Raw genomic sequence first — 57,671 nt, 5'->3', positions numbered from 1 at the left:
AAGTTCTTGCCAGAATATTAGCAACATGCGAAATTGCTTTTTCTTTCTCTATTTGAGAAAGCTTCTTGGTTTGCAATACGGCTTGTTCTAATTTCATCCAATCGCGGGAAACCTCTCCTCCATCATCTAATAAAACTCTGTTTTTAATTTTATGTGATTCGATGAAAATAAAAGTCAAATGCGTCAGAATATCATAAATGTCTGATCGCCCGCGAGTGATTTCAACATTCATTTGCTCCTCATCAATACGATAACAGTTTCTTCTTCTTTTTGGAGGAACAATAGGTTGAAAATGTGATTTAGAATATCCTTCGTCTGAAGTTAAATTAATGAAACGACATTGCTCGATTCCTATCGGAAGACGTTCTATTACGTATAAAAGACCATTAAGTTCTACTTTTTCTTCCCCTATATTTCCGTATATCTCCGGACGTAATGCCAGTAATGATTCACGTAAGCTATCTCCTGAAACTCCCATTGGTTTATAAAAACCACGGTTGAATAAGTGACGCATCGTAATATACATTTTTTCTATAGCGGCAGACGATTCCTGTGCTCTTGATCTTGATATATGTTTGGTTTCTTTCATGCTTATTTTATTTTAAAATCTTCTTAGGAAGAAGATTTAATTTGTATTCTTCAATCAACGAAAGTAGTAATTAAAACCTATACTTTCATAAAACATCAGTGTTACTAAACTGTTGTTTCATTATATTTTTACTTTTAAATTATCAGCAATATCTCTATTATTTGATAATCTTGGGATTTTATTCTGTCCTCCTAATTTTCCTTGTGACTTCATATAGTCCTGAAATCCGTTTTTGGAAACTTTACTTACCACAACTTTACGCAAAACATTTCCTGTAATCAAATCATCGTAATAAATATTTTGTTTTCGCATCGAACTGTCAATTGCTTCTGCAAAAGCGTCCATATTTTCGGGTTCTGTTTCAAATTCAATCAGCCATTCATGGTACGGTAATCCATTTGAAGGGTTTATTTGAGGGGCAACTGTAAACTCATTAATTACAACTTTGGTTCCTTGCGTGGCTTCTTTCATCGCATTTTCGACCTCGTTTGCAATCACATGTTCTCCAAAAGCTGAAATAAAGTGTTTGATTCGACCCGAAACAATAACTTTGTGTGGAAATAAGGAAGTAAACTGTACTGTATCTCCAATATTATAACGCCAGAGCCCCGCATTTGTCGAAATAATCAAAGCATAGTTAACACCTGTCTCTACTTCTCCAATGGTCAGACTTTTTGGATTTGGTTCAAAAAATTCATCTGCTTTGATAAATTCGTAAAAAATTCCCGAGTTCAGCAACAGCAGCATCCCTTTTTCTTTTTGAGAATCCTGATACGCGAAAAAGCCTTCTGAAGCGGGAAACAGTTCAATACTATCTACCTTTCTTCCCATCAGATTTTCAAACTTGGCACGATACGGCTCGTAATTTACACCTCCATAAATAAACAATTGAAAGTTTTTAAACAAATCCGTGATTTTCTTACCGCCACTTTTTTCCTGTAAACGCTCAAAATACATCTGGACCCATGACGGAATTCCCGAAATAATAGTCATATCCTGTTCAATCGTTTCCTCAACAATGGCGTCAATCTTAGTTTCCCAGTCTTCAATACAATTGGTTTCCCAGGATGGCATTCGGTTTTTTTGAAGATATTTTGGTACAAAATGTGCCCCTATGCCTGACAATCTTCCAAATTTGATTCCGTATTTTTCAATTAAAATAGGACTTCCCTGAAGGAAAATCATTTTACCATCAACAAAATCAGCATTTCCAGTTTCATAAATGTAATGCAGAATCGCATTTCTGGATGCTTCAATATGAAAAGGCATTGACTCTTTGGTAAGCGGAATGTATTTGGCTCCGGAAGTTGTCCCGGAAGTTTTAGCAAAATAAAGCGGTTTTCCTTTCCAAAGAATGTTTTTTTCCCCCATTCTCACCTTATCGATGTAGGGCTTTAAATCTTCATAATCCCGAACAGGCACGCGTTTTCTAAAATCATGAACTGTTTTTATCTTATCAAAATGATGATCTTTTCCAAACTGAGTTTCTTTGGCACTGTGTATTAAACTCTTAAATACAACTTGTTGGGTTTCGACCGGTTTATTGGCCCAAGCCTTAGTTTGATAATATATGGTGCTGGCAAATAATTTTGCTGCTACTGACTTAATAGACATTGTTTGAGGTATTAATTCTTGTCACTTTTCTTTTTATTTCGGGATTTTTCACCCGACTCCTTCTCCATTTTGGCTACTTCTTCTCTTAATTTAATTTCTTCTTCCGAAGCTTTCATATCCACCTCCGAAGGCTCAGCTGTTTCTGCTAAAATAGAATCTTTATTGAATTTTGCATATTCCAGTTCTCCTCTTAAAACTTTCTGAATCCCTTTTATATAGGCCTCATTTTTCTTTAAAGCAGTTTCAAGTGAATCTGATTTTATGGCTAATTCTGTCGCATTCTTTTTTAATTCAGAGGAAGAATACCCCGGGATAAACTCGCGCAAAGGTGTAAAAGCAATGATGAAAGTAGTAATTAAAATCAAAAAAATTCCACCCAAAGTAAACGTCACAAAAACGTTCATTAAATTAAGTTTGAACGAAAAAATTTCTTCAAAAGTATCCTCATTCAAAATTACCAATCGGTTCTTAATGAATAAACTTTTCCTGAAATTGAACTTTTTCCTGGTCATTTATGGTTATTTATTACGAGCAAATATAACAATTAATCGTCTAGTTGCTGCGGGACAAAAATGAACGAATACACTTATTTTACTATTTTATAAAATATTTAACGCTGCCTGAAACAAATATTTTAATCTAAAAAGACTTCTTGTTCGTATATTTCTATATACCTTTGCTTAAAATTTAGAAAACAATTTGCTTCGGCATTAAATATAACAATCATGGGAAGATTAGGTCTTACAGAAATCCTTGTAATAGTAGGTATCGTGATATTACTTTTTGGAGGTAAAAAAATTCCGGAATTAATGAAAGGTTTAGGAAGCGGAATTAAAGAATTCAAAAATGCTGCTAAGGACGATCAATCTGCTCCTGCTGCTAAAAAAGAAGAGGAAGAAGTAAAATAATTTACTGCTTTATAAAATTTTAAAATCCCAAGTTACAGTGTAGCTTGGGATTTTTTTGTGATAGACTTTTCTATATAAGAAAAGTTGTATGTAAATATCTTTATATTTGGAAAAACTATTTTATATGAAAAAACCTTTACTCTTATTACTTTTCTTTTTACAATTCTTAACAATTGATGCCCAAAATTCAATTGATGTTGAACATGAATATGGATCATATCAGGGATTCTCAAATGGCAGTGTTTTATGTACAGCTACACAACCAGACGGAAAAATATTAATAGGGGGTGCCTTTAGCTCCTATAGAGGAGACAATTCTTCTAATAATATAATTCGTTTGAATCCAGACGGTACAAAAGATACAAGTTTTAATATTGGTGCTGGTTTTAGTAACTCGATGTATTCTAATTATATATCTTCAATTATTCTGCAAGATGATGGAAAAATGATTCTGGGAGGTGTTTTTACAAAATTTCAAGGATTCCCTCAAAATTATATAATTCGTTTAAATTCAGACGGAAGCAAAGATGCTACATTTAATTGCGGAACTGGTTTTATGGATAATCCAAATGGCATTTCTACCGTACTTGCCATGGTAAAACAAAAAGATGGTAAAATATTAGTTGGAGGAGGATTTTTAGGTTATCAGGGAATCGCTACTAAATATTTGATACGTCTTAATGCTGATGGAACTAAAGATACTTCATTTGATATTGGAACTGGTTTTAATTCTACTGTAAAAACTATAGTTTTACAAAATGATGGAAAAATAATTGTCGGTGGAGAATTTACTCAATTTCAGGGAGTATCTCAAAACCATCTAATTCGTTTGAATACAGATGGAAGTAAAGATGCTTCCTTTAACGTATCTTCAGGATTTGATGATACAGTAAATAGTATTGTATTACAACCTGATGGAAAAATTGTAGCAGGTGGTTATTTTATGAGATATGTTAATGATACTCAAAATGGGATAGTGCGATTAAATCCTGATGGTTCAAGAGACAAAACTTTTGATATATTGACAGGGTTTGGATTTGCTCCGTCTGTAACGGCTTTAGGTTTACAACCTGATGGTAAAATAATAGTTGGGGGTGCATTTCTTTACTATAAAGGAATTTCTCAAAATCATTTGATTCGTCTAAATTCTAACGGAACCAAAGATACTTCTTTTGATATAGGAACTGGTTATGGAATCGGACAAACAGATCGTATTAATTTTATTGTTGTGCAGCAAAATGGAAAAATATTTACAGGAGGATATTTTGATGATTACCAAGGTATTACTGTAAATAATATTTTATCTATAAATAGTGATGGAAGCAGAGATACTACTTTTGAAACAGGAGATGGATTTAACAGTACTGTTTATGCAATTGCGCAACAAACCGACGGAAAAACAATAGTTGGTGGTAAATTTACTAATTATCAACAAACTCTTCAAAGTAATCTTATACGTTTTAATACGGACAACTCCATTGATACATCTTTCAACATTGGCTCCGGTTTTTTTTATTCTTATAATGGTACTCAAGGTATCATTAAATCTATAGCTATTCAAACAGATGGAAAAATAATGGTGGGTGGTTACTTTAATGCTTATCAAGGTATTCCTCAAAAAAACTTGATTCGTTTAAATGCTGATGGAAGCAAAGACAACTCTTTTAGCACAGGAAGTGGTTTCATCCGTGCTTATGATGACTCAGACAGTGTTAATTCAATTGTAGTTCAACCTGATGGAAAAATAATTATAGGAAGTGATATAACTGAATATCAAAAGGTTGTTTCTAGATATCTAATTCGTTTAAATACTAATGGAACTGTAGATACCTCCTTCAATATTGGAACTGGATTTGATGCTCCTGTTTTATCTGTAGCTCTGCAAAGTGATGGTAAACTGATTGTTGGTGGTAAATTTAAAAACTACCAAGGGGTTAGCCAAAACTATTTGGTTCGTTTAAATGCTGATGGGAGTAAGGACAGTTCTTTTAATATTGGAACTGGGTTTGGTAGCCTTTATACAATAGGCGATGTTCATTCTATCGTTGTACAAACTGATGGTAAAATAATTGTGGGTGGTAAATTTAGTTACTTTCAAGGGGCGAATCAAAATTATATAATTCGTTTAAATGCTGATGGGAGCAAAGACAACTCCTTTAAAATTGGATCTGGATTTGGCAATTCTGTTTTATCTATAGCCTTGCCAAAAGACGGAAAAATAATAGTTGGCGGTAGTTTTTATAGCTACCAAGGATACCAATCTGTACACTTAATTCGTTTAAATGCTGATGGAAGCATAGACACTAGAGCATCAGAATTTAATAGTTCTTCTTCTACTTCTGTTAATTCTATAAATCTGCAATCCGATGGTAAAATAACAATAGGCGGAGATTTTACTGCTTACAGAGGAAATACTAATTCTGCTTCTTTAATTCGACTAAAAGGAACTTACACTCCTACACCACTAACCTCGGAGATTACGCCAACTCACATCACTTGTGCAGGTTCTACAGGTTCTGCAACAATAGCGGTTTATGGAGGAAGAAGCCCATACACCTATCTTTGGTCTAACGGAGAAAAAACATCCAAAATTACTGAGTTGACTGCTGGAGATTATTCATGCACCGTTACAGATGCCGATTTAACAACGGTAACAAAAACCTTCAAAATAAATTTAATCCCAGATTTGGAAAGTCCAACAATTGTAGCTCCTGTAAATATCTCTGTAAATCTAAGTTCCGGATGCACTGCAACTGGAGTTCTTTTAGGAAATCCAATAACTTCCGATAATTGTGCTGTTGATTCGGTTACTAATAATGCGCCAACCGCTTTTTCAATTGGCAATACTACTGTAATATGGACAGTAAAAGACTCCAATAATAATACTGCAACTGCTACACAAATTGTAACGATAAAAGATGTCACTTTGCCAACAATAAAAGCTCCAGCATCAATAACAGTCAATACTAATACAAATTGTACTGCAACAAATGTTTTACTGGGAACACCTGTAACCTCTGATAATTGCACGGTCGCTTCAGTAACTAATAATGCGCCAACTGTTTTTCCGGTTGGGAATACTACCGTAACCTGGACAGTAAAAGATGCAAGCAACAATATCGCAACGGCAACGCAAATTGTAACGGTAAAAGATGTAACGCTTCCAATCATTACTGCACCTTCAAATGTAATCGTAAATACAACTTCAAATTGTACTGCAACAAATGTTTTACTGGGAACACCTGTAACCTCTGATAATTGCACTGTTGCATTGGTAACGAATAATGCGCCCACAGCTTTTCCTATTGGGAATACAATTGTAACATGGACAGTAACAGACGCCAATAACAATACCGCAACAGCAACGCAAATTGTAACAGTAAAAAGTCTTAATTTGACCGTTACAAATAATAACGGAATCCTATCAGTTGCTGAAACTGGCGCTATTTACAAATGGTTAATTTGTGATAATGGTAATTATACCGTTATTTCAAATGAAACAAATTCTACATTTAAGCCAATAAAAAATGGCAGTTATGCTGTCGAAATAACCAAAAATGGCTGTACCTCAACAAGTACTTGTACTGAAGTTAGAACACTTGGAACAGAAGATTTTGAAACTCAGACATCTTTGAAATTATACCCAAATCCAACCAAAGATTTTGTTACAATTGAAATGAATTCATCAAATAACAATTATTTAAAAATTTTCACTCTTAATGGTCAATTCATTCTTTCTAAAGAATTGAAAACGTTATCTACCACTGTAAATATTTCGCATTTAGCAGCTGGAGTTTATATGTTTGAAATTTCAAATGAAATTGGAAAATCAGTCAAAAAAGTAATCAAAAGATAATTGTTAAAATGCATAAAAAAGTCCCGAAATTTCGGGACTTTTTTAATTTTTATGATACCTCCTTAATTTGAATACCATCTTGAAATTTGGAATTTCTTTATTGGATTTTTTACAAAACCATCGTCAGCTGAATTCTCTTCCTGTCTTCATCAACTTCGGTAACCTTAACCTCAACATGCTGATGTAGTTTTACCACTTCGTTTACATCACTCACAAAACCGGCTTTTAGCTGAGAAATGTGAACCAAGCCACTTTCTTTAATTCCAATATCAACAAAACAGCCAAAGTTGGTTATGTTATTCACAATTCCAGGTAAAATCATTCCGGTTTTCAAATCTTTGATCGATTTTACATTGGCATCAAACTCAAAAACCTTAGCCGACTTTCTCGGGTCTAATCCAGGCTTTTCAAGTTCTTTTATGATATCTTTTAAAGTTAATAACCCAATTTGAGGAGTAATATAATTTTCGGCCTTAATAAGGGCTGTTTTCTCTTTATTAGCAATTAATTCATTTACCGAAAGTTTTAGATCTTTTGCCATCTTTTCAACAACTGGATATGCTTCCGGGTGTACAGCCGAATTATCCAGCGGATTTTTGGCATTTGTAATTCTAATAAAAGCAGCTCCCTGCTGATAAGCCTTATCTCCTAAACGAGGCACTTTTTTCAGTTGTTTTCTGTCCTCAAAAGGACCATTTTCGGAACGATACTGAACGATATTTTCAGCCAGCTTCTCTCCTATTCCACTCACATAACTCAATAAATGTTTACTCGCCGTGTTGATATTGATTCCAACCGAGTTTACGCAACGAATTACCGTATTGTCTAGTTCTTCTTTTAATTTCGTCTGATCCACATCGTGTTGATATTGTCCAACTCCAATTGCTTTTGGATCAATCTTTACCAATTCGGCCAGCGGATCTGAAAGTCGTCTTCCAATAGAAACCGATCCACGAACCGTAACGTCATAATTTGGAAATTCTTCCCTCGCAATTTTTGATGCCGAATATACCGACGCTCCTGCTTCAGAAACAATAAAAACCTGTAACGGTTTGTCGAACGCTATTTTTTTAATGAAAAACTCTGTTTCACGCGATGCAGTTCCATTTCCAATAGAAATAGCATCAATCTGATACGCATTTACCATAGAACGTATCTTCTTGATTGCCATGGTTTCCTCATTTTGAGGCGCATGAGGATAAATCGTTTCATTATACAACAGATCTCCTTTTTCGTCCAAACAAGCCACTTTACAGCCGCTTCTAAATCCGGGATCTATAGCCAAAATACGTTTTTCACCCAAAGGCGGCGCTAATAATAACTGTCCTAAATTGTTTGCAAAAACCTGGATTGAATTAGCATCTGCTTTTGCTTTTGCCTCCTGTAGAGTCTCATTTCCAATAGCAGGATTTAGCAGTCGTTTGTAACTGTCTTCAATCGCTAACTGTAAATGTGCGGTGGTACTGTTTTGTTTTTTAATGATGATTTCATCAATAATATCATAAGCTTCATCTAAATCGACATCCACTTTCATTTTTACAAAACCTTCATTTTCAGCACGAAGCATTGCTAATAAACGATGTGAAGGCGCTTTTGTCAATGGCTCTTCCCACTCAAAATACTGACTGAACTTTTGAGCCCCTTCTTCTTCACTCTTCTTTTTTACAACTTTAGTTGCTATCACTGCTTTGCGTTGATACAATCTTCGCAATTGTTTACGAACATAAATATTTTCGTTTATCCATTCTGCAATAATATCTCGTGCACCCTGCATGGCAGCTTCTTCATTAATCACATTTTCGTTCAGGTATTGTGTTGAAATAAAATCAACATCAACATCATTCTCTGACATAATGATTTTTGCCAATGGCTCTAAACCAAATTCACGGGCAACATCTGCTTTTGTTTTTTTCTTCTTTTTAAAAGGCAAATAAAAATCTTCTATCTCCTGTAAATCAAAACTTTGTTCAATTTTCTGTTTCAATTCCGGCGTAAGCGATTTTTGTTCTTCAATAGATTTCAAAACCGCTTCTTTGCGTTTTACAATCGTTTCATATTCCTTTTGAAGTTTCGCAATTTGCTCAATTTGAACTTCGTCCAGATTTCCGGTTGTATCTTTTCGGTAACGGGAAATAAACGGAACTGTACAATCTTCCTCTAGTAATTTTACCGTGTTTTGAATGTTAATTGCTGCTGTTGGAACAGACTTGGCAATAAATTGAATATTAGTCATACTTTATAATGAAATAATTTCTGGATTAGAAAATGAGATAATCTGTCTTTCAAAATCGACATTAGATTAATCAATCACTCCGCTAAAATAATATCTTTGTTTTTAATTTTTAGCCAATGGAAGTTTTATTAACGTATTTTTTAGTTGTAAATATCACCGTTTTTATTCTCGCGGGATATGATAAATATCAAGCCCGGAAAAACAAACGAAGAATCCCGGAAAACACCTTGTTTTTTCTGGAAGCCATTGGCGGCACAGTTGGATTGTTCTTAGCCATGTTATTCTTTAGACATAAAACGAGTAAATCTTCTTTTATTATAAAATTCTCGTTTATTTTTTTCATTCAGATTGTATTGGTTTATCTAAAATTAACTAATAAAATCTAAATAATTACTCTTGTTAATCACTTCAAAAGCAGCATCAGGATACGCTTTTGCAAAAGCTGTTGGAATTTTTACTTTTTTACTTTCACTCCATTTAAATTCAAATCCCTCCAGCTTTTCTCCTTTTTCTTCTAACCAATCTAATTCTTGCTGGTCATAAGTTCTCCAGAAATAATTTTTGGTTTTAATTTTAAGATATTGCTGTTTTTTAATTCGTTCATAAGCTAAATAGTTCTCCCATAAACCACCAACATCATTTCTTAGAGCTAGAGTATTAAAATTGTTAATAACAGCATTTCGAATACCATTATCATAAAAATACCAACGACTTGACTTTACAATTTCTTTGCGTAAATTTCTGCTAAATCCTTCTACTTTAAAAAGAACAAACACTTTAGAAAGTAAATCTAAATAATTCGCAACCGTATTTTTTGACAACTGTAACTGATTAGCCAATTCTTGTATAGAAACTTCTTTACCAACCTGATAAGCAACCAAACGAAGTAAATCATAAATTTTATCAGCATGTTTAATCCCTTCAAAAACTAAAATATCTTTCAATAAATATGAGTTGATAATTTCAAAAAGATAGTCCTTTTTATCCTCCCAGTTATCATATTGAATCAATTCTGGATAACCACCAAAAAGTAATCTTTCTTCTAAATTTTCACGAATTTGTTTATAGTTTTCCCTTTCAGAGAATTCTATTTGCGCTAATGGAAATAAGTAAATTGTATTTTTTCTTCCTACCAGAGGTTCGCCTAACTTATTACTTAAATCAAACATTGAAGATCCTGTAGTTATAATTTTAATTCCTTCAATTGTATCCACAATCAATTTAAGAATCATTCCAATTTCCGGAACATTTTGTGCTTCATCAATAACCAGTAAATCAATACCCGACAATAATCTTTTATAATTATTAACAGAACGTTCTTTTAATAAAGCTACATCATTAATATCTTCTCCATTAAGCTGCAAATAAGTATCAGATGAAATTTCTTCCAAATAACTTTTGATCAACTCTGTCTTGCCAACACGACGGGCTCCAAGCAAAATTAAAACCTTATTAGGTAGTACCTTTTTCTTAAACTCGTTCACAAGCGCTCTTTTTAAATACGTTTTCATTCTAATTGACTTATAATTAGGATACAAATATAAAAAAAACATTAATTCAGTCAGTTAATTGACTAAATTAATGTAAATTCAGTTAGTAAGTTTACCTAATTAACGTAAATTCAGTCAGTAAATTAAATATATAACTATGTAATCAACAAAAAGCCGGATGGATTTTAAAAATCCACCCGGCTTATATATTTAGTATTGGTGCGAAGCACCGAATTTTTTTGGCTTTTTACTGACAAGCAATTTTATTCACTCTGTTTTGATGTCTTCCGCCTTCAAATTCAGTTGTTAAAAAGGTTTCAACAATCTCAACTGCCTGAGGAATAGAGGTAAAACGAGCCGGAATACTTACAATATTAGCATCGTTGTGTAAACGTGTTAAATAAGCAATTTCTTTAGTCCAGCATAAACCAGCTCTCACTTTTGGATGTTTGTTAGCCGTCATTGCAATTCCGTTTCCGCTGCCGCAGATTACAATTCCAAAATCAGCTTTACCTTCAGATACATCACTTGCAACCGGGTGGCCAAAATCAGGATAATCTACAGAAGCCTCTGTATCAGTCCCATAATTGGTTACTTCATATCCTTTTGACTGCAGCATTGCAACAATTGCTTTTTTGTAATCCGGTCCTGCGTGGTCATTTCCTATCGAAATTTTCATTTTTTCTATACTATTAAGTTGTGTGGTACAAATTTACTCAATTAATAAATGTTTGCCACGAATTACATGAATTTTCACGAATTTCTTTTTTCTGCTCACTTATAAACATTCCATAAATCATCTCAATTATAATTGATACACATTCGTAAAATCAGTCGAAAAAAACAAATTTTGTAACTATCATACTATCAAAATCTTAACAGTTATTAACATTATTAACAACTCTGTAACTATCTCATTACCAATAAAGAATAATCATAATATTTGTTAAAATTTTGAAGTGTTAATAGCAATTCGTAATTCGTTGATATTCAATTAACTTTAAGTTAACATTATTTGTTAATAAGTTAGAATAGAAAATAAGAAGTTTTTTTTGGTTGTGTCGAAAAAAAACCTAATCCAAAACGCAAATGAAATAACCTAATAAAGTTTGAGGAATTTTTGGAAAAGTTATCAATATCAAAAATGCCATTTTCAACAAATATCAACATATGAACTTATCTACAAAATGAATCTATTTCAGGTTGTCAACCGTTGTTAATTAAAATACAAAAACTCTTAGAAATTAATCCTTTAACAAAATATAAGTATGTTGATAACTCAAGATAACTAAGAGAAACTTCATTTCAATGCTTTTAAAAATAAATTTATAGCACATATTAACAAGCTATAATAACAACCAAATTTTTTTAAATTTTTAAAATTCTTTTTTGTTGTATTTAATATATGTTGACAACTTTGAAAATTGAAAAAGAAAAATATTTTTTGAAATTGAAAAAATAGAAGGATTCAAACGATTTTCAGAGGATTGTTCAGATTGTCCAGAATTTGCTGAACTTCTTCGAAATCGTTCGGATGAACTTTGAGTTTGATTCCACCCAGCGCAGTGCTGTACAAGGGAACGACAGACAGTGTCATTTCGTTTTCAAAAAAATAAGGAATACCTTCCTGTTCTAATAAGTGTTTCAGAACCACGGTTTCGTGTAAATAATTGAATACAGCAATGGTTTTAAAGCTTTCCATATCAGGTCTTTTTGTAAAGATACTCAAATGAATAGTACTAAAATTTGTTCTTAGTACTAATTTGAATAGACGAATTGCAACGGCTTCCAGAAAGTTATATTTTTAATAATTTATTTGTTAAAATATATAATCTGATATCTTATTTGTAATTTTAAACTTTTAAGAAAAGATATATGAGTAAGAAAATTAGAAAGCCGATAAAAAAAGAGAAAGATTTCTCCAGTAAAATAGTAAAAATTTTATCGCAAAGCCCTAATAAAGGATTCAACTACAAACAAATAGCAGCAAAACTTGAACTTGACGATACTAAAAGCAGAAATCAGATTATAAAGGATTTAAAAATCTTAGCCGCTTCAAAGAAAATTATTGAATCAGAACCGGGTAAATATTTAGTAAAAGCCGAAAGTCAGGATTATTACGAAGGAACAATTGATATGACCAGCCGAAAAACGGCCTATTTTATTTGTGATGAGTTTAGCGAAGATGTATTTATTCCAACTAATAATTTAAACAGGGCATTAGACAAAGACAAAGTTAAAGTTTATGTGTACAACCGAAGAAAAGGTAAAAGACCTGAAGGTGAGGTAATTAGTGTTATAGAAAGAAATAAAACAGAATTTGTTGGAGTAATAGATATTCAGGCCAACTTTGCTTTTGTATCCACTGCAAACCCTAAGATGTATACGGATATTTTTATTCCAAAAGATAAAATAGGAGAGGCAGAAAATGGTGATGTTGTTTTAGTTACCATTGAAGATTGGCCAAAAAGAGCCGATAGTCCGTTTGGATCTGTATTAAGAGTTTTAGGAAAACCCGGAGAACACAATACTGAGATTCATGCTATTTTGGCTGAATACGGTTTACCGGCAGATTTTCCGGTAGAAGTGGAGGTTTATGCTCAAAAAATTGATACCTCAATTCAGGAAGCTGAGATTGCAAAACGTCGTGATATGCGTGATACACTTACGTTTACGATAGATCCAAAAGATGCTAAAGATTTTGATGATGCCTTATCTTTCAAAAAGTTAGAGAACGGAAATTATGAAATTGGAATTCATATTGCCGACGTTTCCTATTATCTGGAAGAAGGAACAATCTTAGATGATGAAGCCTATCAACGTGCCACTTCGGTTTATTTGGTGGATAGAGTAGTACCAATGCTTCCGGAAGTATTGTCTAATTTTGCCTGTTCATTACGTCCAAATGAAGAGAAATATACTTTCTCAGCAATTTTTGAAGTTTCTCCAACTGCACAGGTTATTAACCAATGGTTTGGAAGAACTGTGATTTATTCTGATCAGCGATTTGCCTACGAAGAAGCACAGTATATAATTGAAACAAAAGACAATACCATTCCTGTTGATATCTCAATTACCGGAGAATCGTATACAGTTTCTGATGAAATTATGGAAGCCACTTTAAAATTAGATGAGTTAGCAAAGATTTTGAGAAAGAAAAGAATGGCCAATGGAGCCATCTCTTTTGATAAAGTCGAAGTAAAATTCAACCTGGATGAAGAAGGAGAACCGGAAGGAGTGTATTTCAAAATTTCAAAAGATGCCAATCATCTGATCGAAGAATTTATGCTTTTGGCCAACAGAAAAGTAGCAGAATACATTGGTAAACAAAAGAAAACATTCGTTTACAGAATCCATGATGAACCTAACGAAGACAAATTAATTGCGATGCAAACCGTAATTGCTAAGTTTGGTTACAAAATAGATTTTAGAAACAAGGGAGATATTTCGAAATCATTGAATGCTTTGATGGAAGAAGTAAATGGTAAAAAGGAGCAGAATTTAATTGATACTCTGGCGATCAGAAGTATGAGTAAAGCCAAATATTCGACAGAGAATATTGGTCATTATGGTTTAGCTTTTGATTATTACAGCCATTTTACATCACCAATTCGTCGTTATCCGGATGTTATGGTACACCGCTTGCTGCAGTATTATTTAGACAATGGAGCTTCTGTAGATGAAGAAGCCTACGAAACAAAATGTTTACATTGTTCTAATATGGAAAGTTTAGCTACTAATGCTGAGCGGGATAGTATCAAATACATGCAGGTGAAATACATGCAGGATCACCAGGATGAGGAATTCCTTGGTGTTATTTCCGGTGTTACAGAATGGGGAATCTATGTGGAGATTGTTTCCAACAAATGCGAAGGAATGGTAAGAATCAGAGAGATAAAAGATGATTATTATACTTTCGATGAAAAACAATATGCATTGGTTGGAGCCACTTCAAACAGCATTTTACAATTAGGAGACGAAATTTATGTAAAAGTTAAAAATGCCGATTTAGTTAAAAAACAGTTGGATTTTCATTTTTTAAGAAGAGCAGAATAGAAGTTTAATTTAAAAGAATAGAAGTATGAAAAAGTTAATTATAGTAGCTGCAATTTTATTGGTTCAGATGTCTTTTGGTCAGGTTACTAAGGAGTTAGGTGATTTTGATTCCGTTAAAGTATTTGATAAGTTAAGTGTAAAATTAGTTCAGTCTTCAGAAAATAAGATTGTAATTAAAGGAGCAAGAGAATCAGAAGTCGAAGTTGTTAACAAGAAAGGTTTATTAAAATTAAGAATGCCTTTTCCTAAGTTATTATCAGGAAATGATTTGGATATTACTGTATATTACAAACGTTTAGAGCTTATAGATGTTAATGAAGGAGCCAGCGTTAGTAGTAAAGATGTTATAAAAGCAACAGTATTTAAAGTAAGTGCACAAGAAGGCGGAACAATTAATGTTGAATTAAATGTTGATAAACTCAATGTTAGCTCCGTTTCCGGTGGTTCAATTACTTTAAGTGGTAAAGCCGATAATCTAGATGCAGGTCTTGGAGCCGGTGGTTATTTGCTGGCAAGTAAATTAAAGACCTCACAAACGAAAGTAAGCGTTTCTGCGGGAGGAAAAGCAGATGTGAATGCTTCAACCCTTGTGGATGCAAAAGTGAGCGCAGGAGGCTCTATTTACATTTATGGAAAACCGAAGCAAATCAATCAAAAAACGGTTTTTGGAGGTAAAATCGAAGAAGTAAAATAAGAAATTGTATTTGAATGATAAATGATATTTTGGCTGGACTGCCATGGGGACTTTTTTTAAGTTTTATGGTAGGTCCGGTATTTTTTATACTATTGGAAACCAGTATTACTAAAGGATTTAGAGCTGCATTAGTTTTTGATCTTGGTGTTGTATTAGGTGATATTTTCTTTATCGCAATTGCTTATTTGGGAAGTTACAGACTGATTCAGAGTTTAAAAGACAAACCGGCTCTTTTTATTTTTGGCGGAATTATTATGCTGGCGTACGGTATAATTTCTTTCGTAAGACTAAAGAAAGAAGCAAAAATAAACGACGAAGAAATCGATCGTGATATTATTAAAAGAAACTACGGTAGTTTATTTGTAAAAGGCTTTTTACTGAACGTTATTAACATTGGAGTACTTGGTTTCTGGTTAGCGGTTATTATTTCTGTAGGACCAAAATTAGAAATGCAAAATTCAAGAATGTTTACTTTTTTTACTTCGGTTATCATTACTTATTTAGTAGTTGATTGTCTTAAAATATTATTAGCCAAACAATTAAAATCTAAAATGACACCGACGAATATCTTGAAAATTAAAAAAGGTATTAGTATTGTCTTGATGGTTTTTGGTGTAGTTTTAATGATTCAGGGTTGGTTTCCTAAAGAAAAAGAAATGGTTAAAAACGCTTTCGAAAAGATTGAAAAGTAAGTTGTTAATAACTCCAAATTATAAAATTAAACCTCTGTATATCAGAGGTTTTTTTGTGTTTATAAGTCTCAGTTTATTCAACTAAACTCAATAGGTTTCTAATACCTGTCGGGTTTGTTATTGTTGACAACGTTATTTTGCGTAAAGTTTGTCATTTCGACATAAGGGAGAAATCACATTAGAAACTCCGCAAACTTAGTCGACAATCTTTGTCGATTATTTGGTGTGATTTACCTGTCGGGTTTGTTATTGTTGACAACGTTATTTTGCGTAAAGTTTGTCATTTCGACATAAGGGAGAAATCACATTAGTAACTCCGCAAACTTAGTCGACAATCTTTGTCGATTATTTGGTGTGATTTCTCGTTCCTCGAAATGACAAGATTGTGTATAATTTAATGCCTCAAAAAACTCTAAATTTCTTTAAAGGTTTTAAGATATCATTCGGATTCGAACATAAATCTTTATTTAATTTTTTCTAAAAATTACCATAAAAAAAAGAGACACATTTCTGTATCTCTTTTAGAGGTATCGTCCGGATTCGAACATAAATCTTTATCTAATTTTTTCTAAAAATTGACATAAAAAAAAGAGACACATTTCTGTATCTCTTTTAGAGGCATCGTTTGGATTCGAACATAAATCTTTATCTAATTTTTTCTAAAAATTGACATAAAAAAAAGAGACACATTTCTGTATCTCTTTTTGAGGTATCGTTTGGATTCGAACATAAATCTTTATTTAATTTTTTCTAAAAATTAAACATAAAAAAAACCTCTAAATTTCTTTAGAGGTTTTAGAGGCATCGTCCGGATTCGAACCGGAGTAGGAGCTTTTGCAGAGCCCAGCCTAGCCGCTCGGCCACGACGCCATTACTTGAACGGATGGCAAAAGTAACTAAAATCTTTAAATTTCAAAAGTTTCAAAGTAACTATTTTAAAAAAATAGCATTTTTAAAGAAAAATTTATTTTCTAGTTTCCGTCATTTTTATAGTAACTGTTTCAACATCACCACCAATGGGAGGATTTATCTTAGAAACCCAAACAGTAGTTTTTTCTATCATTTCAATCTCCGAAAGTACACGATTATTGATTCTTTTGGCTACATGCTCTAATAAATGAGAGCGAATTGCCATTTCTTCGGTTACAATTTTGTTCAAATGAACGTAATCAACAGTATCTAACAAATGATCTGTTTGTGCTGATTTTTGTAAATTAGTTTTGATTTTTAGATCGACTGTGTAATCAGATCCAATTTTTCCTTCTTCAATTAAACACCCATGGTAGGAAAAAGTACGGATGTTTTTTAATTTTATAACTCCCATTTTTAATTTTAGTTTCAGGTTTTATGTTCCAAGTTACACGTTTACTGAGAAGTTTCTAAAGAAAACCGTAAACTGTAAACCGAAAACTGTAAACTTTTTTATCTTTGCTAAAATTACTATAAAATAATGGCATCAGAAGAGAAATCACTCAATTTTATTGAACAAATCATAGAAGAAGATTTAAAATCAGGTCTTTCTAAAACCAAGCTTCATTTTCGTTTTCCACCAGAACCAAATGGGTATTTGCACATTGGGCATGCAAGTTCTATTGCATTAAATTTTGGTTTAGGACTTGATTATCAGTCACCTGTGAATTTACGTTTTGACGATACAAATCCCGAAAAAGAAGAGCAGGAATTTGTTGATGCTATAAAAAAAGATGTAGAATGGCTGGGCTATACCTGGTCAGAAGAACGTTATGCTTCAGATTATTTTCAACAATTATACGATTGGGCAGTTCTGTTAATTAAGAAAGATAAAGCTTATGTAGACAGTCAGTCTTCAGAAGAAATGGCGATTCAAAAAGGAACTCCGTCAACGACAGGAACTGATAGTCCGTACAGAAATCGTTCAGTAGAAGAGAATTTAGAGCTGTTCGAAAGAATGAAAAATGGTGAATTTGAGGCTGGTACTCATATTCTTCGTGCCAAAATAGACATGAAATCAACCAATATGTTGATGCGTGATCCTATCATGTACAGAATTTTGCATAAACATCATCATAGAACAGGGGATAACTGGAAAATCTACCCAATGTACGATTGGGCACATGGACAAAGTGATTATTTAGAGCAAATTTCACACTCCTTTTGTACACTGGAATTTTTACCTCACCGTGAATTATACGATTGGTTTTTAGACCAAATTTTTGAAGATAATAAACTACGTCCGAAGCAGAGAGAATTTGCCAGACGTAATCTTTCGCATACAGTTGTAAGCAAAAGAAAATTACAGCAACTAGTTAAGGAAAAGCATGTTAACGGTTGGGATGATCCCAGAATGTCAACCATTTCCGGACTAAGAAGAAGAGGTTATACTGCTGCATCTTTGCGTAATTTTGCTAATACAATTGGTATTGCAAAACGTGATAACCTGATCAGTGTATCGGTTTTAGAATTCTGTATCCGTGAAGATTTGAACAAAATTGCACCACGTGTAATGGCCGTTTTAGATCCGGTAAAATTGGTAATTACAAATTATCCTGAAGGAAAAGAGGAGTGGTTGGAAGCCGAAAATAATCAGGAAGATGAAAATGCAGGTTTCAGAAAAGTACCTTTTTCAAGAGAATTGTATATCGAAAGGGAAGACTTTTTAGAAGAAGCGCCTGCTAAATTTTTCCGTCTTACTTTAGGAAAAGAAGTACGTCTAAAAAATGCTTATATCATTAAAGGAGAAGCTGTTATAAAAGATTCAGAAGGTAATATTACAGAGATTCATGTAAGTTATGACACTGATTCTTTAAGTGGAAGCGGGACAGAAGCAAGTCAGAGAAAAGTATCCGGAACCTTACATTGGGTTTCCATTCAGCATGCAGTTGAAGCAGAAGTTCGCATGTACGATCGTTTGTTTACAGATGAAGCTCCGGACAGTTATAAAGAGAAAAACTTCTTAGATTTTGTAAACCCAAATTCGTTGGAAATAATTACTGGATTTGTGGAACCAAGTTTAGCTACAGCTCAAAATGAAGATAAATTTCAGTTTCAACGTCTGGGTTATTTTACAGTGGATAAAGATGCAACTCCTTCAAAATTAGTATTTAACAAAACGGTTGGACTAAAAGATGCCTGGGAAGAGAAGGGGAAAAAAGAAGAAAATAGTATCAACAATTCTTTGAAGGATATCAATAAATATTTCAAAGTGGAGACAAAAGCAGAACGTATTGCCATTGAAAGTGCAATAGGGGAGAGCATTAAAAATGTTTCTAGCTTTTCGTTGTTGCAAAATTCTTTAAAGAAGAATATTAACAATAATAAAGGATCATTGTTGTTTGCTCAGTTTATTCTAAAATATTCAAGTTTAAAATCTCCTGATTTTGAAGAAGACGATATTAAAAAATTATACACCATGTCTCTTAGAAGTGAATCTACTTATGTGAGATCTAAAGCACTTTTAAATTTAAGAGATTTAGAAAATGAAAGTTTAAGAAAGCAATTTGAAGAAGATATTTTGAAGTTACATTCAAATCCTCCAAAAAATGCTTCGGAGAGAGAAATTGAGATTCTTTCTGAAATGATTCAAAAATAATATCAAAATAATCTATTGAAAAGCGCTTTTTATAAGCGCTTTTTTTATTATTTATGTTTTCTATTAATTTTTTAAAATTCATAATTTTTTTAGATTAAAAACAACCTTCATAAGTTGATTTTAAGCTAAAAAAAAACTTCTTTCGATTCATTTATCATCTTTATAAAAACAGTTAAAAATTTAGCTTTATTTTAATTTTAGCTTTTATTTTAGTCCGATTTACTGCTTTTGAGCATTACATTCTGTAAAAAGTTAAGAATTCGACCGATTTTGCAAATTTTCCAAAGAATTTATTCAGTCGTATCACTTTTGAAGCAAAATGAAAAGTGAAAAGTATAATAATTAGTTTTATCTATTATTTTTATTAAAATTAAGTTTTTACTTATTATTTATACAATTTATTTATTTTTTTAATTTTATAGTTTTTATAGATTAAAAATGACTTTCATAAATTAAATTTAAGAGATAATAAAAAATCAGTGGAGTTATTTATCATCTTTTAAAAAATGATTCAAAATTTAAGCTAATATTAATTTTAGCTATTTTTTGGGTATATTTTTTAGATTGAGGACTCATTTTTGCTCGCAAAATTCGGAGTTACCTAATTTTTATAAATCGCAAGAATAATTTGGTTGAAAAGACAGATTTAAATGGGAATTTTGACCAGTTAGCTTGTTATTTATTTTAATTATTAATTTTTTATTTTATCATGTTTTTATCTATTATTTATAAAAACTATTTTATTATTAAAAATTATAGATGTTGTAGATTAAAAATGACTTTAATAGAGTAGTTTTATGGTGATTTTTTATTTCTTCCATCTCCTAATTCATTTATTGAATAATCGTTGATTTAAGGTCTTTATTTTAGTTTTTAATGTTATTTTTCTCAGTTTAACGGGTTATTAACACACAATTGTTTATAAAGTTTGTATTTTTATACAAATGTCAAATTGAAAATGGTTTTTCGATAATTTAAAACGAAAGTTGAGAATCGAAAAGGGAGTTGGGGTAAAGTTTAAAAATGATTCATTTTTACTTTAGTTTTAATTCTAGAAATGAATTCTTGCCAATCGTTTTATATTCTAATTTTCATTGTGATCTCATTTTGATAATACTTTAGTAGATAAGTATTTTTTCAAAGTAGTTTCATAATGTTAAAAATCATAGAATTATTCATACTGTATAGTTTCAAATTTTTATTTTCAATTTTTGGCTGCAAACAATTTAAATTTATTTAGTTATGAAAAATATTATTATTACACTGTCGTTTTTATTTGCAAATCTTGCAATTGGTCAGACGCACCAAATTACAAAACACAATGGAGAACAATTGGATGTTAATTTTATCAAACAGGAAAATGATTTAATTTATTATTCATTAGATAGGAGTAGAGAAGAACAGAAAATTAGCAAGTACGCAGTTTCACAATTGACCAATAAAGAAACAAAAGAAACTAAAAAAATTAGTGATAAAGTTCTGGTTGATTCTAAATCAGATTACAAATTGGTGACAGTTTTGTCTCAGGAGAAAACAGCCGGTTTGAAACAGGTGGCTAATTTTTCGGGAGTCTCCACTAAGACAAAAGGAGAGTCTCCACTTGCAAATCAGAAACAAACTGCGATGAGAATAAAAACAAAATCGGCTTCAAACGGATACCCATTTGTGAGCATTGTTGAAAAAGCAGATGGAAAGTATGAAGCAGTAGCTTATGCGTATTAAATTTTGTGTTAACTTTTATTAAATATCATCAAGTCAATATTTTATAGTTTAAAAAAAGAGTACCTTTATTGATCACTTAAATTAAATATTATGTCAAAGAATCTAAATACTGTAGCAGCAATCATAGGTGCTGCGGCCGCTGGTGCAGCGATTGGAATTTTATTTGCTCCCGATAAAGGATCTAAAACCCGTGCTAAACTTAAAGAAGGTTTAGATGATGCAGCTCATAATTTAAAAGATTCACTTTCAGCAAGTTCTGAAGTACTGCGTGAAAAGTTTACGCATGCAAAAGAAAATTTAGATGGAACTTATGGAGAGCTGCTTTCCAATATGAGTTATAAAACAGAAGAAGTAATTAGTTTTTTAGAAGCTAAACTGGCTGATTTAAAAGCACAAAACGCTAAACTTCAGAAATAATAATCCGGAAGCACAAAGCTTAGAATGATTTGTTGGATTGTTTCGGTTATTTTATTCTTAGAATAATCAAATGCCAATTTTGAATCATAAGTTTTGTGCTTCTTTTTTTAACCAAAACTACAACTATGGCTTTTGAAGAATTAAAAGAGAATACTGAAAATATTCAGGATCAGGCTAAAATTTATCTCGACAGTCATTTGGCCTACTATAAACTTTGGGGTTTTAAGGTCGCAATGAAATCGACCACTCTGATTTTTAAGTTTACTTTGATTTTATTGTGTGTTGGAATGGTATTACTTTTTGGATCTGTTGCAGCAGCATTCGCTTTTAGCAATTGGTTTGGAAGTTACACTTTAGGATTTCTAGCAGTAGGAGGGATCTATCTTTTGGCCACAATACTACTTTTCTTTGTAAAAGATAAGTTTGTAGAAGGACCAATTTTGGAGAAATTTTCAGAAATATTTTTTAATGATTAATTATGGAAACAAAAAAATATTCATCATACGCTGAAATCGAGAGAGATTTAGAAATTCTGAAATTGGAGAAAGATATTAATTACCAAAAATTAGTATTAAGTTTTCAAAAAACTAAGGAGTCTATAACACCACAAAATGTAATTAACGGAGTATTTTCTTCTTATAAAGAGTATTTCTTCAATTCGTATCCACAAATTTTACAATCCATTTTACCCTATATTATCAATTGGTTTATAAAAAGAAAAAGAGGCAAATAAGCCTCTTTTTCTTTTGTTAATTATTTTATTTCTGGTTGAATGTCATCTTCATAACCAGACTGTTGTGGTTCGATTGGTTTTATTTTCTCAATTTTTTTGTTCGTTTTTTTCATCATTTCACCAACCTGGTTAGAAGCTGTAAAAGAAGCAACCATATTGTTGAGCATATCACTTCCGGCTTGTGGAGAATTTGGTAACAAGATTAGGTTCGAATTGGCATCAGCACCAATTGCCTGTAAGGTATCATAATGTTGTGTAACTACAATTAGGGCAGAAGCTTCCTGAGAATTGATACCTACATTGTTTAAAACTTCAACACTTTCTACAAGACCTCTGGCAATTTCACGACGCTGATCTGCAATACCTTGACCTTGTAAACGTTTACTTTCGGCTTCGGCTTTTGCTTTTGCAACGATTCTGATTCTGGAACTTTCGGCTTCAAATTCAGCAGCAGTTTTTTCTCTGTCAGCAGCATTAATTCTGTTCATGGCATTTTTTACCTGAATGTCAGGATCAATATCAGTCACCAAAGTATTGATGATATCATAACCATAAGTAGTCATCGCTTCATTCAATTCTCTTTTTACGGCAATAGCAATGTCATCTTTTCTTTCAAAAACGTCATCCAGTTTTAGTTTAGGAACTTCGGCACGAACCACATCAAATACATAAGCAGTAATCTGATCGTGTGGATATTCTAACTTATAAAAAGCATCATATACTTTTTCCTGAATAACTTTAAATTGTACCGAAACTTTCATTTTTATGAAAACGTTGTCTCTGGTTTTGGTTTCAATAATAACATCTAACTGTTGTATTTTAAGATTAACACGTCCGGCCAATCGGTCAACCAAAGGAATTTTTAATTGCAATCCTGAATTTCTTACGCTTAAAAATTTTCCAAATCTTTCTATAATTACCGACGATTGTTGTTTCACGGTAAAGAAGGAGGACATTAGTATAAAAAATGCCAGGACTAAAATGATAATAAATGCTGTACTCATGGTGATAATGATTTAGTTTTTGATGTTGTAAATTACGAATATTCTTCCAATTTAAATTTTTAAAACATTAAAAAAACGCTAAGAACATTTGTTTGATGTTACTTAGCGTTTGTTTTTTTTACCATTAAGATATTAAGAGAGTTAAGTCAAACTTTTTCAAGAGAATTAAGTTAAGCTTTATGAACTTAGAAAGTTATCAATTTTTATTGGCAAAGAAACTTAATTAACTTAATATCTTAATGGTAGAATAATTATTTCAATATTGAAATGGCTTTTTGAATTCTCGAAATAGTTTCTTCTTTTCCAATGATTTCAACAATGTCAAATAGGTGAGGACCTTTTAGTGCTCCAACCAAACTAAGTCTGAAAGGCTGCATGACTTTCCCCATACCAATTTCATTTTTAGTCAGCCAGTCTTTTACAATGGTTTCAATATTGGCTGAAGTAAAATCTTCAATATTTTCTACAACCGAAATTAATTCTTGCATTAAAGCTGGTGTCTCTTCCTTCCAGTTTTTACTTGCTTTTTCATCATAAGACATAGGTGCCTGAAAAAAGAAATCCGTTAAATCCCAAAATTCTGAAACAAAATTAGCTCGTTCTTTAATCAGTGAAACAATTCTTGTAAGCTTTGCAATGTCTTCCTGAGCGGAGACGAAGGAAGAGAAGCCTTTTTCTTCTAAAATAGAAGAGAAACTTTTTGCTAAATCGGCATCATTTTGTTGGATAAGATGCTGGTGATTGAACCATTTGTTTTTCTCAGGATCGAATTTTGCTCCCGCTTTATGAACTCTGTTCAAATCAAAAGAGGCTACTAATTCTTCTAGAGAAAATATTTCCTTGTCCGTTCCGTCGTTCCATCCTAACAAAGCCAGGAAGTTTACAACTGCTTCCGGGAAAAATCCTTTTTCTCTGTAGCCGGATGAAATGCTTTCTTCCGTTTTCCATTCCAACGGAAACACAGGAAATCCTAATTTGTCACCGTCTCTTTTAGATAATTTTCCGTTTCCAACCGGTTTTAAAATCAAAGGTAAGTGCGCAAATTCAGGAGCATCCCAGCCAAAAGCTCTGTACAATAAAACGTGAAGAGGCATAGAAGGTAACCATTCTTCACCACGAATTACATGTGAAGTTTCCATTAAATGATCATCTACAATATTGGCTAAGTGATACGTTGGCATTCCGTCGCTTTTGAATAATACTTTATCATCCAATAAATTGGTTTCAAATTTTACATCACCACGAATAATATCTTTTAAATGTAAAGTTTCATCAACCGGAGTTTTAAAACGAATGACATAATGTTCGCCATTGGCAATTCTTGCAGCAGCTTCATCTGCAGAAATTACCAAAGAAGTATCCAACTTTTCACGGTTATGATGATTGTATATAAACGTTTTTCCTTCAGCTTCGTGTTGCTTTCTGTGTGCATCCAGTGCTTCCGGAGTATCAAATGCATAGTATGCCCAGCCAGATTGGATCAATTGATCGGCATATTTTTGGTATATTTCTTTACGATCACTCTGTCTGTACGGACCAAATTTTTCATTTTTTCCAACCGTTTCTTCAGGAGCAATTCCTAACCATTCCAGCGCTTCCATAATATAAGCTTCAGCACCTGGAACAAAACGAGTCTGATCTGTATCTTCAATTCTCAGATAAAAAACACCGTTATGTTTTTTTGCAAATAAATAATTAAATAGAGCAGTACGAACACCGCCAATATGTAATGGTCCAGTTGGACTTGGTGCAAAACGCACACGAACTTGCTTTGACATTTGTTTAAATTTTGATGCAAAGATACGGTTTATGATTTTAGATTTAAGAATGTCGATTTTAGATTTTTGCCTCCTGAAAGCTTAGCGCCTTAGTAACTTAGAATCTTAAAAGGTATTATTAAAATTACTACTTTTATAGGTTATAAATAAAAGAGATTCATTTTGAAAACAACATCTGCCATATATCAAAAATTAGAAGCGTTTATAAAAAAATATTATACGAATGAATTGATAAAAGGAGGACTTCTTTTTATGGGTTTTGGATTATTGTATTTTCTTTTGACACTTTTTATTGAGTATTTTCTATGGTTGAAACCATTTGGAAGAACCGTATTGTTTTGGTTATTTATTGGAGTAGAAGTTTTTCTTTTGTTTCGATTTATTTTATTCCCCGTTTTTAAGTTATTCAAACTTCAAAAAGGAATAGATTACAATCAGGCTTCGGCTATTATTGGAAACCATTTTACGGAGGTAAGTGATAAGCTGACTAACTTTTTGCAATTATCGGCTTCAGGCAATACAGCCGAAAGTTCGGAATTAATGCTGGCTTCAATAGAACAAAAAGCCAATTCTTTACAGCCGATTCCATTTGGAAATGCGATCAATTTTAACAATAATAAAAAGTATTTGCCATTAGCAATCGTTCCGGTTTTGCTTTTTGCCGTGTTTTATATTTCAGGAAACAGTACTATTATTTCACAAAGTTTAAATAGAGTAGTGCATTTTAATGCTACCTTTTTGCCTCCGGCACCTTTTAAATTTGTTGTTCTAAATCAGAATTTACAAACCGAACAAAACAAAGATTTTGTTATCAAGATGGAATCTGTTGGGAAGATCGTTCCTGAAAATGTTATGATTCATGTAGGGAATGAAAGTTATTTTATGGAATCTTCTCAACCGGGAAAGTTTGAATTCAAAGTTGAAAAGCCAGTTGAAAATGTTTCTTTCTCTTTTGAAGGTAATACAGTTTCATCAGAAGAATACGAATTGAAAGTGATCACAGTTCCATCAATTGCGAACTTTGAGATGGTACTTAATTTTCCATCTTACTTAAAAAAGAAAGCTGAAATTATTCAGGGAACAGGTAATGCAATCCTACCTGAAGGAACTTTGGTAACCTGGAAAATGAAAACACAATCTACTCAGGAGATCGTTTGGAAGGGCGAAAATTCATTTTTTAAGTTTAATAGAGACCAAAATGAGTTTAAATTGGCTAAAAACATAAGTCAAAATACAGAATATCAAATTCTTACCTCGAATAATAAGGTCAAAAACTACGAAAAACTGGATTATCAGCTCTCAGTGATCAAAGATCAGCACCCATCAATTCATGTAGCACCAGCTCCGGATAGTTTGAAGTTAGATAAAAATTATGTTCTGGGTAGGTTAGGCGATGATTATGGTTTGTCTAAATTACAGGTTGTTTATTATGAAAGAAACAAACCCAACACTGCCAAGCGTGGAACAATACCTGTGAAGTCAGGAGTATTTGATCAGTTTGTTTTTAACTTTCCAAGCAATCTGGCAGTGCAGGAGGGAGTATCTTATGAATACTATTTTGAAGTTTTTGATAACGATGCACCACATGGTTTTAAAAGTACAAAGTCTTCTGTGTTTTCTGATCGTGTTGCTACCACTGATGAAATTCATGATAAGGAATTGCAACAGCAGAATGAGAACATTAATAGTTTAGAGAAGTCTTTAAAGAATCAAACCAAACAGTTTTCTGAGATGGACAAGATTCAGAAAGCCGGTAAAGAGAAAGAGAATTTAGAGTTTAAAGATCAGCAAAAAGTAAATGATTTTATCAAGCGTCAGAAACAACAAGACGAGTTGATGAAACAATTTACAGAGAAGATGAATAAAAATCTGGACAAGTTTCAATCGGATAAGAAAGATAAAACAGCTGAAGATTTGCAAAAGAGATTAGACAATGCTGAAAAGGATCTGGAGAAAAACCAGAAGTTAATGGAGGAATTGAAGAATCTAAATGATAAATTGAATAGCGAAGATCTGTTTGATAAGATGGAAAAATTCAAACAGATTAGTAAAAACCAATCCCGTAATTTAGAACAATTGGTTGAATTGACCAAGCGTTTTTATGTATCCAAGAAAGCAGAGCAAGTTGCTGAAAAGTTAAACAAGCTTGCAGACAAACAAGAGCAGCTTTCAAATAAAGACAAAGAAAACACGCAGGACAAACAAGAAGATATCAATAAAGATTTTGATAAAATTCAGGAAGATTTGAAGAATCTGAAAGAAGAAAACAAAACATTAAAAGCTCCACTAGACATTCCGAATGATGCTTCGAAGGAGAAAGACGTGAAGAATGATTTGCAGAAAGCTTCAGAAGAATTGAGTAAAAAGAATTCTTCGTCAGCTAAACCAAAACAAAAGAGTGCTGCTAAAAAAATGAAAAGTATGGCAGAACAAATGGATGCCGGTATGGAAGGTGGCGAACAAGAACAAATGGAAGAAGATGTAGCAATGCTTCGTCAGATTCTGGATAATCTTTTAGCTTATTCTTTGTCGCAGGAAGATGTGATGAAACAATTTAGAACAATGAAATTGGGTTCGTCAGCGTACACGAAGAACATTAAAATTCAGCAAAATTTGAAACAACAGTTCAGATATGTGGATGACAGTTTGTTTGCTTTATCACTTCGTAATCCAAAAGTTGCGGAAGATGTAACCAAAGAAATTGGAAATGTACAGTACAATATTGATAAAGCTATTGAAAGTTTAAGTGATGTTCAGGTTCCAAAAGGAGTATCGCATCAGCAATATGCAGTTTCTTCTGCAAATAAGTTGGCAGATTTTTTGAGTGATTTATTAAATAATATGCAGATGTCTATGTCGAAACCGGGATCTGGAAAACCAAAACCGGGTGATGGACAAGGAATGCAATTACCGGATATTATCCAAAAACAAAAAGGTTTAGGAGATAAGATGAAAGAAGGTATGAAGTCTGGCAGTAAACCGGGAGATAAACCTGGGGATAAATCCGGTGAAAAAATGGGTGATAAACCGGGCGATGGAAAAAGTGGTGAAGGCAAAGAAAGTAATGGAAAGGATGGTAAAGGTAAAAATGGTGATGGTAAAACCGGTCAGGGAAATAAAATTGGAGGTCAAAGTAATGGGCAGATGAAGGATAATGATGGGGAAGGAGATGCTGAAGCAATCATGGAAATTTATAAAGAACAAGTAAAATTACGTGAAGCCTTGCAAAAAGAACTTGCTAAAAAAGGATTAGACTCTGAGGGTAAATCTGTAATCGATCAGATGAAAGCTTCCGAAAAGCAAATTTTGAATAAAGGTTTTAAGAATGAGAACTTGCAACGTATCCTTAATATTCAGCAAGAATTACTAAAGTTAAACAACGCAGTTCAGCAACAAGGACAAGATACGAAGCGTCAATCTGAAACCAATAAGACTGAATTTCCTAACAGAACAAACGCGTTGCCGAGTTCATTACTGGAATATTTAAACAGTGTGGAGATATTAAACAGACAATCACTACCTTTGCGCTCGAATTTTAATCAAAAAGTTCAAGAATATTTTAATACAAAATGATCAATTTTAATTACGAAACCGAATTTACTTTAGACAACGAACAAGCTTTTTCTGACTGGTTAAGTGCTGTTATCGTTTCTGAAAACAAAAACGAAGGAGAGATAAATTACATTTTCTGTGATGATGAGTATCTTCATAAGATTAATGTAGAGTATCTAAATCATGATACGTTAACAGATATAATCAGTTTTGATTATACAGTTGGTAACGAACTCAACGGAGATATTTTTGTTTCTGTTGAAAGAGTTGAAGACAATGCTAAAGATTTTAATGTTTCTTTTACTGAAGAATTGAAGAGAGTTTTAGCACACGGCATATTACATTACTGTGGATATAAAGATAAAAGTGATGCTGAAGCGGAGTTAATGCGATCTAAAGAAGATGAAAAGATTACGATGTTTCACGTGGAACAGTAGATAAATTACCTTTTTTTAATTCAGTTTTACGTGTTCCACGTGAAACATAATAGAGTAGAAGAGGGTGATTAAATTAAAGTGTTTCACGTGGAACATGAAAAAAAGTTTATTTCTGTGTTTAAAAGAACCGGATGTTCCACGTGGAACGATTGTTTTTTTGATAAAGAAAGGTTTTAGATTGTTTCACGTGAAACAATATTTTTTGAGAATTATAGGGATTTAGTATGGGGAAAGTTTTTAGAATTGAAGAGAGTTCCTAGTTCGAGTTTTGAAACAGAAAGCTTCTAACGTGAAACCTGAAACCTGAAACTTGAAACTTGAAACTTGAAAAAGAAGAACCACGTTCCACGTGGAACAAAAGAAAAGAAAATTAATTCTGAGAACCGCCTTAAACGGTTTGAAGAGAATAATAAAACAAAATGTTTTTAGAAGAATACGATGTTATTGTAGTTGGTGCTGGTCATGCAGGATCTGAGGCCGCGGCAGCGGCAGCAAATTTGGGATCCAAAACTTTATTGGTTACAATGAGTTTGCAGAACATCGCACAGATGTCTTGTAATCCTGCGATGGGAGGAATTGCAAAAGGACAGATCGTGCGAGAGATTGATGCGTTGGGTGGATACTCAGGAATTGTTTCTGACCGAACGGCTATTCAATTTAAGATGTTGAATAAATCGAAAGGACCGGCAATGTGGTCGCCAAGAGTTCAAAGTGATCGAATGCGTTTTGCTGAAGAATGGAGAATGATGTTGGAGGGAACTCCAAATTTGGATTTCTACCAAGAGATGGTCAAAGGTTTGATTATTGAGGATGGGAAGATAAAAGGAATCAAAACTTCGTTGGGAGTTGAGATTCGTTCTAAGTCTGTTGTTTTGACAAACGGAACTTTTTTGAATGGTTTAATTCATATTGGAGAAAAACAGTTTGGAGGAGGACGAGCAGGAGAAAGTGCCGCAACAGGAATTACTGAGGATTTAGTTCGTGCCGGTTTCGAAGCTGGAAGAATGAAAACGGGAACGCCACCACGAGTGGATGGACGTTCTTTGGATTATTCTAAAATGAACGAAGAGAAAGGTGATGCAAAGCCGGATAAGTTTTCTTATTCTGATTTGACTTCACCGTTAACACATCAGCGTTCTTGTTACATGACGTATACGTCATTGGATGTTCACGATATTTTGAGAGATGGTTTTGATCGTTCGCCAATGTTTAACGGAAGGATCAAAAGTCTTGGTCCAAGATACTGTCCTTCGATAGAAGATAAAATTAATCGTTTCGCCGATAAAGAGCGTCATCAATTATTTGTGGAACCGGAAGGGTGGAATACTTGCGAAGTGTATGTGAATGGATTTTCAACTTCACTTCCGGAAGATATTCAGTTTAAAGCATTGCGTTCTGTAGCCGGTTTTGAGAATGTGAAATTCTTTCGTCCGGGTTATGCGATCGAGTATGACTATTTCCCACCGACACAATTGAAACATACGTTGGAAACAAAATTAGTGGAAGGATTGTATTTCGCCGGACAGATCAATGGAACTACCGGATATGAAGAAGCCGCTTCTCAAGGTTTGATGGCGGGAATAAATGCACATTTGAAAGTACATGAAAAAGCGCCGTTGATTTTGAAACGTGATGAAGCTTATATCGGAGTATTGATTGATGATTTGATTACGAAAGGAACAGAAGAACCTTATCGTATGTTTACTTCAAGAGCAGAGTATAGAACTTTGTTGCGTCAGGATAATGCCGATTTTAGATTGACGCCAATGTCGCACGAAATTGGTCTTGCTTCTGAAAAGCGTTTACGCCGAATGGAAAAGAAATTAAGCGAGTCTGAAAAGATGGTGGCCTTTTTTAGAGAGACCAGTGTTTCTGTTGCAGAAACAAATCCTATTTTAGAAGCTAAAGAAACCGCTCCAATTTCACAGGGAGATAAAATGTTTAAAGTTTTCTCTCGTCCGCAAATTGATTTAGTCGATATGCTTAAGTTTGAAAAAGTGAAAGCGTATGTGGAAGAAAATAATCTGGATCAGGAAATTTTGGAGCAGGCAGAAATTCAGGTGAAGTATTCCGGTTATATCGAAAAGGAAAGAAATAATGCGGATAAACTAACTCGTTTGGAAGAAGTGAAAATACCGGAGAATTTCGATTACGATAAAATTAAATCAATGTCGATTGAAGCCAAACAAAAGTTAAGCAAGATTCGTCCTGTAACTATTTCTCAGGCTTCAAGAATAAGCGGAGTTTCTCCAAGTGATATTTCTGTTTTGTTAATTTACATGGGAAGATAAAAAAAAGAGACGTGCCAATAGGTGCGTCTTTATTTGTTTTGATTTTCTTTGTTTCAAGTTTTGAGTTTCAAGTTTCAAGTTTTGAGTTTCAAGTTTCAAGTTTGAGGTTTCAAGTTTGAGGTTTCAAGTTTTGAGTTTTGAGTTTCATGTTTCATGTTTCAGGTTTCAGGTTTCAGGTTTTGAGTTTGGGATTTGAATTTTATTACGTTGGATTGTTTTAAGAAAAAGTGACCTGAAATAAATAAATGTTCCACGTGAAACTACTTTGATAAGTCTTGCTAAACTTGAAGAAAATCGTAAAACTATTTTAAAAAAATCTGTGAGATGCGTAGTAAAGCATTTCAAATTAATTAATACTTGTTGCATTAGTATTTTTGATGTAACATTTGCGTTGCCAAATTCTATTAAAAACCTATAATTAAAAATGAACGTTTTAAACAAAAAACATTTTCTTTCTGTAAAAGACCATTCTGTATCTAAAGAAATTTTTGATCTGTATTACGATGAAACTTTAGATATGTTAATTACTTCTCCACAACCCGATTTAGAAAATCTCGGAAGATATTACGAAAGCGAAGATTATATTTCTCATACCGACAATAAAAGATCTTTGTTTGAAAAAGCCTATCACTTTGTAAAAAGTATTGCTTTAAAAAATAAACTGAATTTGATTAATGGTGAACAATCTCAAAAAGGCAGAATTTTAGATATTGGTGCCGGAACCGGAGATTTTTTATTGACAGCAAAAAATGATGGTTGGGAAACAGTTGGAGTGGAACCAAGCGAGAGAGCAAAAAATATTGCGATAGAAAAAGGAATTTCTTTTGTAAACGGAATTGATGCTCTTGAAAATAATTCTTTTGATGTCATTACCATGTGGCACGTTTTAGAACATGTACCAAATTTGGAATTGCAAATTCGGGAATTGAAAAGATTATTAAAACCAACTGGAACTTTAATTGTGGCGGTTCCAAATTTCAAATCGTTTGATGCAAAATATTACAATGAATTTTGGGCAGCTTATGACGTGCCAATTCACTTTTGGCATTTCTCGAAAAAAGCTATTCAGTCTCTTTTTGGAAAAGTAGATATGAAATTAGAAAAAGTGCTTCCGATGAAATTCGATTCATTTTACGTTAGTCTTTTATCGGAAAAATACAAAACGGGAAAAATGAATTTCGTTAAGGCCTTTTTTATTGGTTTGCGATCAAATTTAAAAGCATCGGGAACAAAAGAGTATTCATCACACATTTATGTCTTAAAAAACAGCTAAAACGTAAAATAAGCGCATTTAAGGCGTTTTCTAAGGGAATATGAGGGTTTGTGTCGTCTTTTTTAAGAAATCGCCTTAAATAAAAGCTATGAAAGCCACTTTTAATAGTGAGATTTTATGGTAAAATGCCAGTCCATAAATAAAAATAATGCAGTAAAAATGGAGCATTTTTTTAGAAATTTTGGTATTTCTTTTTAGAAATTCGAGTTTTTAGAAAAGTGCTTCTTTTTTTTGCTAAGTTTTGTTTCGTGAATGTAAAAAATAATAAATATTTTTTTGACTGGATTAATTTTATGGGTTTGCGATCAGATGAAGCGCAACGGTAAAAAAAGAACAATTCTTAACGGATTTACGCTTTCAATCACCCTAAAACTTGAAATAAGCTTGTTTAAGGGGTTTTCTGATGATAGGTGAGTATTTGTGTTGTTGTTTCTGAGAAAACGTCTTAAAAAAAGGCTGTGAAAGTCATTTTTAATAATGATATTTTATGGTAAAAATCTACTCAATAAATAAAACTAATATCATAAAATTATAGCATTTTTTAAACTTTATGTTGATGCTATTTATTTTTTTATATTTTTGTCTTCATTCAATACAATAAAAAAAATAGAGATTTAAAAAAATGAAAAAAGCATTAGTAATTATCGCACTTTCAATTTTCGCTGTTTCATGTAGTGACAAAACTGCGGAAGTTAAGGAAGTAAAAACAGCTTACGTAGATACTTCAGTTTTAATGAAAGAATACACTGAAGCAAAAGACCTTGAAGCTAAATACAAAGCTCAGGCAGAAGAAAAAGGAAGACAACTACAAGCTGAGATTACACGTTTTAAACAAGACGCTGCTAATTTTCAAAGTCAGGCACAAGCAAACGGTCAGGCGTGGGCACAACAAAGAGGTGCTGAATTGCAAAAAAGAGAACAACAATTGGGTTATGCACAACAAGCTTTGTCTCAACAATTACAACAGGAAAGCGGTGTTGAAATGGATTCTTTGGTAAGTGGAGTGAAGAAATTCATCAAAGATTACGGTAAGAAAAACGGTTATTCTTATATCTATGGTACTGGAGATGCTGCTTCAATTTTGTATGCTGAAGAGAAATTCGATATCACAAAAGATATCGTTAAAGCTTTGAATGACAAATATAAAGCGACTCCAAAAACAGAAGAAAAACCAGCTGTAAAAGAGGAAGCTAAAAAATAATACCAAACTAACTAACTAAATTTAAAAACCTAAATCTGTCAAGATTTAGGTTTTTTCTTTTATAAAAATACGATACTTTTAGCTCTCAATTTACGCCTAATGCAAAACGTTTCAGAAGCAGCAGCTTATACTTTACAATTCATCAATCAAACGCAAAAATCTATTTTCCTGACCGGTAAAGCGGGGACCGGGAAGACTACACTTTTGCGTGAAATTATTGCCACTACGCATAAAAATACTGTGGTTGTGGCTCCAACCGGAATTGCGGCGCTGAATGCCGGAGGTGTTACGATTCACTCGATGTTTCAGTTACCATTTTCAGCCTTTATTCCATCATACGAAGAGGCTTCTCAGTTTACTGAAACAGTGAAGTTTGAGAATAAGGAAACTTTACGTCGACACTTTAAAATGAATAATGTGAAGCGTAACGTAATCAGGAATATGGAGCTTTTGATTATCGATGAAGTCAGTATGTTACGCGCTGATCTGTTGGATGCCATTGATTTTATGATGCAGACCGTACGCAAAAGTACCCGTGCTTTTGGTGGTGTTCAGGTACTTTTTATTGGCGATTTGTTACAGCTTCCGCCGGTTATCAGAGATGAAGAATGGCGAACTTTGCGCAATTATTACAAAGGAAAATTCTTTTTTCATTCGCATGTAATTCAGCAATATCCGCCGTTATATATTGAATTATCAAAGATTTATCGTCAGTCAGATGATACTTTTATTTCGGTTTTGAATAATCTTCGAAACAATCAGATTACACCTCAGGATATTCAGGTTTTAAATGAATATGTGAAACCTGATTTTGACTTAAAGAATAATCCCGGATATATTACACTTACCACGCATAATGCCAAAGCCGATTCGATTAATGAGCAGGCAATTGGCGATTTAGCCGGAAATGAATTCGCTTATCAGCCGTTTATTGTGGGGGATTTTCCGGAGAAAATTTTTCCGGTTGAGGAAAATCTAAAGCTTAAAGTGGGTGCTCAGGTTATGTTTGTCAAAAATGATTTGTCTTTTGAAAAACGTTATTTCAACGGAAAAATGGGCGTTGTAAAGTCACTTTCGGCCGAAGAAATATTCATACATTTTCCTGAGGAGGATAAAACCATTGAAGTTGAAAAGTACGAATGGAAAAATATCCGATACAAAGTAAACGATCTCACCAAAGAAGTTGAAGAAGAAGTTTTGGGCACATTTGCACATTATCCACTTAAGCTGGCATGGGCAATTACGGTGCATAAAAGCCAGGGGTTAACTTTTGAGAAAGCTGCGCTCGATGTATCGCAAGTTTTCTTACCCGGACAAGCCTATGTAGCATTATCGCGTTTAACGTCCTTAAACGGGCTTATTTTGTTGTCTCCGCTGCAAATGAATGGTATTTCGAACGATCAGGATGTGATGGATTATGCTTTGAACAAAGCAAGCGAAGAAGTTTTGAAAAACTCCTTGCATTTTGAAACTAAAAATTTTATTCATAACTATTTGATTAGTAGTTTTAATTGGGCTGATTTGGCTCAGGAATGGCGCAATCACCGTTTTAGTTATAACGAAAATGCAGTTGCTTCTGAAAAATCAAAGCATGCTGCTTGGGCACATAAGCGTTTAGAAATAATAGATTCGTTAGCAGATCCTGCACAAAAATTCGTTAATCAGCTTAATAAAATTTTCAATAAAGAAACTGTCGATCTCTTTTTTGTACAGGAAAGGGTAGTGGCAGCTTATGATTATTTTTTTAAACCAATGGACAAACTGGTTACGGATCTTTTGAATAAAATGGCCGAAATTCAGAAATTTAAAAAAGTAAAAGAGTTCTACGAAGAGCTCGCTTTTTTGGATGATTTGCAAACAAAAGCTGTTTTGCGCTTAATGAAGGCCAAATTACTCATCGAAATTGTCGTGACAGGTGAAACCATCTGTAAAGAGAAATTGTCGTCTACAGCGATTAAAAACTACAAATTTGACAAGGTTGCAAAGATCCGCGAGGAATTTAATATGTCGAACACTGATATTTTTAAATCTGAAGAACCTACAGTGCGTTATACAGCACGCAAATTAGATAAAAGCACACCAAAGGCCGAGAAGAAAACAACCATCGAAGAAACCCATGATTTATGGCTGGAGAAAAATTCGGTTCAGGATATTGCCCGAATTCGTAAACTTACTGTGCAAACAGTTGAAATGCATTTGGTTAAACTAATTCAGGCTAAAAAAGTGGAGATATCCGATGTTTTACCGTATGATAAAATTCTGGCCTTGCGTGAAGCTTTCGAGTTTTATAGCGAAGAATCCTTAAGTCCGCTAAAGGAGAAATATGGTGATGAATTTACGTGGGATGAGTTGAAGATGTTTAAAGCAAGCATTAACTGATTTTTAGATTTTTAGATTGTTAGATTGTTAGATTGTTAGATTGTTAGATTGTTAGATTGTTAGATTGTTAGATTGTTAGATTGTTAGATTGTTAGATTGTTAGATTGTTAGATTGTTAGATTGTTAGATTGTTAGATTGTTAGATTGTTAGATTGTTAGATTGTTAGATTGTTAGATTGTTAGATTGTGGAATTTGGAGGTTCTGATGAAATTTTGGAATCTACTATAAAAACATTATGTAAAATAGAAAATATGAAAAAGTTACTTTACATTCTCTTCATAGGCATTGCTATTCAAAATACGTCAGGTCAGGACCTGAAACCCGAATATCAGAAGTTTGTTAAAAAATTTATTGATAATGTAAAAAATGATAGAAAAGAGGCTGTAGCCGAAGCTATTAAATACCCTTTAAGAAGAGATAATCCAATTCCGTCTATCAAGAATAAAGCAGAGCTTGTAAAAAGATATGCTGAAATTTTTGATACTGAACTGAAAGCCGAAATTTCACAATCGGATGCGACAAAAGATTGGTCAGAAGTGGGCTGGCGTGGCATAATGCTAAATCAGGGAACTTTGTGGATGGATACTGACGGAAAAGTTTTCTCAATAAATTATCAGTCAAAAGTGGAAAGTGATCTCAAAAACAAATTGATAGCTTCTGAGAAAAGTAAACTTCACCCATCGATTGCAAAGTTTAAAGAGCCACAAATTATCATAGAAACATCTAAATTTAGAGTTCGAATTGATGACTTAGGAAATGATACTTACAGATATGCTTGATGGTCAATAAATCAATCGATGAGCGAAAAACCGGATTTAATCATTACCAACGGAAAATGGTTTCACGATGGAACAGGAGGTAACAACCATTACGATTTTAAAAAAGGAAATTATTTGTACCAGTGTTATATTACAGTTTTAGGTACAAAAGATTCAGCACCAGCTAATTTAACCATTTATCAAAACGGAAAAGAAATCCTTAATCAGGATGCTAAAATTGTTCCACGTTAAACATTATCCTATTTCGAAAGAATGGGATTTTTTGTTTTATTACCCCATTTCAATTCGATTACAACTATTTTAAATTAGTTATATTTGATCGTAATTGTCGGATTAATAATTAATTAAAAATATTTAAGATGAAAAGAAGCAACATATTTTTAGTAGTATTATTTTTTTGCAGTGGGTTTATAGTTGCCCAGGATTCGAAAATCGATTATCAGAAATTGGTTAAAAAGTTCATTGAAAATGTCAAAAATGATAAGAAAGAAGCGATTGCTGATGCGGTGGTTTATCCGTTAGAGCGAGTATATCCTATACCCGATATTGCAAATAAGGCAGATTTTATAAAACGATATTCTGAAATTTTTGATACTCCGTTAAAAAACGAAATTATAAAATCGACGCCAGAAAAGGGCTGGACAGATATGGGTTTGCGCGGAATTATGTTAATTCAGGGCAACATTTGGCTTGATACTGAAGGACGTTTAACGGCCGTGAATTATCAATCGAAAGCCGAAATAGAACTTAAAAACAAACTAATTGCGTCGCAAAAGAAAAACCTGGATCCTAGTATTGCTTTTTTTCAGGATCCGGTTTGTATTCTGGAAACTTCTAAGTTTAAAATTAGAATCGATCATTTAGGTTTTAATAACTATCGATATGCATCATGGTCCATTCAAAAGGAAATGACTGAAAAGCCTGATTTAGTTATTAATGGTGGCGTTTTAGTCGTTGAAGGTATTGGCGGTAATCACCAGTATGAATTTAAAAAGGATGGGGATGTTTATGAGTGTGCCATTATCGTTTTGGGCGAAAAGAATTCTCCTCCGGCAAGACTGAAAATATATAAAGGGAAGAAAGTAATTCTTTCGCAGGATGCAGAAATAATAGCGAACTAAAAAAGCCCATTCCGAAGAACAGGCTTTTTTTAGTTTTATAAAGGTTGTACGAGAATCCAGGCATCCGGATTTTCTCCTTTTTGTATTTCTTTCTGTGCTTTTTCGGCTTCGGCCATTGTAGCATAGCTGCCGTAGAGAACAGGGAATAATCCGTGTTTGTTTTCGCCTAGCATTCTGGCTTCGTAACCATCTTTTACTAATTGATTATAAGCTTTTCTGGCATTTTTTTCGCTTCTGTATGCACCGGCCATAATGTGGTAAGGCATTGTTTTTTCAGCAGCTGTTTCTACATTTGTTGTATCTACTGAGAGAGTTACAGCAGGCATAGGGTTCTGGATAAAGAAAGTCGCTTCCTGAATTTTGTTTTCTACTTTTTTCTGTACACTGCTTTCTACAACAAGTGTTTTGGCGGCGATTTGATTTTGATATAAAGGATATCCGATACTTCCTGTAATTCCAAGTCCTAAGACTAGTATCGCAGCATATTTCAAAAGTGGATTTGTTGTTCTTCCTTCTTCATTTTCGTATAATGAAATTGCATCTCCTTCCGAAATTTCCTCTATTTTTCGCTCGAAATTCTCTTTTTTTACTAGTGGGGAAACAAATGGACTTAGTCCAAAAGAACTTGTAAGGAAATTAGTTTGATCATTAGGAGTGAATACCATTTTCTGATCAGCATTATATCGAATTTCACCAATATTTTTAAGTGCTACAACACCATTTTCTTCTAGTGTTTTTTTCCAGCTCACGACTTCAAAAGCAATGGCGCTTACTGCAAAACCGTAAGAAGTTTTTTCAGCCTGTGCGATATGATTTGCCAACAATCCATCATTGTTTTTTAGATAACCATTGAAAGAGATCATTTTTGTCGGTGGAAAGAAAGAATTTGTGCTTTCATTCAGCTTTGCCGATTGAATTTCTGTTAAAAATGCTCCAAACCCTGGAACCGTTACACACTGATAACGATACAGTAACTGTGCTATGTAATTTTCGATTTTCATAGTAACAAAGTTACAACTACAGAATACTTATCAAAATGTTATTCACAATTTTTATTAACAATTGCTTTATTTTTATAGACAATTCTTTTTCAAATAGTTAATAGGTAGTGTTTAAGTCGTGTAGGATTTGAAACAATATTTATATTTAAATTTAACAGGATTAGACTTTCTTTTTATGATATTTGTGTTTCGTATTTGAGGTTTTATTCTTTCTTATTTTACATAATATTTTACACGGATGCCGGATCAGGATTTATTCTATTTATTAGCCTTATTAAAAGTCGATGGAGTTGGAGATATAATGGCTAAAAAGCTGCTTAATTATTTTGGCAGTGCAGAAGCTGTTTTTAAAAGTAAGGGAAGTCAAATGGCTGCTATTGATGGTGTTGGATCGGTTTTGTTACAGAATTTTAAGGATAAATCGGTTTTCGAAAAAGCGAATCAGGAAATGGAATTTATGAAATCTGGTGGCGTTAAAGTGTCTTTTTTTAAAGAGGATGGCTATCCGGAACGCTTAAAACATTGTATTGATTCTCCTGTGCTGATTTTTACCTCTGGAAATATAAATTTAGCAAATAAACGAATAATTAGTATTGTGGGAACGCGCCAGATTACCTCTTATGGAACGGAGTTTTGCCGAAATTTAATAGAAGAACTGGCACCTCTCGATCCGGTAATCGTAAGCGGTTTTGCCTATGGTGTAGATATCGTAGCACATCAGCGGGCGATGGATTTTAACCTGCAAACTATTGGAGTTCTGGCACATGGTCTCAATCAGATTTACCCAAAATCGCATAAGAAGTATATGGTTCCAATGGAAGAAAATGGTGGTTTTATAACCGAGTTTTGGAGTACATCAAATCCCGATAAAGAAAATTTTGTTCGTAGAAACCGTATTGTGGCGGGTATGACTGAAGCAACAATTGTAATAGAATCTGCTGAAAAAGGAGGGTCGCTGATTACCGCCAATCTTGCTAATGATTACAATCGTGATGTTTTTGCCGTTCCCGGACGTGTGACAGACAAATACAGTCAGGGTTGCAATAATCTCATTAAAACACAACGTGCCAATGTATTAACAAGTGCCGCAGATTTAGTTTATATGCTGAACTGGAATGTGGAAACAAAGGCAAAACCGGTTCAAAAACAGCTCTTTATTCATTTGGAAACGGAGGAACAAAAGGTGTATGATTTTTTGCTAAAAAACGGTAAAGAATTGTTGGATATTATTGCGCTGCAGTGTGATTTTCCTATATATAAAATTTCGGGAATTCTCTTAAATATGGAACTGAAAGGAGTCATTCGACCCTTGCCGGGAAAATTGTTTGAGGCCGTTTAATTTGGATTAAACCTGACAGGTTTTTAAAACCCGTCAGGTTTAGATGTTTATTTACTAAATCCCAGAACTTCTCTTACTTTGGCTAAAACACCATCAGCAAGTACGGAAGCTTTTGAAGCGCCTTTTTTCAGTAGGTTATCTACTTCATCAAGGTTGTTCATGTAGTAAGTATATTTTTCTCTTTCGGTTTTAAACTTTTCTATAATCAGTTCAAACAAAGCTTGTTTGGCGTGACCGTAACCATAGTTTCCTCCTAAATAGTTGGCTCTCATTTCGGCGATTTGCGCTTCAGTTCCCAGCAGGGAATAAATGGCGAAAGCATTACAAGTGTCCGGGTTTTTAGGTTCTTCAAGTGGTGTACTATCGGTTTCAATACTCATCACCTGCTTGCGAATTGTTTTATCGTCAAGGAAAATATTGATCAGATTGTTAGCTGATTTACTCATTTTTCCACCGTTTGTTCCCGGAATCAGTTTGCCGTCTTCCTGGATTTTTGCCTCTGGAATCACAAAGGTTTCTCCCATTTGGTGGTTGAAACGTGAAGCGACATCACGAGTGATTTCTAAATGCTGTAATTGATCTTTACCAACCGGTACAAATTCGGCATCATACAATAAAATATCGGCGGCCATTAACATCGGATACGTAAAAAGTCCGGCGTTAACATCGTCTAAACGATCCGCTTTATCTTTAAACGAATGTGCGAGAGTCAGACGCTGAAAAGGAAAAAAGCAGCTTAAATACCAGGTTAATTCTGTCGTTTGTACCACATCAGATTGTCTGTAAAAGGTTACTTTATCAGGATTTAAACCACAGGCTAGCCAGGCGGCAGCAGTGCTGTAAGTGTTTTCTCTAAGAGTTTTACCGTCTTTAATTTGTGTAATCGAATGTAAATCAGCAATAAATAAAAAGGATTCATTTGCCGGATTGTTTGATAATTCGATTGCAGGAATAATTGCTCCCAATAAATTGCCTAAGTGTGGCGTTCCAGTACTCTGAACACCGGTCAGTATTTTTGCCATTCTCGTTTTTTCTTATTACTAAATGCAAAGTTCGTTTTTTTAGAGCAAAGTGTGTAATTTTTTTTAGTTTCTAATTATTTTAACCACAGAGAACACAAAGTTTTTCACAGAGTTTGCGAAGGATTTAACTTTAATGAATGTTAAATTTTTTGAAGTTCACAAAGGGAATGGGTATGTATTAATCGTTAATAACCCTTCGTATACCATTTTTTAGAAGAATTTCATTGAAGTTTATAAGTAAGCCTAGTTTGTATTTTCCAAGTTTTAAGTATGTTAAAGTTTGGGCTAAATGAATTGTGGTTAATGATTCTACACTTTTTATTTCGACTACAAATTTTTTCTCCACCAATAAATCAACACGATAACCGCAATCTAGTTTTACTTCTTCAAAAATTAGAGGCATCGCTTTTTCTTTTTCTACAGAAAGACCATGTTGTTTAATTTTATAAAATAAACATTCTTTATATGCATTTTCAAGTAAACCAGGACCGAGTGCTTTGTGAACCTGAATTGCTAGTCCGATTACAATTGTAGATATTTCATTCTCTGTCATAATATCAAATTTAATACTTATTTCCTTATAATTAATTAAATTTTAACCATAGAGATAGAAAGTTTTTCGTAGAGAAAGGGAAGTTAGATCTAAAAAAATTTAACTTAAAATCTGTTAACTTAGAAAAAGCTTTTCTATTTAAAAAACTCTGTAAACTCTGTGAAAGACTTTGTGTTCTCTGTGGTAAAAAACACGAGCGTAAATTCTTTTTGTAGAATTCATTTCTGATTTATTACATTTGAAACCATGAAAGGATTAAAAGTTGTTTTTTGGGTTTTATGGCGTATATGGTTTTATATTTTAATGGCCATTCCGATATTGATTATGCTGCCGTTTTTGCTAGTTTCTATAGCGTCAGAGAAGGGTTACCCCTATTTTTTTAAAATGGCCCGCATTTGGGCTAAATTTATCCTTTTCGGGATGGGTTTTTATTATAAAGTCGAACGTGAAGAGAAGCTGGTTCGAAATAAGAGCTATATGATCGTAGCCAATCATACTTCGATGACCGATATTATGCTAATGCTGGCTCTCGTTAAAAATCCGTTTGTTTTTGTGGGAAAGAAAGAGCTTTCAAAGATTCCTTTGTTTGGGTTTTTCTACAAAAGAACCTGTATTTTGGTTGATCGAACTTCTTCGAAAAGTAAAAATGAGGTTTTTAAAAGAGCGCAAAACAGGTTAAATCAAGGGCTTAGTATTTGTATTTTTCCTGAAGGCGGAGTTCCTGACGATGAATCTATTTTACTGGATGAGTTTAAGGACGGTGCTTTTCGTCTGGCGATTGAGCACCAAATTCCGATCGTTCCCATTGTTTTTGCGGATAACAAGGAAAGATTTTCATATACTTTTTTCAGTGGAAGTCCTGGAAAAATGCGTGCAAAGGTACTTCCTTTTGTTGCTACAGAAGGATTGGCAGCTGACCATAGAAAAGAACTGCGAGATCAGGTGAGACAAATGATTTATAAAGATTTACTGAAGTTTAAAAATAAAGAAAAGTAACTCATTTTAAGGATAAAACCCGGCAAAATTGAAAATTGCCGGGTTTTCTTTTGAATTAAAATTACTCCATTTTATATTCAATAATGCTTATCTATGAATTATTTTTTCAGAAATAAAACGCAATACTTTTCTTAATTTCAGTTTGGTTTTTTTACGGTTTTTGTTGTACAACACTTCTATTTTCTCTTTCATGGTTAAAATATTTTGGGTTGATACTAAAGAGTTTAATAAAACTCAAGTTAACGACATACTATTATAGAGCGTAAAAAATGAAAAAGGTTGCGTGAAAAGGTGAAAAAAAAAAATAAAAACCCGTTAGAACCAAAAAACTAACGGATTTTTATTGAACAAACCAACCAAATTTAAAGAAAAACCTTTGATCAGATACTTTTGGCTAAGTACCAGTCAAATCTTTTGTCTCTTCATAAGATGGTTTGGTTCCGGAATGGTTGCGTTAGTAAATGCATATTTTTTTAAATAAAAAACCCGATCATCTTTTAGGAATGATCGGGTTGTATGTAAAGTATTGATTGTAAATACTTTTAATGATTTTAAGCGTCTGCTAATTCTTTGATATGTGCTTTGATTTTAATCTCAAGTTCGTCTGCTAATTCCGGATTATCTTTGATCAAAGCTTTAACAGCATCACGACCTTGTCCTAATTTGGTATCGCCATAGCTAAACCAGGAACCTGCTTTTTTAACGATTTCAAATTCAACAGCAAGATCAAGAATTTCACCTGTTTTAGAAACTCCTTCTCCGTACATGATATCAAATTCGGCAGTTTTGAAAGGCGGAGCAACTTTGTTTTTTACAATTTTAACTTTGGTTCTGTTTCCAATTACATTTTCACCGTCTTTAATTTGCGAAGAACGACGAATATCTAAACGTACCGAAGCGTAGAATTTTAGAGCATTACCTCCTGTTGTAGTCTCCGGATTACCAAACATAACACCAATTTTTTCTCTCAACTGGTTGATGAAGAAAACGGTACAGTTTGTTTTACTGATGGTTCCGGTAAGCTTTCTTAAGGCTTGTGACATTAAACGTGCATGAAGACCCATTTTGGAATCTCCCATTTCACCTTCGATTTCACTTTTTGGAGTCAATGCAGCAACAGAGTCAATTACCACAATATCAATTGCTCCTGAGCGAATTAAATTTTCGGCAATTTCCAGCGCTTGTTCTCCGTTATCAGGTTGCGAGATGATTAAGTTTTCGATATCGACACCCAATTTTTCGGCATAATTTCTGTCGAAAGCATGTTCAGCATCTATAAAAGCAGCTATTCCGCCGGCTTTTTGAGCTTCAGCTATTGCATGCAATGTTAGAGTGGTCTTACCAGATGATTCAGGACCGTATATTTCAATAATTCTTCCTTTTGGATATCCATTTACTCCAAGGGCTAAATCAACGCCAAGTGAGCCAGAAGAAATCGTTTCTACCTCCACAATGGCTCTGTCGCCCATTTTCATTACGGTTCCTTTTCCGTAGGTTTTGTCAAGTTTATCAAGCGTTAGTTGTAACGCTTTTAATTTGGCTTCTTTGTCTGAACTCATCTTTTCTTAAATGTCTAAATTGTTATTTTTTTCTTTCAAATAAATTTAAAGAAGATACTAACTTCTTGATCTTTATTAATGAGGCTTATATTTTGTAAAAATAGTTCTTTTTTCGAAGTTTGATTGTTCCAAATTGTCACAATTTGCACTACAAGAATAAAGCCTTTAATTCTGTGGCATCGGAAGGATTTAGTTTTCCGGCTAACACTAAACTAAGTTGTTTACGACGCAAAGCGGCGTCAAAACGTTGTATTTCAAGTTCAGTTTCGGGCAATATAGCCGGTACTTCTACAGGTCTGCCGGTATCGTCTACGGCTACAAAAGTGTAGATGGCTTCGTTGGCTTTGGTTCTGTTACCAGATTCGCGGTCTTCTACCCAAACATCAATGAAAACTTCCATCGAACTTTTGAAAGATCTTGAAACTTTTGCTTCAACTGTTACAACACTTCCTAACGAAATGGCTCTGTTAAAAGCCACGTGATTTACAGAGGCTGTAACTACAATTCGGCGGGAATGTCTGCGGGCTGCAATACTTGCGGCACGATCCATTCGGGCTAATAATTCGCCACCAAAAAGGTTGTTTAAAGGATTTGTTTCACTTGGTAAAACTAAATCGGTTAAGATGGTAAGGGACTCTGATGGGTGTTTTGCATTCATTTTTTTACTGTAAATTTTATTTTTTGCCACAATTTTATTTTTTGATTTCAATTCAATTTTGTTTTACGAATGTTGAATCTGTGACGATTTAATTTTTTTATTGACTTTAAAGCGGTGCGATTATGTCAGATTAGTTCAACCAGTAAACCGCCATTACTGCCGGAATAAAATAGATCACTATGGTTCTTGCACCGTCATAATCTTTGGCTAATCGCTGTCCGAAAAGCATCATTAGCAATGTGATACATGAAAATATAGCTCCGTATAATCCAAATTCCCGGCCACTGTCGGTGAGCAATTGTATCGCTCCGACTACACATAAAATTCCGGAGATTAATTCCATAATTAAAAGATGAAGCAGGGCAAGTGGTATTTGGTTTTTAAGTCTTGTTTTGGCAAAATGTCCTTTAAGCCACTCGACATTGTCTTTCCAGTAAAATATTTTTTCGTATCCGGATTGTAAGAAGGTTAAAGCTAAAAATGCTAATAGTAAAATGGAGGCAACATTATTCATTTGATAACTATTTTTTGTGGATTAAACGAGTCAGTTTTATAGATAAGTCGGTTAGAATTATTTTTGCATTTCCGTTCCTTTCGATATGATACATTGCATCCGAAAGTTCTTTGAAAATTTCGTGAATATTGTTTCCGTTGACAAAAGGTGCAAAATTTTCGAGTTTGAATTTATCTACTTTTGGTTCGATGTACACAAGAGTAGGGGCCTGATAGTTAAGCATCAAGGCTTGTCGAAACATTTCCATACAGAACTGGATGAATTTTTTCTGACTTTCACGTCCCAGACCGGCAATTTCTTCACTCCAGGAAATTAAATCCTGAATAGCAGCTGCATTTCCTTTCGCTCTAAACGCAGCACGAACCCAATTGACAAACCATTGTTCGAAAGGTAACTCTGAATCATCTTCTTTTAAAAGATGTAAGGCCTTACTAAAATTTCCCTGTGCCTGATGTGCAATTTTAAAAGCTAATTTTTCGTCAATGTTTTCTTTAGAAATTAAAGCTTCTGCAATTACTTTTTCGGGAAGTCCGTTAAAATGAATGACCTGACAACGGGAGCGGATGGTTTGAATTATATCTTCTTCGTTTTCAGAAATGAGAATGAAAATAGTCTTGTCTGAAGGTTCTTCAAGTAATTTTAAAAGTTTGTTGGAGGCGGCAATATTCATTTTATCGGCCATCCAGATAATCATAATTTTGTAACCGCCTTCGTATGATTTTAATGAAAATGATTTCAAAACTTCCTGTGCATCTTCAACTCGAATTTCTCCTTGTTTGTTTTGAACACCAAGTATTTTGTACCAGTCAAACAAACCTCCATAAGGCATTTCCTGTATAAAAGTACGCCAGTCCTGAATAAAATCTAAACTTTTGGGTTTTGTTTTGACATCCTCAGTGGTCACTGTCGGATAAATAAAATGCAAGTCGGGATGTGAGAGGTTTTGAAATTTCAAATTGCAGGAATCATTTCCGTTTGAGTTTTCGTCTCCTGTGTTGTTGCACAAAATATATTGTGCGTAGGCAATTGCTGTTGATAATGTGCCACTTCCTTCCGGCCCAATGAATAGTTGTGCATGCGGAATTCGTCCGGAAGCTGCACTTTTTATCAAGTGACTTTTGATGTAATCCTGACCTAAAATTTGAGAAAATTGCATGAAGCAAAGATAGAAGAAAATGATGTAGTCAAAAATTTTAGCTCAAAAGTTTATCCATACAGAGTCATTTCTAATAATCATGAAGATTTCGAGCTGTTTTTTGACGTTTGTTAACCAACTTTTGTTAATAAACATGGCAAGATGTGGAGATATTAAGACTTTTTTGTTAATAGTTTTTTGCTGTACAATGATTAACGAAAGCTTTTTTTGATTACTGGTAGTACGTGTTAGTTTATTTTTTATAGCCAATATCTTACCCTTTGCAACAGAGCCAATTTTAACTAAAATCTCGTTAAAACGCACATTTTCTCGACATAACGCTGGTTTTTAAGCTTTTTTTAAGCTTTTTTTTTGAAAAAAGAAATCAATAAAGTTGCAGTTTAAGTTAATTTCTATATTTTTGTTTTTATGAACAACCAATTATAAACTAAGAATCTATGAAAGGGAAAATTATTTTATTAAGTACACTTTTTTTTATGACGACTGGTGCCATTTCGGCTCAGGCGAAAAATGCTCCAAGAAGTATAATCAGTACAACTGCTATTATTCGTAAATACCATGATCAAAAAGAATTGAGTGGTATGCAAAAAGGAGAACTTTTAGAATTGTACATCGAGCGTATTAAAGTTTTAGTAAAAACTCTTCCTTACATTGCTTTGGTAACAAAACCGGGAGTTACGATGGCCGACTTAGGTATTCCGGATGACAACGAACACAAAAAAGTGTTAGATGGTCAGGCTGTTGGTACAACAACATTTTTAGATACAACAGTAGAATTTCAAAGAAAGATGATGCCGTATTCTGATAAAGGAAACTTAATCGCTGCAATTTTATTCTACGAAAGCACATTGAAATCTTTACACGAGTTCAACGAATTGAACGAAATGTAATATTATATAATTTTTAAAGCTTTTTTTGTCAATGTTTATATAGAGGATTGAATTTATATAGATATTTTAGAAAAGAAATAAAAAACAACTCTCTCGAAAAGTTCTGAGTATGATCAGAAAATTCGAGATGAGTTTTTTCATTTACGCATACCCAAATTTATTATTAACTGTAATACCCCCTTATCATGAAAAAAATTACTCAAATGATCTGCGTTCTTTTGACAGTTACGAGTATGAGTGCTCAACAAGAGAAAGGAATTATGGGCTACAACAATTGGTTGAACAACTGGACCGAATTTAAGCCTAACAAAGTAGAGTATGGAGAAGCAAACCAAATTTTAGCAGGAAATATTTCTGTTAATACTAAATTGCTGAAGAAGAATATTTATGTACTGCAAGGTAATGTTTATGTTACGAACAATGCAGTTTTAACCATTGAACCAGGAACTTTAATTATTGGTGATTTTGAAACAAAAGGAACTCTTGTTGTTACAAAAGGTGCCCAAATTATGGCCGATGGTTTAGAGACCGACCCAATTGTATTTACTTCAAACCGTAGCCAGAAAAAAGCTGGTGACTGGGGTGGAATCGTAATTCTAGGGGATGCACCAATTAATAAATTTGGAAATGTTGGTTCTTACAACTTAGATCTTGATCCTAGTTTAACGACTTACGGTGGTGATAATGCTGCGGCTAATTCAGGAGTTTTAAGATTCGTAAGAGTTGAATTTGCAGGTAAAAAAGTAAAAGGTGTAGACACTTTCAACGGTATAACTTTTGCCGGTGTGGGATCTAAAACAGTACTTGACAACGTTATGGTAAGCTACTCTGGTGGTGACTCATTTGCCTTTTTTGGAGGTGATGTAAACGCTACTAAATTTGTATCTTATAAATCAATCAATGACGATTACAAATTTACTCAGGGTGTACAATGTCGTTTGTACAATTCATTAGCAGTAAGATCTTCTTATTTATCAAGTAATAAAGACGGTTCTCGTTGTATGGAAGTAAAGTCTTTCGAAAAGAAAAGTGAAACGGATTTTACTAAAAAGCAAACTTTAGTTGTTGCAACTAATATTACGATGCTTAATGACAGCGAAAACATCAAAGCTGATATTCAGTCAGGATTAGTAAAAGAAGCTGTTTTTGTAGCTGAAAATGCTTCTCTTGAAATGAAGCGTAGTGTAATTTCCGGATTTAATCCAGCTGTTTTATTAGACAGTAAAACAGAAATTAATGATGCTAATCTAAAGAAAATCAAATTTGAAGAAATGTACTTTAACCTATGTAACGGAAATATCTTTACAGAGTACAACTCAAACAATGAAGATTTAGAAAGCTGGTACGGAAATAGTGTATTTTTCAATGTGTATTCTCAAAGTAACAACAGAGAGACTTTCATTGACATTTTCAACCCTAAAAAGCCGGATTTCAGATTACAATTAGGCAAAATTACAGCGTCTAGCAGCAACAGATAATAGATTTCGATTTTTATTTCAGCGTAAATTTTATTAATAAAGTCCCCAGACATAATTTATGTATTCGTCTTAATACCGGACAAATAAAGATCAAGACATAATGGCACCATCTAGAAAAAAATATTTTATATATATAATATTTTTGGTTTTCCCTATTTCGCTTAGTTTATATGCTCAAAATACCACAGTAGAACGACCTACTTCTGCTGAAGCAATAAGCGAAATAAGAGGCTGTGAGAACCAAAAAATAAAAAATGCTGATCCAGTATGTATCGGCGAATTAGATAATTCTAATCAGTTATTAGCAGGGCTATCCATCCCCAAGGATAGCCTTTCTATGGCAGCTGAAGTGAAAGATCAGAATTCAGAGTGCAAAGAAAATTCGTTTTTAACCGGTTCTTTTTCAGTTCTTGCAAAGGATATTATCGAGAACTATAAGTACGATTTTTCTGAAACATTTATTGATATCCTCTTTTTTGAAGACATAGATTTAGCAAGAACACGCACTATATGATTCAAAAAATTACCCCAAATTTTACCAAATTAGTGCTTTTGTTTTCTTTAGTTATTTTAACTAAATTAAATTCATATGCCCAAACGCCAGTGATAGGACCACAGCAGCTTCCCTTTGAGAGAATCTGCGCTGGTTTTATTGTCAATGGCGTTGTGTTTAATGAATATTTTGCAACTTTCAGCTACGTAGATTTTCCCGCTGGAACAATTTTTGCCGTAGAACTTTCTGATGAGACTGGAAGTTTTACAAATCCAACAGCTACTACAACACTTTCGGTTACAGATGATGCTGCTTTAAAACAACAAACAATTAAATTTGCGGTTCCGACTAATCTGAAAGGATCAGATCTATATAGCTTACGCGTTAAGAGCTTGAATACTACACCTGTAGTAAATAGCCCAAGATTTAAAAACGCCGTTGGTAATACAACCTTTTCTGTTTATTACAGTACTTATGTAAGTTCGTTTTATATTAATGAAAAACAGCCAACAGCGTCTTTTTGTGCTGGCGGTAATCTTACACTTTCCGTTTATAATCCTACGCCTTCTGATCAGGCTTCGTCACCTGCTAATTACTCCAATCTAAAATACAAATGGTACAAAGATGGTGCTGTAATTGCCGGACAAAGTTCTAAAGATTTGATTGTAAATTCTGCCGGAAAATACTATGCCGAAATTGACTATGGTTTATGTTCTGATGTAAATTTTAGCTCAAATCGTGTTGATGTAACCACTTCAGGATCGGGAGGATCGGCAGTTACCATTAGCTCAAGTTTGGGAAACCCGTTTTGTGCATCTGGATCAGGAACAGTTCTAACGGCTACTTCCGGAAATACTTACGTTTGGAAGAAAGACGGAGCAATAATTTCGGGTGCTACTACGCGTAGTATTAATGCAAATGTATCAGGAGTTTATACGGTACAGGTTGATTTTGGAGGATGTAGTGCTACAGGAACTATCGATTTGAAAAGTAATAGCTTTAATGCGAGTATAGATGCGCCGGAAACCACATCAATAAACGAGGGGGAAACTTTGAATGTTTCGGTTACAACAGATGCTTCAAACCCTACTTTTGAATGGTTTTTAAATGGAAACGCAATTGCAAGTGCAACATCAAGTTCTTATGTTGTATCTATTCCTGGTAATTATAAAGTTAAAATTTCTCAAGCATCGGGTTGTATTTCTTCTCAGGAGTTTAGTTTTAAAGTTACAGGACCAATGGCTTCGACGACAGTGATTCCTAATGTTGTAAGTCTCCAGAATCCCTATTGGAATATTCCGGATGTTTATAAAACAGTCCAGACGAAAATAATAATCATGAGTTCTAATGGTGAAATTATGTATGACGGTTTAGGAAGTGATTATAATCCTGAAACCAATACGTTTATAAAAGATTTTAAAAATGTTAATCCGGTATATTACTATGTCATTAAATCCGACAATGGTGAAAAAAAAGGATCAATAACTGTAATAAGGTAATATGAAGAAAATTTTACTATTCATCACACTATTTTACGGTTTTTCAAATACACTCTATTCTCAGGACAAAAATGAGGATGGAGTTGTTTCGTTTTCGTTACCTATTAGAAATTCTTTAAAGTTTAATCGATACTTAATTAACCCGGCTTTTAGCTTTGTTCGTGAAACAAATGCTTATGCCAGTTTTTATAATAAAAGACAATGGGTACAGTTTGAGAATGCACCAAACACCTATTTAGCCAACTATTCGGGCCGTTTTAGAGAAAATGAAGCTTTTGCTTTTGGTCTGTTTCAGCAAAATTATGGTTTAATGACGGTTTTTGGAGGAATCGGAAACTTTGCTCATAACATCGTTTTAGAGCAAGACAGTAATTTAACTTTTGGTTTAAATGTTGGAGTTTACCAAAGCAGTTTAAATAAAGGAAAAATCATCTCAGATGATCCAAATATTTTAAATGGAGATTATCCGTCAAACACTTTGCTTACGGTTAATCCGGGAGTAAATTATGGAACAGAGTTCCTTGACTTTGGATTAGCGGTAAACAATCTTATCCTATATAATTTCGGTGGCGGAATTGTAAAAGAAGACCCTGAAAGAGCGATTCAGTTGCATGCTATGTATACAGGATACATTGATAGTTTTGGTTTTTTTGACAGAAGTAAATTTTCAGGAATTGTAAAAACAGAGGTTAAAAAAGGTAAGACAGTAATTTCCGGACTTGCAATGATTGCAATTCCAAAAGGAGTTTGGGCTCAAGCAGGATACAATACATTATATGGGATTTCTGCCGGTCTTGGATTTAATATTTCTCCAAGTATTGCATTTGAATACAACTATGAAAAAGGCATGGGAAATTTTACCAATATGGGAGGTTCGCATGAATTTACAATTGCTTATAAATTTAAAAATAAAAACTATTACTATGGTGATGATGAAGAAGGCTCTTTAATAGATCCGGCTAAACCAAAACCGGTATTGGCTAAACCATCATCAGGAACAACCGCTGAAAGAACTGATGGTGCAGAAAAAGCGAGACTGGCTGCCGACGCGAAGGCTAAAGCCGATGCAGAAGCGCTAAAAGTGAGACTTGCCGCAGCCGAAAAAGTGAAGGCTGATGCAGCAGCGGCAGCAAAAGCAAAATTAGAAGCAGACAATAAAGCCAAAGCTGATGCCGAGGCACTTAAGATAAAAATAGCCGCTGACGCTAAAGCAAAAGCGGATGCCGCAGCAGCGACAAGAGCACAAACTGCAACGGCAAACAGAGCAGTTGCTGCAGAACAAAAAACACAGGCGCAGCTGACCGCAGATAAGGCAAGAGCGGATGCTGAAGCCCGCAGAATAAAATTGGCTGCAGATAATAAAGCGAGAGTAGATGCAGCGGCAGCGGCAAGAGCGAATGCTGCTAATGCTAATAAGCCTTCAGCGACGCCACAAAAAACACAGGCACAACTGGCTGCTGATAAAGCCAAAGCTGATGCCGAAGCAATGAAATTGAAATTAGCCGCAGATGCTAAAGCAAAGGCTGATGCGGAAGCCGCTAAAGCAAAAACTGCTGCGGAAAATAAACCGGCAACAGCGCCACAAAAAACACAGGCTCAATTAGCTGCTGACAAAGCAAAAGCTGATGCGGAAGCCGCTGCAAAAGCAAAATTAGCTGCTGATGCAAAAGCAAAAGCAGATGCTGAAGCTCTGAAAATAAAACTAGCAGCAGATGCAAAAGCTAAGGCTGATGCTGCAGAAGCAAAACGTAAAGCCGATGCAAAAGCGAAAGCAGAAGCTGCAGACTTACAATCAATTTTAGCTGCGGATGCAAAAGCCAAAGCAGATTCAGATGCGCTTCAGGCGAGACTGGCTGCTGAAGCGAAAGCCGCTGCTGCTGCTGCTGCAAAAACAAAGGCAAGTATAGATGCTGCCAATAAAGCAAAAATAGCTGCTGACGCGAAAGCTAAAGCTGCTGAAGAAGCTGCCTTAAAAGAAAAACAAGCTGTTGAAGCCAAAGCCAAAGCAGATGAAGAAGCCAGACAAGCCAGAATTGCTGCTGAAGCTAAAGCGAAAGCCGATGCAGAAGCTCTTAAAGTAAAATTAGCTGCAGATGCTAAAGCGAAAGCGGATGCAGAAGCACTTCAGGCGAAATTAGCTGCCGATGCAAAAGCCAAAGCCGATGCAGAAGCTCTTCAGGCGAAATTGGCTGCAGATGCTAAAGCGAAAGCCGATGCAGAAGCACTTCAGGCGAAATTAGCTGCTGATGCAAAAGCCAAAGCAGATGCAGAAGCACTTCAGGCAAAATTAGCTGCCGATGCAAAAGCCAAAGCAGATGCAGAAGCACTTCAGGCAAAATTAGCTGCCGATGCAAAAGCCAAAGCGGATGCAGAAGCACTTCAGGCGAAATTAGCTGCTGATGCTAAAGCGAAAGCGGATGCAGAAGCCCTTCAGGCAAAATTAGCTGCCGATGCCAAAGCCAAAGCAGATGCAGAAGCACTTCAGGCGAAATTAGCTGCTGATGCAAAAGCCAAAGCAGATGCCCAGGCTCTTCAGGCGAAATTGGCTGCCGATGCAAAAGCGAAAGCGGATGCAGAAGCACTTCAGGCTAAGTTAGCTGCTGATGCAAAAGCCAAAGCGGATGCAGAAGCTCTTCAGGCAAAATTAGCTGCCGATGCTAAAGCGAAAGCCGATGCAGAGGCACTTCAGGCTAAGTTAGCTGCTGATGCAAAAGCCAAAGCTGATATGGAAGCTTTACAAGCTAAATTACTTGCGGATGCGAAGGTAAAAGCAGATGCAGAAGCAACTGCTAAAGCGAAAGCAGATGCAGAAGCAAAACAATTACAGGAAGCGGAAGAAGCTCGTTTGGCAAAATTAGCTGCCGATGCCAAAGCGAAAGCCGATGCTGAAGCTCTTCAAGCAAAGTTAGCTGCTGATGCAAAAGCTAAAGCAGACGCCAAAGTTAAAGCGGATGCAGAAGCCCTTCAGGCGAAGTTAGCAGCAGATGCCAAAGCGAAAGCCGATGCAGAGGCTCTTCAAGCAAAGTTAGCTGCTGATGCCAAAGCGAAGTTAGCTGCCGATGCTAAAGCAAAGGCGGATGCAGAAGCCCTTCAAGCGAAGTTAGCTGCTGATGCCAAAGCGAAAGCCGATGCAGAAGCTCTTCAGGCGAAGTTAGCTGCTGATGCTAAAGCTAAAGCTGATGCAGAAGCCCTTCAAGCGAAGTTAGCTGCTGATGCCAAAGCGAAAGCCGATGCGGAAGCTCTTCAGGCGAAGTTAGCTGCCGATGCCAAAGCAAAAGCCGATATGGAAGCCGCACAAGCGAAGTTATTGGCAGATCAAAAAGCGAAGGCTGATGCAGAAGCGACAGAAAGATTAAAAGCTGAGGAAGAAACAAGACAGTTGCAATTAGCAGAAGAAGCTCGTTTGGCAAAATTAGCTGCTGATGCGAAAGCGAAAGCCGATGCAGAAGCTCTTCAGGCAAAGTTAGCTGCGGATGCACTTGCAAAAGCTGCTTCAGCTCCAAAAGATGATACAGCAAAAGCAATAGATAACTTATCTCAGTCTATCGAGAGCGCAAGTAAAATGCAGAAAGATTTATTGGCACAGTTTAATACAACAGTGGCAAGTAAACAAAGAGACTTGAACGACTTAAGAGAAGAGAATGATTTAAGTGAGAAAGGAATTTATAAAGAACCAAAACCTTTCAAAAGTGTAGCAGCCGAGAACAGTCAGCTGGAAGCTTTAAAATCTCAACTTGCTGAAGTAAATAAAGCACAGAAAGATGAAATTGCGAAGTTGACTAATTTATACAACGAAAGGCTTAAAAAGTTTCCTAATAAAAACGATGCTTTGAATAAGGCTTATCTGGAAAAGATAAACGAGTTAAAAGCAGCACAATTGAAAATGGAACAGGATAGCGCAACATTACTTTCTAATTTAGAACGTATCAAGGCCGAGACTGAAATTGAGAAGAAACGTCGAATCAAACGTGCAGCATATGAGAATGATCAGGGCCGATATGCACAGGATGTTGCCGCTCTTAAACGTATTAGAGAAACAACGAAATTAAGCAGTACGCCTCTAACAGCAAGTGATTTTGATTTCGGTGAAGACCAATCAAATATGCAGATTATCAAGAATATTAAGAATGCTGATGGTGGATATTATTTAATTATTGCAGTTCACAGCAGTGTTGAAAAACGCGATCAGTTCCTCGCTAAAGCAGTTGCAGCAGGACGTACAGATGTTAATTTCTTTTATAATGTAACCACAAGTAAGTATTACATCTATTATGAGAAATTCGACGGACTGTCAGAAGCTACAAAAGCACTGGAAGCAAAAGGGACTAAGCCATACAACGGGAAAATGGCAATTGTGAAAGTGGAGAATTAATATAATTATTGAGAATATAGCCCCGTTCTTCTTAATTTTTTTAAGAAGAACATCTATTATAAATGTTTCAGAATGCTTTGATTTATTTTTTAACGCCCCTTAGAAAATAAAAGAGAAGCAAAAACAAAATGAAGACTATGAAAAAACCTACTAACCTAAGATTGATTTTATTAGCTTTGATTTTCTTTCAAAGTTACTTTGTAATTTCTCAGAATCTTAAGTCATTTACTCCGAGATTTGACAAGAAGCTAAAAGGAGACATGTTGCTTATTGGTAACAATATCCTGAACAGAGATGGAGGAACCAGAAATTCCAGACCAAATGTCGCTTACAATGATGACTGGCTTAACTCGGATTTCGACATGAGGTATATTGATGTCGATAATGACAACAGTACTTTTAGTTCCAGTAGTGCAACTTTGACAGTGCCAAAGCCGGCTTGTTATAAAATTGTTTATGCCGGTTTGTATTGGGGGGCTATCCTACAGCAAAATGATCGTACAGGTATAGAGAAGGTAAAACTTAAATTACCAACAGGGGGCTATCATGATATCAATGGAGAGATCATCCATGATGCTAATGCAGCACCAATTGGAAGTGGTAATAATAGGCCTTATGCCTGTTATGCAGATATAACGAACTTAGTTGCCGGACAGGCTAATGCACAAGGTGTCTATACGGTTGCTAATGTTATATCGAGTCAAGGTTCTAATGGAGGAACCGGTTTATCTGCGGGCTGGTCTATTTATGTTGTTTACGAAGACCCAACTTTGCCGGCGAAATATATCACTTCATTTGATGGTTTTAGTGCAATTGGAGGTGTAACTACTTTAGACATTCCTGTTTCAGGTTTTAAAACAATCCCAACTGGTCCGGTACGTGTAAAGTTTGCTTTTGCTGCTTTAGAAGGGGATCAGTCTATTGCGGGTGATTACCTGCAAATTAACGGAATTGGGATTAGTGCTACAAACGCCGCAAATACAGCTATTAGAGCCTCAAATAACTTCTTTAATAGTAGTGTAACTTATGTTGATCCGGCTACAGATAAAACAGAGAATTTCTTAAACCGAAGTCCCGCCAGTACCAATACGCTTGGGTATGATGCGGGTATTTTGAATATTAATAACCCCGGAACTCTTTTGAGACCCGGAGGTATTGTTATTGATAATAATGAGACTTCGGCAAATATTAGATTAGGAAGTACTCAGGACGTTTACTTTTATTATTTTAATGCATTTGCGGTAGATATTATTGAGCCTCATATTGTACTGACGAAAATTGTTAAAAATTCAGCAGGGACGGATATTGGGGGGCAAAATGTAGTATTGGGGCAACAATTAAATTATGAAATTGGTATTAGAAACTCAGGTAATGATGATGCAAAATCTTTAACCATTAGAGATCAGTTGCCAATTAATATTATATTTAATTATCCGGGAGACTTAAACCCGCTTCCGGCTGGCGTAACGGTACAAAGTTATGATCCTGCAACCAGAAGTATTGTTTTTAAAGTAGATGATTCTGTTGTTAAAGCAAATACATTAAAAGAGACTGTCATAAGCTTTAAAGTTAAAGTTGTTCCGGATTGTAATTCCTTAAGTGAAGCATGTTCTAATAGTATTGATAACTCTGCATATGCCACTTATAAAGGAACTTTAAATCCTGATTTTCAAATTTCAGATGATCCGAGTGTCAATACAAATACAGGATGTATATTAACTCCAAAAGCGACTAACTTTTTAGTAGGTGTTGA

Annotated in this window: 45 protein-coding genes and 1 tRNA gene (2 of these 46 only partly in view); 28 read left to right on the top strand and 18 right to left on the bottom strand. The window is 34.3% G+C overall.

Going from position 1 to position 57,671, the window contains the following annotated elements; all coding sequences use genetic code 11:
- The 3 genes from LNQ34_RS08380 to LNQ34_RS08370 form a co-directional block, all read right to left on the bottom strand.
- Positions 1-589, bottom strand: partial view of a DUF6909 family protein gene (locus tag LNQ34_RS08380; protein WP_202703978.1) — the 5' portion only. Its footprint begins 1,091 nt before the window's first position; the window shows 589 of its 1,680 coding nt (coding positions 1-589); its start codon is at positions 587-589; its stop codon lies off the left edge, out of view.
- 120 nt (positions 590-709) lie between these two features.
- Positions 710-2,203 carry a GH3 auxin-responsive promoter family protein gene (locus LNQ34_RS08375; protein ID WP_202703977.1) on the bottom strand — a complete coding sequence of 498 codons (1,494 nt, stop codon included), beginning with the start codon at positions 2,201-2,203 and terminating at the stop codon, positions 710-712.
- An 11-nt stretch (positions 2,204-2,214) separates the two neighbouring features.
- On the bottom strand, positions 2,215-2,715 hold the full coding sequence (locus tag LNQ34_RS08370) for a peptidase (protein ID WP_202703976.1): 501 nt from the start codon (positions 2,713-2,715) through the stop codon (positions 2,215-2,217).
- 213 nt (positions 2,716-2,928) lie between these two features.
- Between LNQ34_RS08370 and LNQ34_RS08365 the strand changes: the two genes are divergently transcribed.
- Both LNQ34_RS08365 and LNQ34_RS08360 read left to right on the top strand, forming a co-directional pair.
- The gene (locus LNQ34_RS08365) at positions 2,929-3,111 is read left to right on the top strand and encodes a Sec-independent protein translocase subunit TatA/TatB (RefSeq protein ID WP_202703975.1); all 183 of its coding nucleotides are present in this window, start codon (positions 2,929-2,931) and stop codon (positions 3,109-3,111) included.
- A 124-nt stretch (positions 3,112-3,235) separates the two neighbouring features.
- Positions 3,236-6,967, top strand: a complete 3,732-nt coding sequence (locus LNQ34_RS08360; RefSeq protein WP_229999225.1) for an HYR domain-containing protein — start codon at positions 3,236-3,238, stop codon at positions 6,965-6,967.
- A 109-nt stretch (positions 6,968-7,076) separates the two neighbouring features.
- Here the strand turns inward: LNQ34_RS08360 and LNQ34_RS08355 are convergent, their stop codons facing one another.
- On the bottom strand, positions 7,077-9,200 hold the full coding sequence (locus LNQ34_RS08355; protein ID WP_229999223.1) for a Tex family protein: 2,124 nt from the start codon (positions 9,198-9,200) through the stop codon (positions 7,077-7,079).
- A gap of 116 nt (positions 9,201-9,316) precedes the next feature.
- Between LNQ34_RS08355 and LNQ34_RS08350 the strand changes: the two genes are divergently transcribed.
- Positions 9,317-9,586 carry a DUF1294 domain-containing protein gene (locus LNQ34_RS08350; RefSeq protein WP_202703972.1) on the top strand — a complete coding sequence of 90 codons (270 nt, stop codon included), beginning with the start codon at positions 9,317-9,319 and terminating at the stop codon, positions 9,584-9,586.
- Here the strand turns inward: LNQ34_RS08350 and LNQ34_RS08345 are convergent.
- The 3 genes from LNQ34_RS08345 to LNQ34_RS08335 all read right to left on the bottom strand — a co-directional run bounded on the left by LNQ34_RS08345 (position 9,569) and on the right by LNQ34_RS08335 (position 12,392).
- Positions 9,569-10,711, bottom strand: coding sequence for an ATP-binding protein (locus tag LNQ34_RS08345; protein WP_202703971.1), 1,143 nt, complete (start codon positions 10,709-10,711; stop codon positions 9,569-9,571). The genes LNQ34_RS08350 and LNQ34_RS08345 overlap by 18 nt on opposite strands.
- 226 nt (positions 10,712-10,937) lie before the next feature.
- On the bottom strand, positions 10,938-11,369 hold the full coding sequence (rpiB, locus tag LNQ34_RS08340; RefSeq protein ID WP_202703970.1) for a ribose 5-phosphate isomerase B: 432 nt from the start codon (positions 11,367-11,369) through the stop codon (positions 10,938-10,940).
- Between the two features lie 789 nt (positions 11,370-12,158).
- Positions 12,159-12,392, bottom strand: a complete 234-nt coding sequence (locus LNQ34_RS08335; protein WP_017498760.1) for a putative signal transducing protein — start codon at positions 12,390-12,392, stop codon at positions 12,159-12,161.
- 173 nt (positions 12,393-12,565) lie between these two features.
- On the opposite strand from LNQ34_RS08335, the gene rnr reads away from it, so the two are divergent.
- The 3 genes from rnr to LNQ34_RS08320 are packed head-to-tail and all read left to right on the top strand — an operon-like array spanning position 12,566 to position 16,132.
- Entirely contained in the window at positions 12,566-14,746 is a 2,181-nt protein-coding gene (gene rnr / locus LNQ34_RS08330) for a ribonuclease R (RefSeq protein ID WP_229999220.1), read from the top strand.
- Between the two features lie 25 nt (positions 14,747-14,771).
- Positions 14,772-15,440 carry a head GIN domain-containing protein gene (locus LNQ34_RS08325; protein ID WP_202704283.1) on the top strand — a complete coding sequence of 223 codons (669 nt, stop codon included), beginning with the start codon at positions 14,772-14,774 and terminating at the stop codon, positions 15,438-15,440.
- Positions 15,441-15,454: 14 nt separating this feature from the next.
- Positions 15,455-16,132 (top strand): LysE family translocator, encoded by a 678-nt coding sequence (locus tag LNQ34_RS08320; RefSeq protein WP_070906235.1) that lies wholly within the window; start codon positions 15,455-15,457, stop codon positions 16,130-16,132.
- Between the two features lie 799 nt (positions 16,133-16,931).
- On the opposite strand, the gene LNQ34_RS08315 is transcribed toward LNQ34_RS08320, so the two are convergent.
- Positions 16,932-17,002, bottom strand: a tRNA-Cys gene (locus tag LNQ34_RS08315).
- A gap of 94 nt (positions 17,003-17,096) precedes the next feature.
- Complete coding sequence (gene folB / locus LNQ34_RS08310; RefSeq protein ID WP_202704282.1) at positions 17,097-17,456, bottom strand: dihydroneopterin aldolase; 360 nt, start codon at positions 17,454-17,456, stop codon at positions 17,097-17,099.
- A 126-nt stretch (positions 17,457-17,582) separates the two neighbouring features.
- Between folB and LNQ34_RS08305 the strand changes: the two genes are divergently transcribed.
- From LNQ34_RS08305 to LNQ34_RS08285, 5 genes are all read left to right on the top strand, one after another.
- Entirely contained in the window at positions 17,583-19,700 is a 2,118-nt protein-coding gene (locus LNQ34_RS08305; protein ID WP_202704281.1) for a glutamine--tRNA ligase/YqeY domain fusion protein, read from the top strand.
- A 1,242-nt stretch (positions 19,701-20,942) separates the two neighbouring features.
- On the top strand, positions 20,943-21,422 hold the full coding sequence (locus LNQ34_RS08300; protein ID WP_229999214.1) for a hypothetical protein: 480 nt from the start codon (positions 20,943-20,945) through the stop codon (positions 21,420-21,422).
- A 90-nt stretch (positions 21,423-21,512) separates the two neighbouring features.
- Entirely contained in the window at positions 21,513-21,839 is a 327-nt protein-coding gene (locus LNQ34_RS08295; RefSeq protein ID WP_017495752.1) for a YtxH domain-containing protein, read from the top strand.
- A 125-nt stretch (positions 21,840-21,964) separates the two neighbouring features.
- Positions 21,965-22,315, top strand: coding sequence for a competence protein (locus tag LNQ34_RS08290; protein WP_202700714.1), 351 nt, complete (start codon positions 21,965-21,967; stop codon positions 22,313-22,315).
- A gap of 2 nt (positions 22,316-22,317) precedes the next feature.
- Positions 22,318-22,572: a DUF6327 family protein gene (locus LNQ34_RS08285; RefSeq protein WP_202700715.1), complete on the top strand. Its 255-nt coding sequence runs from the start codon at positions 22,318-22,320 to the stop codon at positions 22,570-22,572.
- A gap of 20 nt (positions 22,573-22,592) precedes the next feature.
- Here the strand turns inward: LNQ34_RS08285 and LNQ34_RS08280 are convergent, their stop codons facing one another.
- Together LNQ34_RS08280 and gltX are read right to left on the bottom strand one after the other, a co-directional pair.
- Complete coding sequence (locus LNQ34_RS08280; protein ID WP_202700716.1) at positions 22,593-23,576, bottom strand: SPFH domain-containing protein; 984 nt, start codon at positions 23,574-23,576, stop codon at positions 22,593-22,595.
- Positions 23,577-23,827: 251 nt separating this feature from the next.
- Complete coding sequence (gene gltX / locus LNQ34_RS08275; protein WP_229999213.1) at positions 23,828-25,354, bottom strand: glutamate--tRNA ligase; 1,527 nt, start codon at positions 25,352-25,354, stop codon at positions 23,828-23,830.
- Positions 25,355-25,516: 162 nt separating this feature from the next.
- Here gltX and LNQ34_RS08270 point away from each other — a divergent pair, with 162 nt between their 5' ends.
- From LNQ34_RS08270 to LNQ34_RS08230, 9 genes are all read left to right on the top strand, one after another.
- A complete protein-coding gene (locus LNQ34_RS08270; protein ID WP_229999212.1) occupies positions 25,517-28,927 on the top strand; it encodes a hypothetical protein in 3,411 nt (1,136 codons plus the stop codon).
- On the top strand, positions 28,924-29,343 hold the full coding sequence (gene ybeY, locus LNQ34_RS08265; RefSeq protein WP_229999211.1) for an rRNA maturation RNase YbeY: 420 nt from the start codon (positions 28,924-28,926) through the stop codon (positions 29,341-29,343). Before LNQ34_RS08270 ends, ybeY begins: the two co-directional genes overlap by 4 nt.
- Before the next feature lie 419 nt (positions 29,344-29,762).
- Positions 29,763-31,634, top strand: coding sequence for a tRNA uridine-5-carboxymethylaminomethyl(34) synthesis enzyme MnmG (mnmG, locus tag LNQ34_RS08260; RefSeq protein WP_229999205.1), 1,872 nt, complete (start codon positions 29,763-29,765; stop codon positions 31,632-31,634).
- Positions 31,635-32,058: 424 nt separating this feature from the next.
- Positions 32,059-32,907: a class I SAM-dependent methyltransferase gene (locus LNQ34_RS08255; RefSeq protein WP_229999204.1), complete on the top strand. Its 849-nt coding sequence runs from the start codon at positions 32,059-32,061 to the stop codon at positions 32,905-32,907.
- Positions 32,908-33,529: 622 nt separating this feature from the next.
- Entirely contained in the window at positions 33,530-34,108 is a 579-nt protein-coding gene (locus LNQ34_RS08250) for an OmpH/Skp family outer membrane protein (RefSeq protein ID WP_202700722.1), read from the top strand.
- A 99-nt stretch (positions 34,109-34,207) separates the two neighbouring features.
- Positions 34,208-36,487, top strand: a complete 2,280-nt coding sequence (locus tag LNQ34_RS08245) for a helix-turn-helix domain-containing protein (RefSeq protein ID WP_202700723.1) — start codon at positions 34,208-34,210, stop codon at positions 36,485-36,487.
- Between the two features lie 252 nt (positions 36,488-36,739).
- Positions 36,740-37,267 carry a hypothetical protein gene (locus tag LNQ34_RS08240; RefSeq protein WP_229999202.1) on the top strand — a complete coding sequence of 176 codons (528 nt, stop codon included), beginning with the start codon at positions 36,740-36,742 and terminating at the stop codon, positions 37,265-37,267.
- Between the two features lie 18 nt (positions 37,268-37,285).
- Positions 37,286-37,498, top strand: a complete 213-nt coding sequence (locus LNQ34_RS08235) for a hypothetical protein (protein ID WP_229999200.1) — start codon at positions 37,286-37,288, stop codon at positions 37,496-37,498.
- A gap of 128 nt (positions 37,499-37,626) precedes the next feature.
- Positions 37,627-38,388, top strand: coding sequence for a hypothetical protein (locus LNQ34_RS08230; protein ID WP_229999198.1), 762 nt, complete (start codon positions 37,627-37,629; stop codon positions 38,386-38,388).
- A gap of 35 nt (positions 38,389-38,423) precedes the next feature.
- On the opposite strand, the gene LNQ34_RS08225 is transcribed toward LNQ34_RS08230, so the two are convergent.
- A complete protein-coding gene (locus tag LNQ34_RS08225) occupies positions 38,424-39,389 on the bottom strand; it encodes an HU domain-containing protein (RefSeq protein ID WP_017495765.1) in 966 nt (321 codons plus the stop codon).
- A gap of 238 nt (positions 39,390-39,627) precedes the next feature.
- On the opposite strand from LNQ34_RS08225, the gene dprA reads away from it, so the two are divergent.
- Entirely contained in the window at positions 39,628-40,728 is a 1,101-nt protein-coding gene (gene dprA / locus LNQ34_RS08220) for a DNA-processing protein DprA (RefSeq protein WP_202700726.1), read from the top strand.
- Positions 40,729-40,775: 47 nt separating this feature from the next.
- Here dprA and trpS read toward each other — a convergent pair whose 3' ends face one another.
- Both trpS and LNQ34_RS08210 read right to left on the bottom strand, forming a co-directional pair.
- Positions 40,776-41,750 (bottom strand): tryptophan--tRNA ligase, encoded by a 975-nt coding sequence (gene trpS, locus LNQ34_RS08215; RefSeq protein ID WP_229999196.1) that lies wholly within the window; start codon positions 41,748-41,750, stop codon positions 40,776-40,778.
- A 178-nt stretch (positions 41,751-41,928) separates the two neighbouring features.
- The gene (locus LNQ34_RS08210) at positions 41,929-42,303 is read right to left on the bottom strand and encodes a GxxExxY protein (RefSeq protein ID WP_229999195.1); all 375 of its coding nucleotides are present in this window, start codon (positions 42,301-42,303) and stop codon (positions 41,929-41,931) included.
- 246 nt (positions 42,304-42,549) lie between these two features.
- Here LNQ34_RS08210 and LNQ34_RS08205 point away from each other — a divergent pair, with 246 nt between their 5' ends.
- Positions 42,550-43,299, top strand: coding sequence for a lysophospholipid acyltransferase family protein (locus LNQ34_RS08205; protein ID WP_202700729.1), 750 nt, complete (start codon positions 42,550-42,552; stop codon positions 43,297-43,299).
- A gap of 551 nt (positions 43,300-43,850) precedes the next feature.
- On the opposite strand, the gene recA is transcribed toward LNQ34_RS08205, so the two are convergent.
- The 4 genes from recA to LNQ34_RS08185 form a co-directional block, all read right to left on the bottom strand.
- Positions 43,851-44,858 carry a recombinase RecA gene (gene recA / locus LNQ34_RS08200; RefSeq protein WP_017495770.1) on the bottom strand — a complete coding sequence of 336 codons (1,008 nt, stop codon included), beginning with the start codon at positions 44,856-44,858 and terminating at the stop codon, positions 43,851-43,853.
- Positions 44,859-45,006: 148 nt separating this feature from the next.
- Positions 45,007-45,516 (bottom strand): acyl-CoA thioesterase, encoded by a 510-nt coding sequence (locus LNQ34_RS08195; protein WP_026109914.1) that lies wholly within the window; start codon positions 45,514-45,516, stop codon positions 45,007-45,009.
- A gap of 130 nt (positions 45,517-45,646) precedes the next feature.
- Positions 45,647-46,030 carry a DoxX family protein gene (locus LNQ34_RS08190; protein WP_202700730.1) on the bottom strand — a complete coding sequence of 128 codons (384 nt, stop codon included), beginning with the start codon at positions 46,028-46,030 and terminating at the stop codon, positions 45,647-45,649.
- A 7-nt stretch (positions 46,031-46,037) separates the two neighbouring features.
- A complete protein-coding gene (locus tag LNQ34_RS08185; RefSeq protein ID WP_229999193.1) occupies positions 46,038-47,186 on the bottom strand; it encodes a DNA polymerase III subunit in 1,149 nt (382 codons plus the stop codon).
- A 437-nt stretch (positions 47,187-47,623) separates the two neighbouring features.
- Between LNQ34_RS08185 and LNQ34_RS08180 the strand changes: the two genes are divergently transcribed.
- The 6 genes from LNQ34_RS08180 to LNQ34_RS08155 all read left to right on the top strand — a co-directional run.
- Positions 47,624-48,076: a hypothetical protein gene (locus LNQ34_RS08180; protein ID WP_202700732.1), complete on the top strand. Its 453-nt coding sequence runs from the start codon at positions 47,624-47,626 to the stop codon at positions 48,074-48,076.
- A gap of 185 nt (positions 48,077-48,261) precedes the next feature.
- On the top strand, positions 48,262-49,554 hold the full coding sequence (locus LNQ34_RS08175; protein ID WP_202700733.1) for a hypothetical protein: 1,293 nt from the start codon (positions 48,262-48,264) through the stop codon (positions 49,552-49,554).
- A 100-nt stretch (positions 49,555-49,654) separates the two neighbouring features.
- Complete coding sequence (locus LNQ34_RS08170) at positions 49,655-50,068, top strand: hypothetical protein (RefSeq protein WP_202700734.1); 414 nt, start codon at positions 49,655-49,657, stop codon at positions 50,066-50,068.
- Positions 50,065-51,546 (top strand): gliding motility protein SprC, encoded by a 1,482-nt coding sequence (gene sprC, locus LNQ34_RS08165; protein ID WP_229999191.1) that lies wholly within the window; start codon positions 50,065-50,067, stop codon positions 51,544-51,546. Before LNQ34_RS08170 ends, sprC begins: the two co-directional genes overlap by 4 nt.
- A 1-nt stretch (position 51,547) precedes the next feature.
- Entirely contained in the window at positions 51,548-55,918 is a 4,371-nt protein-coding gene (locus tag LNQ34_RS08160; RefSeq protein WP_229999189.1) for a PorP/SprF family type IX secretion system membrane protein, read from the top strand.
- A gap of 137 nt (positions 55,919-56,055) precedes the next feature.
- On the top strand, positions 56,056-57,671 hold the beginning of the coding sequence (locus LNQ34_RS08155) for a T9SS type B sorting domain-containing protein (RefSeq protein WP_229999187.1). 15,877 nt of this gene lie beyond the right edge of the window; the window shows 1,616 of its 17,493 coding nt (coding positions 1-1,616); its start codon is at positions 56,056-56,058; its stop codon lies off the right edge, out of view.

Origin of the sequence: Flavobacterium lipolyticum, from assembly GCF_020905335.1 — a bacterium.
In the GTDB taxonomy this organism is placed as follows: Bacteria; Bacteroidota; Bacteroidia; order Flavobacteriales; family Flavobacteriaceae; genus Flavobacterium; species Flavobacterium lipolyticum.
This window is presented reverse-complemented; position numbering and strand designations above follow the sequence as displayed.

What these genes read in the sequence shown, in the direction of transcription:
- LNQ34_RS08305 (WP_202704281.1), top strand. Translation starts at nt 17,583, where the DNA reads ATGGCATCAGAAGAGAAATCACTCAATTTTATTGAACAAATCATAGAA.
- LNQ34_RS08235 (WP_229999200.1), top strand. Translation starts at nt 37,286, where the DNA reads ATGAGCGAAAAACCGGATTTAATCATTACCAACGGAAAATGGTTTCAC.
- LNQ34_RS08255 (WP_229999204.1), top strand. Translation starts at nt 32,059, where the DNA reads ATGAACGTTTTAAACAAAAAACATTTTCTTTCTGTAAAAGACCATTCT.
- LNQ34_RS08345 (WP_202703971.1), bottom strand. Translation starts at nt 10,711, where the DNA reads ATGAAAACGTATTTAAAAAGAGCGCTTGTGAACGAGTTTAAGAAAAAG.
- LNQ34_RS08225 (WP_017495765.1), bottom strand. Translation starts at nt 39,389, where the DNA reads ATGAAAATCGAAAATTACATAGCACAGTTACTGTATCGTTATCAGTGT.
- LNQ34_RS08230 (WP_229999198.1), top strand. Translation starts at nt 37,627, where the DNA reads ATGAAAAGAAGCAACATATTTTTAGTAGTATTATTTTTTTGCAGTGGG.
- LNQ34_RS08295 (WP_017495752.1), top strand. Translation starts at nt 21,513, where the DNA reads ATGTCAAAGAATCTAAATACTGTAGCAGCAATCATAGGTGCTGCGGCC.
- LNQ34_RS08300 (WP_229999214.1), top strand. Translation starts at nt 20,943, where the DNA reads ATGAAAAATATTATTATTACACTGTCGTTTTTATTTGCAAATCTTGCA.
- LNQ34_RS08335 (WP_017498760.1), bottom strand. Translation starts at nt 12,392, where the DNA reads ATGGAAAGCTTTAAAACCATTGCTGTATTCAATTATTTACACGAAACC.
- LNQ34_RS08325 (WP_202704283.1), top strand. Translation starts at nt 14,772, where the DNA reads ATGAAAAAGTTAATTATAGTAGCTGCAATTTTATTGGTTCAGATGTCT.
- ybeY (WP_229999211.1), top strand. Translation starts at nt 28,924, where the DNA reads ATGATCAATTTTAATTACGAAACCGAATTTACTTTAGACAACGAACAA.
- LNQ34_RS08240 (WP_229999202.1), top strand. Translation starts at nt 36,740, where the DNA reads ATGAAAAAGTTACTTTACATTCTCTTCATAGGCATTGCTATTCAAAAT.
- recA (WP_017495770.1), bottom strand. Translation starts at nt 44,858, where the DNA reads ATGAGTTCAGACAAAGAAGCCAAATTAAAAGCGTTACAACTAACGCTT.
- mnmG (WP_229999205.1), top strand. Translation starts at nt 29,763, where the DNA reads ATGTTTTTAGAAGAATACGATGTTATTGTAGTTGGTGCTGGTCATGCA.
- dprA (WP_202700726.1), top strand. Translation starts at nt 39,628, where the DNA reads ATGCCGGATCAGGATTTATTCTATTTATTAGCCTTATTAAAAGTCGAT.
- rpiB (WP_202703970.1), bottom strand. Translation starts at nt 11,369, where the DNA reads ATGAAAATTTCGATAGGAAATGACCACGCAGGACCGGATTACAAAAAA.
- rnr (WP_229999220.1), top strand. Translation starts at nt 12,566, where the DNA reads ATGAGTAAGAAAATTAGAAAGCCGATAAAAAAAGAGAAAGATTTCTCC.
- gltX (WP_229999213.1), bottom strand. Translation starts at nt 25,354, where the DNA reads ATGTCAAAGCAAGTTCGTGTGCGTTTTGCACCAAGTCCAACTGGACCA.
- LNQ34_RS08185 (WP_229999193.1), bottom strand. Translation starts at nt 47,186, where the DNA reads ATGCAATTTTCTCAAATTTTAGGTCAGGATTACATCAAAAGTCACTTG.
- LNQ34_RS08245 (WP_202700723.1), top strand. Translation starts at nt 34,208, where the DNA reads ATGCAAAACGTTTCAGAAGCAGCAGCTTATACTTTACAATTCATCAAT.
- LNQ34_RS08370 (WP_202703976.1), bottom strand. Translation starts at nt 2,715, where the DNA reads ATGACCAGGAAAAAGTTCAATTTCAGGAAAAGTTTATTCATTAAGAAC.
- LNQ34_RS08170 (WP_202700734.1), top strand. Translation starts at nt 49,655, where the DNA reads ATGGCACCATCTAGAAAAAAATATTTTATATATATAATATTTTTGGTT.
- LNQ34_RS08190 (WP_202700730.1), bottom strand. Translation starts at nt 46,030, where the DNA reads ATGAATAATGTTGCCTCCATTTTACTATTAGCATTTTTAGCTTTAACC.
- LNQ34_RS08320 (WP_070906235.1), top strand. Translation starts at nt 15,455, where the DNA reads ATGATAAATGATATTTTGGCTGGACTGCCATGGGGACTTTTTTTAAGT.
- LNQ34_RS08205 (WP_202700729.1), top strand. Translation starts at nt 42,550, where the DNA reads ATGAAAGGATTAAAAGTTGTTTTTTGGGTTTTATGGCGTATATGGTTT.
- LNQ34_RS08355 (WP_229999223.1), bottom strand. Translation starts at nt 9,200, where the DNA reads ATGACTAATATTCAATTTATTGCCAAGTCTGTTCCAACAGCAGCAATT.
- LNQ34_RS08280 (WP_202700716.1), bottom strand. Translation starts at nt 23,576, where the DNA reads ATGAGTACAGCATTTATTATCATTTTAGTCCTGGCATTTTTTATACTA.
- LNQ34_RS08350 (WP_202703972.1), top strand. Translation starts at nt 9,317, where the DNA reads ATGGAAGTTTTATTAACGTATTTTTTAGTTGTAAATATCACCGTTTTT.
- LNQ34_RS08180 (WP_202700732.1), top strand. Translation starts at nt 47,624, where the DNA reads ATGAAAGGGAAAATTATTTTATTAAGTACACTTTTTTTTATGACGACT.
- LNQ34_RS08375 (WP_202703977.1), bottom strand. Translation starts at nt 2,203, where the DNA reads ATGTCTATTAAGTCAGTAGCAGCAAAATTATTTGCCAGCACCATATAT.
- LNQ34_RS08160 (WP_229999189.1), top strand. Translation starts at nt 51,548, where the DNA reads ATGAAGAAAATTTTACTATTCATCACACTATTTTACGGTTTTTCAAAT.
- LNQ34_RS08285 (WP_202700715.1), top strand. Translation starts at nt 22,318, where the DNA reads ATGGAAACAAAAAAATATTCATCATACGCTGAAATCGAGAGAGATTTA.
- folB (WP_202704282.1), bottom strand. Translation starts at nt 17,456, where the DNA reads ATGGGAGTTATAAAATTAAAAAACATCCGTACTTTTTCCTACCATGGG.
- trpS (WP_229999196.1), bottom strand. Translation starts at nt 41,750, where the DNA reads ATGGCAAAAATACTGACCGGTGTTCAGAGTACTGGAACGCCACACTTA.
- LNQ34_RS08290 (WP_202700714.1), top strand. Translation starts at nt 21,965, where the DNA reads ATGGCTTTTGAAGAATTAAAAGAGAATACTGAAAATATTCAGGATCAG.
- LNQ34_RS08250 (WP_202700722.1), top strand. Translation starts at nt 33,530, where the DNA reads ATGAAAAAAGCATTAGTAATTATCGCACTTTCAATTTTCGCTGTTTCA.
- LNQ34_RS08365 (WP_202703975.1), top strand. Translation starts at nt 2,929, where the DNA reads ATGGGAAGATTAGGTCTTACAGAAATCCTTGTAATAGTAGGTATCGTG.
- sprC (WP_229999191.1), top strand. Translation starts at nt 50,065, where the DNA reads ATGATTCAAAAAATTACCCCAAATTTTACCAAATTAGTGCTTTTGTTT.
- LNQ34_RS08360 (WP_229999225.1), top strand. Translation starts at nt 3,236, where the DNA reads ATGAAAAAACCTTTACTCTTATTACTTTTCTTTTTACAATTCTTAACA.
- LNQ34_RS08210 (WP_229999195.1), bottom strand. Translation starts at nt 42,303, where the DNA reads ATGACAGAGAATGAAATATCTACAATTGTAATCGGACTAGCAATTCAG.
- LNQ34_RS08175 (WP_202700733.1), top strand. Translation starts at nt 48,262, where the DNA reads ATGAAAAAAATTACTCAAATGATCTGCGTTCTTTTGACAGTTACGAGT.
- LNQ34_RS08195 (WP_026109914.1), bottom strand. Translation starts at nt 45,516, where the DNA reads ATGAATGCAAAACACCCATCAGAGTCCCTTACCATCTTAACCGATTTA.